The sequence below is a fragment of the Pseudomonas sp. NPDC089428 genome (assembly GCF_044749325.1).
Classification (GTDB): Bacteria; Pseudomonadota; Gammaproteobacteria; order Pseudomonadales; family Pseudomonadaceae; genus Aquipseudomonas.
The window spans coordinates 1-57671 of sequence record NZ_JBIVHT010000007.1; the positions used below are offsets into that span (position 1 = coordinate 1).

Sequence of the window (57671 nt, forward strand, 5' to 3'; positions counted from 1 at the left end):
CCTTTCAGCACCTTCCGAATCGTCTAACTCGTTGAATCTCAAGGAGTTTGTCGTTCCGTTGTCGCTGGAAGTGGGGCGCATTATAAGGGGATTCGGATGGGCGTCAACCTTTAATTTCAAGAAATTGAAATATGAGAGGGAAAAGACCGTTTCAAGGCCACCAGGCGCCTGCCACACACCCTTCGGCGCCTGGGGGATCGAGGCCAGAAGACTAAAGGCAGGCACATCTCGAATCCAACTCAATTACATGACAGCCCCCCAACAGTCCCTCAAACCACCCTCCCCTGCCTCCGAGCAAGCTTGGGAAGCACCCGCGAAACCACAGGAACCCGCAACGCCATTAACACAACACCAATAAAGGCATAAACAGCCCACTCCCTCAGATCCGAGCGAACGATCCACAGGAAGTGCAGCAGCCCCAGACCAAGCACCCCATACACCAGCCTGTGCAGCTTCTTCCACCGCGCCCCCAACCGCCGCTGGCTATACCGATTCGAGGTAACCGCCAGCACCAGCAACCCAAGAAACCCCAGCGCCCCCACAATAATGTAAGGCCGCTTGCGCAACTCCACCGCCAACTGCCCCCAATCCAGCCCAAGGATAAAGAACAGATAAGCCAGGATGTGCAGCACGATATAGGCAAACACCCACAACCCCAGCTGCCGCCTTACCACGATCCAGCCCGACCACCCCGTCAGCTTCTGCAATGGTGTCATGCCTAGCGTTACCAGCAAGAACGTCAGCGCGCCGAGCCCAAGCCGATCCATCATGATCTTCCCGGGATCCGGCCCAAGCAGACTCATCGCCGCCTCGTACAACCACAATGCGGGGAACAGACACCCCACTACAAAGATGGCAAGACGAAACCAGGGATAGCGCATCAATAGTTCTTCCGCAGATCGAGCCCGGTATACAGCGACGCCACTTCATCGGCATAGCCATTGAACATCTGTGTTTGTCGCACATTCGGACTAAACAGCCCGCTAGGCAGGCGCCGTTCGCGCGCTTGAGTCCAACGCGGATGATCAACGGTCGGATTCACATTGGCATAGAAGCCATACTCATCCGGTGCCAGCCCCTGCCAGGTAGTCCCAGGCTGCTCGGCCACCAGACTGATTCGCACGATCGATTTGATACTCTTGAAGCCGTACTTCCACGGCACCACCAGGCGTAACGGTGCACCGTTCTGGTTGGGCAGCTCCCGGCCATACATCCCCACCGCAAGAATTGCCAGTGGATGCATCGCCTCATCCAGGCGCAAGCCTTCTCTATAGGGCCAGTCGATCAAGGCAAAGCCGGAACGCTGCCCGGGCATATGCTGCGGATCCTTCAGCGTCTCGAAACGCACATAGCGCGCCTTCGAAGTCGGTTCGACCTGTTTGAGCACCTGCGCCAATGGAAAGCCCAGCCAGGGAATGACCATCGACCACGCCTCGACGCAACGCAGCCGGTAAATGCGCTCTTCGAGCTGGTAGGGTTTGACGAAGTCTTCCAGCGCATAGCGCCCCGGCTTGCCCACCTCGCCATCCACCACTACCGACCAGGGCTCGGTCTTCAAGCTGCCGCCATTGGCGGCCGGGTCGCCCTTGTCGGGCCCGAACTCATAAAAGTTGTTGTAGTGGGTGGCATCTTTGAACGGCGTGATCGCCTCGTCCTTGACTGTCACCGCTTGCCAGTGTGCAGCAGCGAGCTTGTCGGTGAACCAGCCTGGCGCAGTACCAGGCGCCACATCGGCATAGCGCGACACATCAGCCGCACTCGCGCCACCGGGCAATGCGCCCAGAGCCAAGCCTGCCAACGAGCCACCGAGCAGGGTACGACGGGAAAGGTAGATGCCTTCAGGGGTGATCTCCGTTGCCTTGCAATCGGAAGACCTGGGAAGCTTGATGAGCATGGTCGGCTCCACAGCACTGGATAACGGATGTACCAGTATGACTATGGAGCCGGAGGGTTATTCCAACGTTAAGCGATTTTCACGCTTTGCGCCGGCGAGCCCGCAGCAGGAACTGGATCGGCCCCGATGCCGCATAGGCGAGGAAGATCAGCAGCAGGATGCGCGGTGGGTCGCTGAACACAACGGCAAACACCAGCACCACCGCGAGGATTGCCACGAACGGCACACGCCCCTTGAGGTCCAGCTCCTTGAAGCTGTTGTACTTGATGTTGCTGACCATCAGCATGCCGGCAGCGGCTACCAGCAGCGCCACCAGGAACGACAGCTTGGAGCCCTGGATGCCGTAGTCGCTGAACGCCCACACGGTACCGGCGACCACACCGGCGGCGGCCGGGCTGGCCAGGCCGATGAAGTAGCGTTTATCGGCAGTGCCCACCTGGGTATTGAAACGCGCCAGACGCAGGGCTGCACCGGCCACATAGATGAAGGCGACCATCCAGCCGACCTTGCCCATGTCACCCAGCGCCCAGCCAAAGGCCAGCAAGGCCGGGGCCACGCCGAAGGCGACCATGTCCGACAGCGAGTCGTACTCGGCACCGAAGGCGCTCTGGGTATTGGTCATGCGCGCCACACGACCATCAAGGCCGTCGAGCACCATGGCCACGAAGATCGCAATGGCGGCGAAGGCGAAATACTTGCTCGCCTCGCGTGGGTCGCCAGCGCTCTGCGCACTCATCGAGCTGATGATGGAATAGAAACCGGCAAACAGGTTGGCGGTGGTGAACAGGTTGGGCAGCAGATAGATGCCACGATGGCGCACCTTGCGCCCTTCGGCATCATGCCCTTCTTCAACGTGCTCATCGACAGGTAGCAGGCTTTCGGCGTCGGAGGGCTTGTTCGGCTCTTCGGGACGTTCGCTCATGGAGGGTACCTTGCAACAGGATGGAAAATGTTCGACACGGGCCCGCGAAACAGGTTCTGACGGCGGGCCACTGGTCTGCTTTATACCAGAAGCTGACTGCCAGAACGAAAAAACGCGGCCGAAGCCGCGTTTTTCATCTTTCGATAAGACTCAGTTCTTGGTCTTGTCGACGATTTTGTTAGCCGAGATCCACGGCATCATCGAACGCAGTTGCTCGCCGATGATTTCGATGCCGTGAGCGGCGTTGTTGCGGCGCTTGGCGGTCATCGATGGGTAGTTGGTAGCACCTTCGGAGATGAACATCTTCGCGTACTCACCGTCCTGGATGCGCTTCAGAGCATTGCGCATGGCCTTGCGGGATTCTTCGTTGATGACTTCCGGACCGGTGACGTACTCACCGTACTCGGCGTTGTTGGAGATCGAGTAGTTCATGTTGGCGATGCCGCCTTCGTACATGAGGTCAACGATCAGCTTCAGCTCGTGCAGGCACTCGAAGTAGGCCATTTCCGGCGCGTAGCCAGCTTCGACCAGGGTTTCGAAACCGGCTTTGACCAGCTCTACGGTACCGCCGCACAGAACAGCCTGCTCACCGAACAGGTCGGTTTCGGTCTCGTCCTTGAAGGTGGTTTCGATGATGCCGGTACGGCCGCCACCCACACCCGAAGCGTAGGACAGGGCGACGTTCTTGGCGTTGCCCGAAGCGTCCTGGTAGATAGCGATCAGGTCAGGGATGCCGCCGCCTTTGACGAACTCGGAGCGAACGGTGTGGCCTGGGGCTTTCGGCGCGATCATGATCACGTCGAGGTCGGCACGCGGAACGACCTGGTTGTAATGGATCGCGAAGCCGTGGGAGAAGGCCAGGGTAGCGCCCTTCTTGATGTTCGGCTCGATTTCCTGCTTGTACAGCTGGCCCTGGAATTCGTCCGGGGTCAGGATCATGACCAGGTCGGCAGCAGCGACGGCAGAGGCAACGTCGGTCACTTTCAGGCCGTGGGCTTCTGCCTTGGCAACGGTGGCCGAACCTTTACGCAGACCGATGGTGACATCTACACCGGAGTCCTTCAGGTTGCACGCCTGAGCGTGACCCTGGGAGCCGTAACCGATGATGGCGACTTTCTTACCCTGGATGATGGAAAGGTCGCAGTCTTTATCGTAGAAAACTTTCATGAAAATACCCCTGGTTATATCTCGGCCCCTGCGGAGCCATCGCTAATTTTTGAATTTAGATGCTGAGCACTTTGTCGCCACGGGCAATGCCGGTAACGCCGCTGCGCACGGTTTCGAGAATCGATGCGGTGCCAATCGCCTGGATGAAGCTGTCCAGTTTGTCGCTGGTGCCACTCAGCTGCACGGTGTACACGCTGGCGGTCACATCGACGATCTGGCCACGGAAGATATCCGTGGTGCGCTTGATCTCGGCGCGCTGGGCACCGGTGGCCTTGACCTTGACCAGCATCAGTTCACGCTCGATGTGAGCGCTTTCCGACAGGTCGACGAGTTTCACCACTTCGACCAGTTTGTTCAGGTTCTTGGTGATCTGTTCGATCACTTCGTCATGGCCAACGGTGGTCAGCGTCAGACGCGACAGGGTCGGGTCTTCGGTCGGCGCCACGGTCAGGCTTTCAATGTTGTAGTTGCGCTGGGAGAACAGGCCGACCACACGGGACAGAGCACCAGGTTCGTTTTCCAGCAGCAGGGAAATGATGTGCCGCATATCAGGTACGCTCCGTCTTGCTCAGCCACATGTCACGCATCGAGCCATCCTTGATCTGCATCGGATAGACGTGCTCGCTGCGGTCGACCGCGATGTCGATGAACACCAGGCGGTCCTTCATCGCAAACGCTTCTTCCAGCTTCGGCTTGAGGTCCTTCAGGCTGGTGATGCGGATGCCCACATGACCATAGGCCTCGGCCAGCTTGATGAAGTCAGGCAGCGACTCGACGTACGAGTGCGAGTGACGACCGTTGTAGGCCATGTCCTGCCATTGGCGGACCATGCCCAGCACACCGTTGTTCAGGTTGACGATCTTCACCGGCAGGCCGTACTGCATGCAGGTAGACAGCTCCTGAATGTTCATCTGGATGCTGCCTTCGCCGGTCACACAGGCCACGTCCTGGTCCGGGAAGTTGAGCTTGACGCCCATCGCCGCCGGGAAACCGAAGCCCATGGTGCCCAGGCCACCGGAGTTGATCCAGCGGTTCGGCTTGTTGAAGCGGTAGTACTGCGCCGCGAACATCTGGTGCTGGCCAACGTCGGAGGTGACGAAGGCATCGCCATTGGTCACTTCGCACAGCGTCTCGATGACTTTCTGCGGTTTGATGACGTTGCCGTCGCCCTTGTCATAAGGGAACAGCTCGCCATTGCCACGCCACTCGTCGATCTGCTTCCACCAGGCATCCAGCGCCGCCTTGTCAGGCTGCTCGCCGATTTCCTTGAGGATGCCGAGCATTTCGCTGAGCACGCTGTCGACCGGGCCGACGATCGGCACATCGGCCTTGATCATCTTGGAGATCGACGCCGGGTCGATGTCGACATGGATGATCTTGGCGTTCGGGCAGAACTTGGCCGGGCCATTGACCACGCGGTCGTCGAAACGCGCACCGACAGCGAAGATCACGTCGGCATTGTGCATGGCCATGTTGGCAGTGAAGCTGCCGTGCATGCCGAGCATGCCGAGGAACTGGCGGTCGGTACCCGGGAAGCCACCCAGACCCATCAGGGTGTTGGTGACTGGCAGGTTCAGCGACTTGGCGATTTCGGTCAGTGCTTCGGAGCCACCACCGAGAATCACACCGCCACCGGCGTAGACGATCGGGCGCTTGGCGGCCAGGAGCATCTCGGCTGCCTTGCGGATCTGGCCGGAGTGACCACGTACAGCCGGGCTGTACGAACGCAGCTTGACCTTCTTCGGATAGACGTACTCGAACTTCTCGGCCGGATTGGTCATATCTTTTGGAATGTCGACCACGACCGGGCCTGGGCGACCGGATTGCGCCAGGTAGAAAGCTTTCTTGAGTACTTCAGGGATCTCGGTCGGGTTCTTGATCATGAAGCTGTGCTTCACGATCGGCCGCGAGATACCGATCATGTCGGTTTCCTGGAAGGCATCGGTACCTACCATGGTGCTAGGCACCTGGCCGGACAGGATGACCATTGGAATCGAGTCCATGTAGGCGGTGGCAATGCCGGTGATGGCATTGGTCGCGCCCGGGCCGGAGGTTACCAGCACCACACCGGCCTTGCCGGTGGCGCGGGCGTAGCCGTCCGCCATATGGGTTGCCGCCTGCTCGTGACGAACCAGGATGTGTTCCACTTCCGGTTCTTTGAACAGTGCGTCGTAAACATGAAGGAGAGCACCACCAGGGTACCCGTAGATGTGCTTAACGCCTTCGTCACGCAAGAAGCGGACGACCATCTCAGCGCCAGATAAAAGCTCCACGTTGTTCACCTCTAAAACGCCAGAATACCGTCCCTAGTGGACGGGTCTTAATAGGTTTACTGCCAAGCAGAGCATGAGCGAACGTTCAGCACTGACTGAGCAAGTATTGGGAGCTCCCCAGAGTGTTGCGGGGTTTTCCCACCCAGCGCGAGGTAACGCGTTGCGGGGTGTAACAGGCGGCGCGGGTGTGCGCCTCATGATCTGCTTAGCGGGTCTGCTTCTGGCAGTCCCTCTACAGCGGAATCTGGATTCTTGTGATTTGGCGCCTACAAGTCAAGAAAAATTATTGCCAGTTTTTCCCCAAGATGAATTCCTGCCACCACTAAAAACCGAGTCAGCAGCAGAAAAAATAAGATTTCCATAAAAAAGGGCCACAATCTGCGGCCCTAGAAGGAAAAACTGAAGAAATCAGGCGGAAGGAGCGATCAATTGATCGAATGCTGCCAACAGTCGGCGCAGCTCGCGGCTTTGTTCCGGACGATCGGTGAACACGGTTTCCGCCATCACCAGGATGCTCGAGGCATTAGGCAGCGGATGCCCGAGCTCGATGATGATCTTCATGCGGGGCAGGAAGATCCATTGCAGCCACTGCTCGAAGCTGAGCGTATCGACCGCGAACGGCACGGTACTGGCCAGCGCTTCATCGCTGGGCGGCTCCTCATCCCACCAGCCCTGCACCTGCAGCTCACGCTCGATGAGCAGCAGGTGGTCGGCGATATCGAGAATGCGTTGCTCGACCATCACGAGTTGACCCGCGCTTTCTGCCGCGCCAGGGCGGCACCGGCGCTGTCACCCTGCTTTTCACGGGCCAGGGCGATGGTGTTCCACAGCTCGGCCTGCAGGTCGGGGCGACCGTTGGCATAGGTCAGAGCACGGCGGGCCAGTTGCTCGGCCTGTGGCGCGTCGCCTTGCGACAGGCGCACCTGGGCCAGGCGGAACAGTACCTGCGGCTCGCGCGGGGCGATGCGCTGGGCACGCTCCAGGCTCGACGCGGCACCATTGTAGTCACCGCTGCCCTGCTGCGACTGGGCGGTGGTCAGCAATGCCAGCACCGGGCCGTCGAGCTGCTCATCGGCCGACAGGCCACCGGAAGCCGCGTTGCTGCGCGGAATGCCAGTCGGTGCGCTGGAAGCAGCCGGCGTGCTGTTCATCGAGGCGATATCGAACGGTTCGTCGGCGATCGGGTTGGGGTTGGTAGTCATCGGCGCCGAAGTAACCGGGCCCGGAGTGATCGGGCCGGTGCTGATCGGTGCCGCACCGCTGCCGGCCGGGAAGGTCTGGATGCCGGCAGCACCGGCACCTTGCGGGATCATCACGGTCACGCCGGAGTCCTCGGGCAGCGACTGCGCCTGCGCGGTGCCGTTGCTCATGCCCGCGGCCGAACGGTGGGCCTGGACGCGCTCACTGTTGGACACCCGGGTGCTCGAGTCCACTACCGGGATGTTGCCACGCTGCACGCTGGAGCAACCCTGGAGCACCACCAGCGCCGTCACGGCAGGAAACAGCCACTTATTCAATTTACACCTCATCAATGCTGCGCAGGGCTCAGTTCATCCAGCCCTTGACCCAGTCCATGACCGACTCTACGGGATTCTGCTCACCGCCGCAGGTTGCACCGGCAGGCGGTTCACTGCCGCGAATATACGGCATCTGCACGGCTCCCGGACAGCTTCTGTCGGAGCCATGGCCACTGTACGGATCGATCCATGCCTGGACCACGTTGTCGGGTTGCGGCATGTCCAGCGGCAGCGGGTCGGCCTTCTTCATGAAGCTGGTCCAGACCTGCAAGGCGCCGGTGGCACCGGTAAATGGCGTTTTGCCGTTATCGTCACGCCCCATCCATACCACCGCCAGCAGATCCTGGCTGAAGCCGGAGAACCAGCTGTCGCGCGAATCGTTACTGGTACCCGTCTTGCCCGCCAGGGTCAGCGAACTTGGCAGCACGTTGTATACCGAGCGGCCGGTACCCTCACGCATCACCCGCTGCATGGCGTTCTGCACCAGGTAGATGGAACCCGGGTCGAAGGTCTGCTGGATCTGGAACGGGTAGCGCTTGAGCGGCTCGCCTTCGGCGGTCAGCACGCTGCGGATGCCGCGCATCGGCGTATTGAAGCCACCGTTGGCGATGGTCTGGTACATGGTCGCGACCTGCATCGGCGACATGCCGCCAGCACCCAGCAGCATCGCCGGGAAGGCCGGCCAGTCGACGTTGACGCCGAGGCGGCCGATGGTTTTGATCACGTTCGGCACACCCACTTCCAGGCCGAGTTTCGCGGTCGACAGGTTCAGCGAGTTGGCCAGGCCCTGGTACAGGTAGATCGTACCGTGCGAGCGCCGGTCATAGTTCTGTGGGCGCCACACTTGGCCGTCGGCCCCCTTGACCGAGAACGGCTCGTCCTGCACCCAGCTGGTCAGGGTGTACTTGCTTGGCTGTTCCAGTGCAGTCAGATAGACCGCCGGCTTGACCAGCGAGCCAATCGGACGCACGGCGTCGATGGCACGGTTGAAGCCAGCAAAGCCGGACTGGCGGCTGCCGATCAGTGCCTGAACTTCGCCGGTTTCCGGGTTGGTCACGACCATCGCCGATTCCACCTCGTCGGCACCTTTGCGCCCGGCCAGGCGCTTGAAGGTTTCGGCCATGGAAGTTTCGGCCTTCATCTGCAGGATCGGGTCGAAACTGGTGAAGATGCGCAAGCCTTCTTCGGTCAAGTCTTCGTCGCGGTAGTCCTGGCGCAGCTGACGCTTGACCAGGTCAAGGAAGGCCGGGAAGGAGCTGTCGGCGAGGCTGCCGCGCTTGGTCACGCCCAGCGGCATCTTCTTCGCCGCATCGACTTCCGCCTGGCTGGCCACGCCCTGCTCGGCCACCAGGTCGAGGACCAGGTTACGTCGCGCCAGCGCACGGTCAGGATAACGCCGCGGGTTGTAGTAAGAAGGGCCCTTGACCATGCCGACCAGCAAGGCGATCTGGTGCAGTTTCAGCTCCGACAGCGGCTGGCTGAAGAAGAACTGACTGGCCAGGCCGAAGCCATGCACCGCGCGCTGACCATCCTGGCCGACGAACACTTCGTTGAGGTAGGCCTCGAGGATTTCGCGCTTGTCGTAGTGCATTTCCAGCAGCACGGCCATCATCGCTTCAGTCAGCTTGCGGCTGAGGCTACGCTCGCTGGTCAGGTAGAAGTTCTTCACCAACTGCTGGGTCAGGGTACTGCCGCCCTGGCGCATCGAGCCGGCCGAGGTGTTGACCCACATGGCACGGGCGATGGACTTGGGCGATACACCGAAGTGGCTGTAGAAGTCCCTGTCCTCGGTGGCGACCAGGGTCTCGAGCAGGTACGGCGGCACCTGGTCGATCTTGATCAGGATGCGGTCTTCGAGGTTCTTCGGGTAGATACCACCGATCATCAGCGGCTCGAGACGTACCACGTCGAGCTTCTTGCCATTGGCACCGGCGAGGTCTGCCACGTAGTCACCGGAGAAGCGCACCCGCACGAATTGCGCAGGCTCCATGCCCTCGTAGAACTGGAAGCCACGGGTGTTGAGGTCGACGGTATTGCCGTTGACCGCCGCCGCGCCCGGGCCGTTGGCCGCGCTTTCACGCCGGTAACCGAGGGCATCGAGCTCGGTGAGGAAGTCGTTCTTGCTCAGTTTCTGGCCGGAGAACAGCTCCAACGGCCGGGCATACACCTTGGCCGGGATGGTCCAGCGCTTGCCGGAGAACTTCTCCTGAACGATGGCATCGAGGTAAACCGCGAAGCCGGCAACGATCACCAGGCCGACCAGGCTGAGCTTCAAAGCCCAGCCCAGCCAGGCGCGCGAGCGGCCGGTCGGGCGTTTCTGAGGGGTACGAGGATTTCGGGTTCGAGTCATGGCGGCGGATTATACGCACTTTATAAAGGGTAGGCAGGCGCCCTCTGGCGGTAGGCAGGGACGGCACCATTGACCATAATGGCGCTTTCGAATTCCCTGCCCCCGGAAGGATTTCCCGTGAGCCAAGCCTTGATCACCGCGTTGCAGAACCCTGCCCTGTACCCTCACCCCGTGGACGGGTTCCAACTCATCGAGACGCACATCTCCTGGGTCCTGCTCACCGGCGAGTACGCCTACAAGATCAAGAAGCCGATGAACTTCGGCTTCCTCGACTTCACCAGCCTGGCCCAGCGCCAGCATTTCTGTAACGAAGAGTTGCGCCTGAACCAGCGCCTGACCGAGGGTCTGTACCTTGAAGTCCTGCCGATCACCGGCAGTGCCGAAGCGCCACAGATCGGCGGTGAAGGCGAAGCGATCGAATATGTGCTGAAGATGCGCCAGTTCCCCCAGGGCCAGATGCTCAATACCCTGCAGGCCAATGGCGAGCTGAATACCAGCCACATCGACCAGATGGCCCGGCAGATTGCCGAGTTCCACCTGCAGGCACCAAAAGTGTCGCCGGAGCACCCGCTGGGTACCCCGGAAAGCGTGATGGCCCCGGTCGAGCAGAACTTCGAGCAGATCCGCCCGTTCCTCAGCGAAAAAGCCGACCTGCAGCAGCTGGACAACCTCCAGGCCTGGGCGCGCAGCAGCTTCGAGCGCCTGCATGGCTTGCTGCAGGCGCGCAAGGCCAATGGTTTCATCCGTGAATGCCACGGTGACATTCACCTGGGCAACGCCACCCTGATCGACGGCAAGGTGGTGATTTTCGACTGCATCGAGTTCAACGAGCCGTTCCGCCTGACCGACGTCTACGCCGACGTCGGCTTCCTCGCCATGGACCTGGAAGACCGTGGCCTCAAGTGCCTGGCACGACGCTTCGTCAGCCAGTATCTGGAGCTGACCGGCGACTACGAAGGCCTGGAACTGCTCAACTTCTACAAGGCCTACCGTGCACTGGTACGGGCCAAGGTCGCCCTGTTCAGCATGCCGGCCAATGCCGACGGCGTGCAGCGTGCCACCACCCTGCGCACATACCGCAACTACGCCAACCTGGCGGAGAGTTACAGCGCCATCCCTTCCCGCCTGCTTGCCATCACCCATGGTGTGTCGGCGGTGGGCAAGAGCCATGTGTCCATGCGCCTGGTCGAGGCGCTGGGCGCGGTTCGCGTGCGCTCGGACGTGGAGCGCAAGCGCCTGTTCGGTGAACAACCGCAACAGAATGTGGGTCAGCTCGCTGCAGGCATCTATGACCAGGACGCCAGCGTGGCGACCTACCAGCGTCTGCATGAACTGGCGGCGACGATCTTGCGTGCTGGCTTTCCGGTCGTGCTCGATGCCACCTACCTCAAGGCAGAACAGCGCCAGGCCGCTGCGGCCGTGGCCAGCGAGACGGGCGTGCCTTTCCTGATCCTCGACTGCCATGCACCGGAGGCGGTGATCGCCAGCTGGTTGAAACAGCGCCAGGCCGAGAACAGCGACCCGTCGGATGCCACCCTGGAGGTCATCAAGGCACAGCAGGCCAGCCGTGAGCCACTGGATGCCCAGGAGCTGCTACACAGCACCCGCATCGATACCCAGGAAGCCAGCGGCATGGACCAGGTGATCGAGCAGATTCGCCAGCGCCTGCCAGGCCTGTAAGTTCGCTTTACGCCTGTTCCGGCCCGTTGCCGGGACAGGCTCCTCCCCCAGGCCAGGACAGCTCGTCGTCCCCGATGGCAAAAGGCCGCGCATTTCCCAACCCCCGCTACACTCCTTTCTGACCTGCTCGCGATTTATCCCCTAGACCCGTTCAGCCATCGCAAGGAGGCTCGATGAACGATGAATTGCAGCATCTGAAGAATCTTGGCAAGACCTCTGCGCAGTGGTTGCATGCGGCCGGTATCCACAGTGCATCGGACTTGCGCCGGCTGGGCGCCGTGGGTGCTTACCAGGCGGTGAAAACACGAGGATTCCGGGCGTCGAAGGTGCTGTTGTACGCCATTGAAGGTGCATTGCTGGACATGCACTGGAACGATTTGCCGGCCGAACGCAAGGAAGCGCTCAATCAACAACTCGATGCGAAATGCCCCATGCAAAAAAATATGAAATAAACGCACGAAGGGGATTGACGCTGTAATGAGAATCGTTATGATTATCACAACTGGTCGCGAGACTGGTTGGATAACCTAAGAGCCCCTGGTTCGGACTCTCAGATTATCTCCTCATCAGGCTAATCACGGTTATTGACCCGGCATTTTGCCGGGTCTTTTTTTGCCCGCAGGTTTCCGCTTGAATGCCGAGCACGCCTTTGTAGGAGCGGCCTTGCCGGGGCGCTCCTACCTCAGTTGGGCGCAGTAGTCCTGCTCAGGCATCGCTGCCGTGTACCAGACATAGTCGGCCACCCCAGGCCCGACCTGTTCGCCCGCCTCCACCAGCAGCACTACCTTGCTCACGCCCTTCGCGCCCAGATCGGCGAGATGCAAAGGCACCCCCAAGTCCTTGCGCGCGTGGTACGCACCGGCGAACAGCAAGGCCGGCTGTGGCGCTGCCAGCAGCCGTTCGGCCATACGCCGATCCCGCTGTTGCTGCACGGCCAGCATCGCTGGCAACTGGCTTTCCGGCAGCAGGCCACAATGCCCCTGTTTCACCTGTTCCAGCAGTGCCGCCCTGACCGCCGGCGCATTTGACCGGGTTCCCGGTAGAACCAACGGGTGCCGATAGGCCTGGCGCATTTCTGCGGGTGACAGGTTGGCCGCCAGCAGCGGCACAGCATGTTGCAAGGCTTCCCGCACGATAGGGCCATAAAGCTGCCAGTCCCAGCCATCCTCCCAGGCCAGCACCTTGGGCAGGTCCTGCGGCAATTGCGCCTGCCCCGCGAGCGCATCGACGCGGGGCTGCTGCTCGGGTTGCAGCATTTCCAGCAGCAAGCTGCCCTGCGCCCGGCGTTGCTGCAGTGCACGCAGCAACCACAGCTGCAAGGCGTGATGGTCCGGGTTGTCATGTTTCTCACCGACCAATACCCGCGGCGCATCAGCCAAGCCCTCGATCAGCTTTTCAGGACTGATCACCTGGCCACTGGCCAGATCGAGGATCTGCCCCAGCTCGGCGTTATCCCGCCCTTCGCTGCTCTGCCAGGCAGGCAGCGGCGGCAGGCTGGCCTGGCAGCCACCCAGCGCCAGCGCCAGGCACAGTAATGAACCGCACAGCAAAGGATGAGCCATGGGAGTGCCTCCTAGCGGGCAATGATCAGCGGGTGGCCCCGCTCCGGGTGCGCCTGCACCAGCACATCAATACCGAATACAGCCTTGAGTGACACAGGCGTCAATACCTCCTGCGGCGTGGCCAAGGCATGGCAGCGCCCGCTTTCGAGCAGCAGGATACGGTCACAGTAACGCGCGGCCAGGTTCAGGTCATGCAGGATCACCAGCACAGCGGCGCCACAGTCGGCAAAACGGCGCACGGCTTCCAGGGTCGTGTGCTGATGCAGAGGGTCGAGCATCGACGTCGGCTCATCCAGCAGCAGCGTGGTGCCCTCCTCGCCAGGCCAAAGCTGAGCCAGCACGCGGGCCAGATGCACCCTTTGCCGCTCGCCGCCCGACAAGGCCAGGTAACTGCGACCTACCAGATGCGCGGCATCGGCTGCCTGCAGAGCCCCTTCGATGATCTCGGTATCACGCAGTTGCCCGCTGTCGTGGGGCATGCGCCCCATGGCCACCACTTCCTCGACCTTGAACGAGAATCCCAGGCTGGACACCTGCGGCAGCACCGCCAGGCGCCTGGCGCGCGCCTGCCCAGCCCAGTCGGTCAGCGGCCGGCCTTGCAGCGTCACATGCCCGCGATCCGGCGCCAGCTCGCCCGACAAAACACCCAGCAGGCTGCTCTTGCCGGCGCCATTGGGGCCGAGAACGCCTACGACCTGCCCTGGGCTCAACTGCAGATCAATACCGTGCAACACGTCGTTGCTGCCCCGCCTCAAGTGCAGCCCTTCGACTTGCAACATCAACTGCGCCCTCGTATCAGCAGAATCAGGAAGAACGGCGCACCGATAAAGGCAGTGACGATACCGATGGGCAGCTCGGCGGGTGCCAGCAGCAGCCGTGCCGCAAGGTCGGCGAACAGCATGAGTATGCCGCCGGCCAGCAACGATGCAGGCAGTACCACGCGGTGATCGGGACCTGCCAGCAAGCGCACCAGGTGAGGTACAACCAGGCCAATGAACCCGATCAACCCCGCCGCCGCCACCGCTGCGCCCACACCCAACGCCGTGCAGAACACCAGTTCGCGCTTGAGCCGCTCCACGTCGACGCCCAGGTGCCGTGCCTCCGACTCTCCCAGCAACAATGCATTCAACGCCTTTGCGCGGCGCGGCAACCACATCGCCACACCGCCTGCGATCAGCAGCAAAGGCCAAAGGCGTTCATAGCTGGCACCGTTCAGGCTTCCCAGGTTCCAGAAGGTCAACGTCCTCAAGGTGGCATCATCGGCCAGGTAGGAAAGCAAGCCTACGGCAGCACCGCCCAACGCAGTCATGGCCACACCAGCCAGCAACATCGTGGCGACATTGGTCTGGCCGTCGCGACGCCCCAGGCGATAGACCAGCGCGGTCACGCCCAGCCCACCGATGAAGGCACACAGCGACAGCAGGTAGGGGGCAAGGGCCTCCGGCATCCCCCCAAGCCAGCTGCCTCCCACGATGGCCACCGCCGCGCCCATCGCCGCCCCAGCGGCAACCCCCACCAGACCAGGGTCGGCCAGCGGGTTACGAAACAGCCCCTGCATGGCCACACCCGACAATGCCAGTACCGCGCCCACTGCCAACCCCAGCAATGTGCGCGGCAGACGGATCTGCCCGAGGATCATCTCCGCCTGCTGCAGGCCGTCTGCGGCAAGTGGCAAACCCAACAGGCGCAGGCCCGCTCGCAGGGTATCGACCAGCGGCAGGCTGACCGGCCCCAAGGCCAGCGACAGCCAGATCGCCAGCAAGCACAGCAGTGTCAGGCAAACAAACAGCGTTCGCGGCTGGATCCGTTGTTTCATTTGGCAGCGCTTGCCGGGTAGAACGCAGTCGCCAAATTCTGCAAAGCGGTTGGCAGGCGCGGGCCAAGGCCACCCACCAGCAAGGTCGGATCGATCGACACCAGGCGCTTGTCACGTACTGCACGGGAAGCAGCCAGCGCCGGGTTTTCTTTGAGTAGCGCCTGCAAGGCCTGCTCGCCGCTCAGCGCACGGTCAGAGAACACCACTACATCCGGGTCGAGCGCTGCCAGCGCCTCATTGGAAAAATTCTTGTAGCCCGGATGCTCAGCCAGGTTGCGCGCCCCCGCCTGGCGTAACACCCAGTCCCCTGCCGTACCTTGCCCGGCAATCAGCGGTTTGGCGCCGGCATGGCCAACCAGCAGTAACACACCTGGCGCCTTGTGATGCTGCTGAGCCTGCTTGACCTGAAATTGCAGCGCTTCGAGTTGCTGGTGATAGTTGGCCGTCAACTGTGCAGCTTTCTCCTCGACGCCCAGCAAAGCGCCCAGATGCTTGAGGTTCTCGTCCACGGCAGCCAGCTCGGCCTGACTGGAGAACAGTTCGACACGCACGCCCGCCTTGCGCACCTGCGCCAGCACGGGCGGCGGCCCCATTTCTTCGGTGCCGACCAGAACATCCGGGCGCAGGCTGAGAATGCCCTCGGCCGACAACTGCCGCTGATAACCGATACTTGGCAAAGCCTTCAGCGACGCGGGGTGCTGGCTGGTGGTATCGACGCCCACCAGCCGTGGCTCGCCGCCCAGTTCACTGATCCACTCGCTGAGCGCCCCACCCGCACTGACCCAGCGCTGCGGCAGTTCGGCGGCCAAGGCCTGGGTGGCAACAACAAGCGCTGCGCACAGGGCGAGCAAGCCAGCGGGACGGCGCATCATCGAATTCCTTCTGAAGGCGGGCCGCACGCCTTGTGGCGGGCGGCATAACTGCGCACCATAGGCGGCTGACGCAGCGAATGCGGGCAATTTGATAATTATTCGCATTGAAGCGTCAAGCCATCACTTTGTTTCACGAGCCTTCCCAGCAATGCACTTTCTCTGTCCTTCCGCGGCCCTGGCCGAGGGCCACAGCCGCGCCTTCAGCGTAGACGGCATCGACCTGTTCGGCGTGCGCCGCCACGGTCTGGTGCATCTCTACCGCAACCGCTGCCCACATCGCGGCATCCCACTGAACTGGGCGCAAGACGCCTTTCTTGATGACAGCGCCAGCCTGATCCACTGCGCCCATCATGGCGCGCTGTTTCTGATCGACAATGGCGAGTGCGTGGCAGGCCCCTGTGATGGCGAGATGCTGCAGGCCCTGGACTGTCATGAAGACAGCCAGGGCATCTGGCTCAAGGGTTGAGCAACACCGGTAGCGGGCGGTCGATGACGAGTTGCTCGCTATCCAGGCGCACACCGTAGGCCAGCACCTCGACCCCGTCCGCCACCGCAGCACGCAAGGCGCTGGCATAGGCGTAGTCGATCTCCTCGGCGGGGCGCACGGCCTCGATACCCGTAAGGTTCACACAGTACAGCTGCACGGCACGAATACCCTGGCGGGCCAAGGCCGCCAGCTCGCGCAGGTGCTTGGCGCCACGCTGGGTCACGGCATCCGGGAACGCCGCCACGGCAGTATCCGGATAACCCAGGGTCACGCTCTTGACCTCGACATAGGCCGGCCCGTGGGCGAACTCCAGGCGAAAATCCACCCGGCTGCGTTCTTCGCCATAGGCGACCTCACGTTTAAGCGCGGTAAAACCGGCCAGTTCATGGATCACGCCGGCGCGCAGTGCCTCTTCAACCAACCCATTGGCCCGCGCGGTATTGATGCAGGCCAGCCGGCCCTGGGGCGTTTCGCTGATTTCCCAGGTACCTGGCAGCTTGCGCTTGGGGTCATTGGAGCGGCTGAACCACACCTGCCCGCCCTCGCGCATGCAATTGAGCATGGAGCCGGTGTTCGGGCAGTGGATGGTCAGTTGCTCGCCATTGGCCAGCTCGATGTCGGCCAGAAAGCGCTTGTAGCGGCTCAGCAGGCGCCCCTGTTCCAGTTGAGGAAAGAACACCCTTTACCCCTGCCAGCTGCGCAGCCCGCGGGCGATGCGTTCGACCGCCTGCTCCAGGCGCGGCAGGCTCTGGGTGTAGGCAAACCGCACATGGTGGCCGGCCAGGTGGCGGCCGAAGTCCAGGCCCGGGGTAAAGGCCAGATGTTCGGTTTCGAGGAAATGCTGGCAGAAGGCAAAAGCATCGCCACCGAACGCACTGATGTCGGCATACAGGTAGAACGCCCCCTGCGGCTCGACGGCGATGCGGAAGCCCAGTACACGCAGGGCCGGCAACAGATAGTCGCGGCGACGGGCAAACTCGGCACGGCGCTCTTCGAAAATCGCCTGCGTTTCCGGCTGGAAACAAGCCAGTGCCGCATGCTGGGCCATGCTCGGTGCACTGATGTAGAGGTTCTGCGCCAGCTTCTCCAGGTCGGCCACGGCATTGGGCGGTGCCACCAGCCAACCGAGCCGCCAACCGGTCATGCCGAAATACTTGGAAAAACTATTAAGGACAAACGCTGAGTCATCCACTTCCAGCACACTCGGCGCATCCATGCCGTAGGTCAGGCCGTGGTAGATCTCGTCCACCACCAGGTGGCCATGGCGCTCACGGGTGGCCTTGGACAGGCTGGCCAGGTCGTCGCGGCCCAGTACGGTGCCGGTCGGGTTGGCAGGCGAAGCGACCAGGGCGCCGACACTGTCCTTGTCCCAGTAGCGCTCGACCAGGTCGGCGGTCAGCTGATAGTTGACCTCAGGCCCCACCGGCACCAGTTGCGCGCCGCCTTCGACCAGGCGCAGGAAATGGCGGTTGCACGGGTAGCCCGGGTCGGCCAGCAGCCAGTGCTTGCCGGGGTCGACCAGCAGGCTGCTGGCCAGCAGCAATGCACCGGAACCGCCCGGTGTGACCAGAATCCGTTCTGGGTCGACTTGCAGGCCATAGCGCTGGCCATAGAAGCCGGCGATGGCTTCGCGCAGCGCTGGCAGCCCGCGGGCGGCGGTATAGCGGGTATGCCCGGCGGCCAACGCGGCCTGGCCTGCCGCGACGATCGGTGCGGCGGTGGTGAAATCCGGCTCGCCGATTTCCAGATGGATCACATCATGACCGGCCGCTTGCAGCTCGTTGGCCCGCGCCAGCAACGCCATGACGTGGAAGGGTTCGATGGCGCGGCTGCGCGCACTATAGGGGTGGGCCATGACCTTCTCTCAATTGGGTCTAAACTGTTGATTCTACCTTTGCACGGCAGCGAACGTGAGCCGCGTACCGCTGTCAACTGCTAGGGTCGGGCGGGGTAGCGCACCCCCGATCTATCTGGTAAGTTCGGCGGCTCGCAGTCGCAGGGCCGGCGGGTGCCGGAGATGGAGCAGCCTGCGCATTGGATCAGATGAGTGAGAGGCGGTCTATTCATGTCCACCGTAGAAAAGCAAAAAACCGGTCAGACCATGTACGGTGTCGAGCCCTATAAAGAGACCAAGGGCGAAGATTACATGGGCGAGCCCATGAAGAAGCACTTCACCAAGCTTCTCGGGGCCTGGAAGCAAGAGCTCATGACCAGTGTGGACCGCACTGTGGACCACATGAAGGACGAGGCAGCCAACTTCCCCGACCCGGCCGACCGCGCCAGCCAGGAAGAAGAATTCGCCCTCGAGCTGCGCAACCGCGATCGTGAGCGCAAGCTGATCAAAAAGATCGACAAGACCCTGCAGAAGATCCAGGACAACGATTACGGCTGGTGTGAGTCCTGCGGTATCGAGATCGGCCTGCGCCGCCTGGAAGCCCGCCCGACCGCCGACCTGTGCTTCGACTGCAAGGAAATCTCGGAGAAAAAGGAAAAGACCGTCGGCAAAGGCTGACCCTTATCCCATCCGAACGGGGCGCATCTGGCGCCCCGTTTCATTTATATGCCCGGCAACGCCATGAAAGACTCCCGTTACATCGGACGCTTCGCCCCTACCCCGAGCGGTTTCCTGCACTTCGGCTCGCTGGTCGCCGCTCTTGCATCCTGGCTTGACGCCCGCGCTGTGGGCGGTCGCTGGCTGCTACGCATGGAAGACACCGACCCGCCCCGGGAAATGCCCGGGGCCCGTGATGCGATCCTGCAGACCCTCGAGCGCTACGGCCTGGAGTGGGACGGCGAAGTGGTGTACCAGAGTCAGCGCCACGACGCCTACGCCGCAGTGGTCGACCGGCTGTTCAGCATGGGCCTGGCCTACGCCTGCACCTGCTCACGCAAGCAGCTGGAGGGCCACAACGGCATCTACCCAGGGTTTTGCCGTAACGCCGGGCATGCCCGAGAAGGCGCAGCGATCCGGCTGCGCGTGCCTGAGCTGATCTACCGCTTTACCGACCGGGTTCAGGGCGAGTTCCAACAGCATCTGGGGCGTGAAGTGGGCGATTTCGTCATCCAGCGGCGTGATGGGCTGTACGCCTATCAACTGGCGGTGGTGCTGGATGATGCCTGGCAGGGTGTGACCGACATCGTGCGCGGGGCGGACCTGCTCGACAACACCCCGCGCCAGTTGTACCTGCAGGAGTTGCTGGGCTTCTCGCAGCCGCGTTACCTGCATATTCCGCTGATCGTGCAGCCAGATGGGCACAAGCTAGGCAAGTCGTACCGTTCGCCGCCGTTGCAGGCGGAGCAGGCGACACCTTTGCTGCTGCGCGCGTTGCGGGCCTTGGGGCAGGAAGCGGAGCCGGAGTTGCTGCTGGCAACGCCGGCTGAAGTACTTGCGGTAGCCCGCAAGCAGTGGCGGCCTGAGGCGATTGCCCGGCAGGCCACTGTTCCAGAGGCGGACTTGCACTAACGCAGGTCCGGCCTATTCGCGGGCAAGCCCGCTCCCACAGGGTCAGCACCGTTTCTGTGGGAGCGGGCTTGCCCGCGAATGGGCCGAAACAGGCAATCTACCCTTCAAAAACAAAAGCCCAATAAATTCAAACTCTTGGCGAACCCTATGGATTACCGCTAGCATCGCCACAGTCAATTGCGCCAATAATAAGTCCAAGCCCGCAGCGCCCAACCATCGAGGCCAGCATGTACATCTATCGTTTGGTCCTGCTTCTGGTCGTGGGGATCTACCTGTTCTCCCCGGCCATCATGGACTGGTGGATCGAACCGACCGGTGCCTGGTACCGCCCTTACCTGCTCTGGCTGATCCTGATCGTCGTCACCTTCATCCTGCAGAGCCAACGAGATGCCGATGAGCTTTAGCCTGACCCAGATGATCCTGATCAGCGCCGCGTACCTCATGGTGCTGTTCGGCGTGGCCTGGATCAGCGAACGTGGGCTGATCCCGCGTTCGATCATTCGCCACCCGCTGACCTACACCCTGTCGCTGGGCGTCTACGCCAGTGCCTGGGCTTTCTATGGCTCGGTGGGCCTGGCCTATCAATATGGCTACGGCTTCCTCGCCTGTTACCTGGGGGTGTCCGGCGCATTCCTGCTGGCACCGGTGCTGCTGTATCCGATCCTCAAGATCACCCGCACCTACCAGCTGTCGTCGCTGGCCGACTTGCTGGCCTTCCGTTTTCGCAGTACCTGGGCAGGCGCACTGACCACGCTCATCATGCTGATCGGCGTGCTGCCCTTGCTGGCCCTTCAGATCCAGGCGGTGGCCGACTCGATCAGCATCCTCACCGGCGAGCCGGTCAAGGCACGGGTGGCCTTTGCCTTCTGTACGCTGATCATCCTGTTCACCATCTTCTTCGGCTCGCGCCATATCGCCACGCGCGAGAAACATGAAGGCCTGGTGTTCGCCATCGCCTTCGAATCGGTGATCAAGCTGCTGGCCCTGGGCGGCATCGGCCTGTACGCGCTGTATGGCGTGTTCGGCGGCCCGCATCAGCTGGAGGTGTGGCTGCTGCAGAACCAGACCGCCCTGGCGGCGCTGCACACACCGCTGCAGGAAGGCCCATGGCGCACCTTGCTGCTGGTGTTCTTCGCCTCGGCCATCGTCATGCCGCACATGTACCACATGGCCTTCACCGAAAACCTCAACCCGCGCTCGCTGGTCAGCGCCAGCTGGGGCCTGCCACTGTTCCTGCTGCTGATGAGCCTGGCCGTGCCGCTGGTGCTGTGGGCCGGCCTGCGCCTGGGCGCCAGCACCAACCCGGAGTACTTCACCCTGGGCCTGGGGATCGCTGCCAACAACCAGGCATTGGCCTTGCTGGCCTACGTTGGCGGGCTGGCGTCCGCCAGCGGGCTGATCATCGTCACCACCCTCGCGTTGTCGGGCATGGCCCTCAATCACCTTGTGCTGCCGCTGTACCAACCACCGGCCGAAGGCAATATCTACCGTTGGCTGAAATGGACGCGCCGGGCGCTGATCGTCGCCATCATCACGGCGGGGTTCGTCTTCTACCTGACCCAGAACAACCACCAGAGCCTGGCCAACCTGGGTATCGTGGCCTTCGTCGCCACCTTGCAGTTCCTGCCTGGCGTGCTGTCGGTACTGTACTGGCCGACCGCCAACCGCCGCGGCTTCATTGCCGGGCTGCTGGCCGGGACCCTGGTGTGGATGGTGACCATGCTGCTGCCGCTGCTTGGCAACCTGCAGGGTTTCTACATTCCGCTGCTGGACATGATCTATGTGCTCGACGACACCAGCTGGCACATGGCGGCCATCGCTTCGCTGGCGGCCAACGTCCTGCTGTTCACGCTGATTTCGCTGTTCACCAATGCCAGCACCGAAGAGGTCAGCGCCGCCGAAGCCTGCGCCGTGGACAACGTGCGCCGCCCCCAGCGCCGCGAGCTGCATGCCGCCTCGCCGCAGGAATTCGCCACCCAGTTGGCAAAACCCTTGGGCGCCAAGGCGGCGCAGAAAGAAGTCGAGCAGGCCCTGCGCGATCTTTACCTGCCGTTCGACGAGCGCCGCCCTTACGCCTTGCGCCGCCTGCGTGACCGTATCGAGGCCAACCTTTCTGGCCTGATGGGGCCTAGCGTGGCCCAGGACATGGTAGAGACCTTCTTGCCGTACAAGTCCGGCAACGAGAACTACGTTACCGAAGACATCCACTTCATCGAAAGCCGCCTGGAAGACTACCACTCGCGCCTCACCGGCCTGGCTGCCGAACTTGACGCCCTGCGCCGCTACCACCGCCAGACCCTGCAGGAGCTGCCCATGGGCGTCTGCTCGCTGGCCAAGGACCAGGAAATCCTGATGTGGAACAAGGCCATGGAAGAGCTGACCGGCATCGCCGCCAAGCATGTGGTCGGCTCGCGCCTGGAGACCATCGGTGAACCCTGGCGTGGCCTGCTGCAAGGCTTCATCAACGTGCCCGACGAACACCTGCACAAGCAGCGCCTGGCACTGGACGGCCAGCCGCGCTGGCTGAACCTGCACAAGGCAGCCATCGACGAACCCCTGGCTCCGGGCAACAGCGGCTTGGTGCTGCTGGTGGAAGACCTGACCGAAACCCAGGCCCTGGAAGACAAGCTGGTGCACTCCGAGCGCCTGGCCAGCATCGGCCGCCTGGCTGCCGGCGTGGCCCACGAAATCGGCAACCCGATCACCGGCATCGCCTGCCTGGCGCAGAACCTGCGCGAAGAGCGTGAAGGCGATGGCGAAATCATCGAGCTGTCCAGCCAGATTCTTGAACAGACCAAGCGCGTGTCTCGCATCGTCCAGTCGCTGATGAGCTTCGCCCACGCCGGCGGCAGCCATCAGAACAGCGAAGAGCCGGTGTGCCTGGCCGAGGTGGCGCAGGACGCCATCGGTCTGCTGGCATTGAACCGGCGCAATTTCGAAGTACAGTTCTTCAACCTCTGCGACCCGGACCACTGGGCCGAGGGAGATCCGCAGCGCCTCGCCCAGGTGCTGATCAACCTGCTCTCCAACGCCCGCGACGCATCAAAGCCCGGCAGCGCCGTGCGTGTGCGCAGCGAAGCCAATGAACACACCGTCGACCTGATCGTCGAGGACGAGGGCAGCGGGATTCCGAAGAACATCATGGATCGCCTGTTCGAACCGTTCTTCACCACCAAGGACCCAGGCGAGGGAACCGGACTGGGGCTCGCTCTGGTCTATTCCATCGTGGAAGAGCATTATGGGCAAATCACCATCGACAGCCCGGCCGACATCGAACGGCAACGTGGCACCCGGATCCGCGTGACCCTGCCCCGGCATGTCGTAGCGACGTCCCCTGAAATTCGAGACCGTCGAGAGAATTGAATCAATGCCGCACATTCTGATCGTCGAAGACGAAACCATCATCCGCTCGGCCCTGCGTCGGCTGCTCGAACGGAACCAGTACCAAGTCAGCGAAGCCGGCTCGGTGCAGGAAGCCCAGGAACGCTTCAGCATTGCCACCTTCGACCTGATCGTCAGCGACCTGCGCCTGCCAGGCGCCCCGGGCACCGAGCTGATCAAGCTCGGCCAGGGCACCCCGGTGCTGATCATGACCAGCTACGCCAGCCTGCGCTCGGCGGTGGACTCGATGAAGATGGGCGCGGTGGACTACATCGCCAAACCCTTCGACCACGATGAAATGCTCCAGGCCGTGGCGCGCATCCTGCGCGACCGGCAGAACGCACCGGCGGCCACCCCCGCCCCGGCCGCCGAGCCGCGGGCCAACGGCAAGGCCGCGCCAGCCGACAAGGGTGCCACTGCCGCCAACGGCGAGATCGGCATCATCGGTTCGTGCCCGCCGATGCAGGACATGTACAGCAAGATCCGCAAGGTAGCGCCCACCGACTCCAACGTGCTGATCCAGGGTGAGTCGGGCACCGGTAAAGAGCTGGTCGCCCGCGCCCTGCACAATCTGTCGCGGCGCGCCAAGGCGCCGATGATCTCGGTGAACTGCGCGGCGATTCCGGAAACCCTGATCGAATCGGAACTGTTCGGCCACGAAAAAGGCGCATTCACCGGCGCCAGTGCCGGCCGTGCCGGCCTGGTGGAGGCTGCTGATGGTGGCACCCTGTTCCTCGACGAAATCGGTGAGTTGCCACTCGAAGCCCAGGCCCGCCTGCTGCGCGTGCTGCAGGAAGGCGAAATCCGCCGGGTCGGTTCGGTACAGTCGCAAAAGGTCGACGTGCGCCTGATCGCCGCGACCCACCGCGACCTGAAGAACCTGGCCAAGGCCGGGCAATTCCGCGAAGACCTTTATTACCGCTTGCACGTGATCGCTTTGAAGTTGCCGGCCCTGCGCGAGCGCGGCAGTGACGTCAACGAGATCGCCAACGCCTTCCTCGCCCGCCAGAGCGCGCGTATCGGCCGTGACGACCTGCACTTCTCGGCCGAGGCCGAGCAAGCCATTCGTCATTACAGCTGGCCGGGTAACGTGCGCGAACTGGAAAACGCCGTTGAGCGCGCAGTGATCCTCAGCGAGAGCGCGGAAATTTCCGCCGACATGCTGGGCATCGACATCGAGCTGAGCGACCTCGAGGAAGATGACATCCTCGACAATGCCCTGGTAGCGGCCAGCGCCAGCGCCAACAGCGCCAGCCACGAGCCGACCGAGGACCTGTCGCTGGAGGACTACTTCCAGCATTTCGTGCTCGAGCACCAGGACCACATGACCGAGACCGAGTTGGCACGCAAGCTGGGTGTCAGCCGCAAGTGCCTGTGGGAACGGCGCCAGCGCCTGGGCATCCCGCGGCGCAAGAGCAACGCGACCAGCGACAACTGAGTACGTCTCAAGGCATTTTGCGCCTTTGAGACCCAGCGCCGCCCGCGCGGCGCATCGCGGATGAATCCGCTCCTACATTTGTTGCAACGTGGCCATGCCTGTGAGGCCATGGTTGTCAGCCCTGTATGCAGGGCTCTCGTCATGCGCCAAGGCAGGCGACCATGGCGTAACAGGTTCGGCACGTTGCAATAGATGTAGGAGCGGATTCATCCGCGATGCGCCGCGCGGGCGGCGCTCGGTCTCACAGGCGACAAAGATGTCGCGCCAAGCCCCCCAGGTAACACACCAGCTCCCGCACAAATCTGTTACCCAACCTTTGCGCCGTAACAGTCCCCGAGGCGTACGGTAACGAAAAATCCACATTTCCAGCCCGCCGCCAACCGCAAAATTCCGCCAAACCCTTGATTTCATTGGGTTTCGAAAAGTTGGCACGGCACCTGCTATATGTCTGGTACAAGAACAATAACAAGCACAGCAACTCAGAATAAGAACAAGACGAAACGGCTCACGCACAATAAAAACAAGACGGCGGAGGCGCAGCTAACTGATTCTTTTGGAGAGGATGCGTGTTTGGGGCTTGCCCCACGACCAGGCAGAGAACAACAAAAACTGCACTTAAAAGCAGCGCCTGAACTGGTTGGATCGAAGGATCAACGTGACATCAGCGGCCAAAGCAATCCGTTTGCTCTTTACCCCTGGATTGGGGGTCGTCCACAAGCTTCGAGATTTGTGGGCAGGGCACTCAACAAAAACAAGAAGCCCAGTAAAAAAACAATAAGAGCACGCAACGACTTCTTGGGGAGCTTAGGCTCCCCTTGTCGTTTCTCCCCTTCCAGCAGCCCTTCCTGCCAACGCCTACACCATTCCCTGAGTAAATGCTAGAATCCCCGCCCATCATGCGGCCATTCTCCTATTCTTGGCCGATCATTCCTTCAAACAGTGCATCCCATGCTGAAGAAGCTGTTCCAGTCTTTCCGCCCTCCCGTACCGGGCCAGCACCACCGGCGCACCACGCCTGAGGTGATCAACAAGAGCCAACACTCGCTGCAACGCCACCAGTTCAGCCGCCACGCGGTGAACATTGTCGAGCGCCTGCAGAGTGCGGGCTACCAGGCATACCTGGTCGGTGGCTGCGTCCGCGACCTGATGCTAGGCATCACGCCCAAGGACTTCGACGTCGCCACCAGTGCCACGCCCGAGCAGGTCCGTGCCGAATTCCGCAACGCGCGCATCATTGGCCGGCGCTTCAAGCTGGTCCACGTGCATTTCGGACGTGAAATCATCGAGGTCGCCACCTTCCGCGCGCACCATTCGGAAGAGGACCAGGGCGACAGCCACCGTTCGTCGCACAACGCCAGTGGTCGCATCCTGCGTGACAACGTGTACGGCACCCTGGAAGAAGACGCGCAACGCCGCGACTTCACCATCAATGCCCTCTACTACGACCCGGTCAGCGAACGTATTCTCGACTACGCCAACGGCGTGCACGATGTGCGCAACCGCTTGTTGCGCCTGATCGGCGACCCGACCCACCGCTACCAGGAAGACCCGGTGCGCATGCTGCGTGCTGTGCGCTTCGCCGCCAAGCTCGACTTCGGCATCGAGAAGCACACCTACCAGCCGATCCGCAAACTGGCACCGTTGCTGCGCGAGATCCCGCCAGCGCGCCTGTTCGAGGAATGCCTCAAGCTGTTCCTCTCCGGCCAGGGCGCCATTGCCTTCGAAATGCTGGTCGACCTGGAGTTGTTCGAGCCGCTGTTCCCGGCCAGTGCCCATGCCCTGGACGAGCGCCCGACCTACACCCATACCTTGATCAGCCAGGCGCTGAACAACACCGACCTACGCGTCAAGCAAGGCAAACCGGTTACTCCGGCCTTCCTGTTCGCCGCCCTGCTCTGGCCAGCCCTGCCAAGCCGCGTGCTGCATCTGCAGAACCAGGGTGTGCCGCCGATCCCGGCCATGAACGGTGCTGCCCACGACCTGATCGCCGAGCAATGCGCGCGTATCGCCATTCCCAAGCGCTTCACCCTGCCGATCCGCGAGATCTGGGACATGCAGGAACGCCTGCCGCGCCGCAGCGGCAAACGCGCTGATCAGTTGCTCGACAACCCGCGCTTCCGCGCCGGCTACGACTTCCTGCTGCTGCGCGAAAGCGCGGGCGAGGAAACCGATGACCTCGGCCAATGGTGGACCGATTACCAGGATGCCAACGACAGCGAGCGCCGCGAGATGATCCGCGAGCTCGGCAGCCGTGACGAAGGCACTGGTGCCGGCCCGCGCAAACGCAAGCGCAGTGGCAGCAAGCGCAAGCGCAGCGGCGGTGACGAGGCGTTCGAGTGACCACGCGCGCCTTCATCGGCCTCGGTAGCAATCTGGACGCTCCCGCAGAACAGCTGCGCAGCGCCCTGCAGGCGCTCGACCAGATTGCCGATAGCCGCCTGGCGAGCGCTTCAGCCCTGTACACCAGTGATTCGCTGCTGCCAGGCCAGCCGCGCTACACCAACGCCGTGGCCGCGCTCGACACCGGGTTGGCGCCATTGGACCTGCTCGATGCCTTGCAAGCCATCGAGAACGACCAAGGCCGGGTGCGCAAGGAACGCTGGGGGCCACGCACCCTCGACCTGGATATCCTCCTGTTCGGTGACCAGGTCATCGACGTGCCACGCCTGCAGGTGCCGCACTACCACATGCACGCACGCCCCTTCGTGCTATACCCCTTGGCCGAACTGGTGGCAGGCGACTTCCGCCTGGCCGACGGCCGTGCGCTCGCCCAATTGCTCGAAGCCTGCCCGTTCGTCGGCCTGGAACGCCTGTAAACCGGGCGTTTGAGACATTCATAAGGGCACGGTAACGCCAGTAACACCCTGTTAGTAACAATGCGGTAACAGGGTGATTGACTTCCCCCACCTCGCTCACGACTATAGGCGTCCCGTGTGGCACCAAAGTGCCGCATACCCGTATTTAGGCCCGGACGGACCTGTGCCCGAACATCACGCGCGATGATGTGCCGCTCCGGAAGATGACTACACGCGTTGTATGCAGTCGTTTTTCACAGCGCCTGAACGAGGATTTTCCTACATGCCTGAAGTAACCCTGACCACCCTGCATGGCCTCAAGGCCAAGGGTGAAAAGATCACCATGCTGACCTGCTACGATGCGACCTTCGCCAAGGCCTGCAGTCAGGCCGGCGTCGACGTGTTGCTGGTGGGCGACTCCCTGGGCATGGTCCTGCAGGGCCATGACAGTACACTGCCCGTCACCACTGCCGAGATGGCCTACCACACCGCCTGCGTCAAGCGTGGCAACGATGGCGCGCTGATCCTCGCCGACCTGCCGTTCATGGCCCACGCCACCCCCGAGCAGGCCTTTGCCAACTGCGCCACGCTGATGCAGGCCGGCGCCCACATGATCAAGCTCGAAGGCGCCGCCTGGCTGGCCGAAACCATCCGACTGCTGGCCGAACGTGGCGTACCCGTGTGCGCGCACATGGGCCTCACCCCGCAGACCGTCAATGTGCTGGGCGGTTACAAGGTCCAGGGCCGACAGGAAGCGCAGGCGCGGCAGATGCGTGCCGACGCCATTGCCCTGGAACAGGCCGGCGCGGCGATGCTGCTGCTGGAGTGCGTACCCAGCGAGCTGGCTGCGGAAATCACCCAGGCGGTGAACATTCCGGTGATCGGCATTGGCGCCGGCAGCGCCACCGACGGCCAAGTGCTGGTGCTGCACGACATGCTCGGCCTGTCGTTGAGCGGCCGGATGCCAAAGTTCGTGAAGAACTTCATGGCAGGCCAGCCCGACATCCAGAGCGCCCTCGCCGCCTATGTCAAGGCCGTCAAGGACGTTACCTTCCCCGCCGCCGAACACGGATTCAGCGCATGAACACAGTCAAGACCGTCCGCGAACTGCGTGCCGCCGTCGCCCGTGCCCGCAGTGAAGGCAAGCGCATCGGCTTCGTGCCGACCATGGGTAACCTGCACAGCGGCCACGCCGCGCTGGTAACCAAGGCCGCCCAACGTGCCGATTTCGTGGTCGCGAGCATCTTCGTCAACCCACTGCAGTTCGGTGCCAACGAAGACCTCGACAAATACCCGCGCACCCTCGCCGCCGACCAGCAACGCCTGCTTGATGCCGGCTGCCACCTGCTGTTCGCGCCCACCGTGGAAGAGATGTACCCCGACGGCATGGCCGTGCAAACCCGCGTCAGTGTGCCCGGCCTCTCCGAGGGCCTGTGCGGTGCCAGCCGCCCCGGGCACTTCGAAGGCGTGGCGACCGTGGTCAGCAAGCTGTTCAACATGGTCCAGCCAGACCTGGCCGTGTTTGGCGAGAAGGACTACCAGCAACTGGCGGTGATTCGCGCCATGGTTCGCGACTTGAACATGCCGATCCAGATCATCGGTGAGCCTACCGTGCGCGCCGAGGATGGCCTGGCCCTGTCGTCGCGCAATGGTTACCTGACGCCTGAGCAGCGCAGCACGGCACCAGTGGTGTATCGCACCCTGAAACAGATCGGCGAAGCGCTCGGCCGCGGCCAGGTGGATTTTGCGGCGCTGATCGAACAAGGCAAGGCGAATCTGATCGCAGCTGGCCTGCGCCCGGATTACCTGGAAGTGCGTCACGCGGTGAACCTGCGCCCGGCCACTTTCGGCGACCGCGACCTGGTGATTCTGGTGGCTGCCTACCTGGGTAACACTCGCCTGATCGACAACCTGTATCTGCATCTGGACGAAAAGACCGCATAGCGGCCTGGGGCTGCTTGGCAGCCCATTCGCGGGGCAAGCCCGCTCCCCCTGGCGCCTGCACTGCGACAGATATGTACATCTCCTGTGCGAGCGGGCGTGCCCCGCGAATGGGGCGCACAGCGCCCCCAAAAACCCCGCCATAGCCATTCCCAGCGCGCGGCCTTTGCCTATAATGATGGCCAGTCTGAACCCGGCAATCACTGCCCTGTCCAAGGCTCACCACGCATCAAGGAATTCCGCGCAATGGCGTATTACCGTACCCCCCACGATGTGACGGCCCTGCCTGCCTGGCAGGCCCTGCAGAAACACCGCGACGCCATGCAAAGCTTCAGCATGCGCGAAGCCTTCGCCACCGATGCCAAACGCTTCGATCAGTTCTCCCTGAGTTGCTGCGGCCTGTTCCTCGACTACTCCAAAAACCTGATCACCGACGAAAGCCGCAACCTGCTGGTGAACCTGGCCGAACAAGTCGGCCTGCAGGATGCGATCAAGTCGATGTTCAGCGGCGAGATCATCAACGCCTCGGAAGGCCGCCCGGTGCTGCATACCGCGCTGCGCCGCCCGGTAGGCGACAAGCTCAATGTCAACGGCGTCAACGTGATGCCAGAAGTGCACAAGGTACTCAACCAGATCACCGAGCTGGTCGGCCGCATTCATGACGGCCTGTGGCGGGGCTACAGCGAGAAGCCGATCACCGATGTGGTCAACATCGGCATCGGCGGCTCGTTCCTGGGCCCCGAGCTGGTCTCCGAAGCGCTGTTGCCTTATGCCCAGCGCGGCGTGCGTTGCCATTACCTGGCCAATATCGACGGCAGCGAATTCCATGAGCTGTCGGCCACACTGCGCGCCGAAACCACGCTGTTCATTGTCTCGTCGAAGTCGTTCAACACCCTCGAGACCCTGAAGAACGCCATGGCCGCGCGTACCTGGTACCTGGCCCAGGGCGGCTCGGAAGCCGAGCTGTACCGCCACTTCATCGCGGTGTCCAGCAACAAGGCCGCCGCCGTGGCCTTCGGTATTCGTGAAGAAAACATCTTCCCGATGTGGGACTGGGTAGGCGGGCGCTACTCGCTGTGGTCTGCCATCGGTCTGCCGATCGCCCTGGCCATCGGCACCGCCAACTTCAAGGAACTGCTGTCGGGTGCCTACACCATGGACCAGCATTTCCAGACCGCGCCGTTCGACAAGAACATGCCGGTGCTGCTGGCCCTGCTGGGTGTCTGGTATGGCAATTTCTGGGGCGCGAACAGCCACGCGATCCTGCCGTACGACCATTATCTGCGCAACATCACCAAGCACTTGCAACAGCTGGACATGGAGTCCAACGGCAAGAGCGTGCTGCAAGATGGTACCCCGGTCAAAACCGATACCGGCCCGGTGATCTGGGGCGGCGTCGGATGCAACGGCCAGCACGCCTACCACCAGTTGCTGCATCAGGGCACCCAGCTGATCCCGGCCGACTTCATCGTGCCAGTGGTCAGCTTCAACCCGGTGGCCGACCACCATCAGTGGCTGTACGCCAACTGTCTGTCGCAGAGCCAGGCGCTGATGCTCGGCAAGACCCGTGAAGAAGCCGAGGCCGAACTGCGCCAGAAGGGCCTGAACGAAGCGGACATCGAAAAGCTCGCACCGCACAAGGTGATCCCGGGCAACCGCCCGAGCAACACCCTGGTGGTCGAGCGCATCAGCCCGCGCCGCCTGGGCGCGCTGGTGGCGATGTACGAGCACAAGGTGTTCGTGCAGAGCGTGATCTGGGGCATCAACGCCTTCGACCAGTGGGGCGTGGAACTGGGCAAGGAGCTGGGCAAGGGCGTGTACCAGCGCCTTGTCGGCAGCCTCGAGGACAGCGCCGAAGATGGCTCCACCCAGGGCCTGATCAACTACTTCCGCGGCCGTCACCGCGGCTGATCTGATCCAGCAGGAGCGCTCTTTGTAGGAGCGGCCTTGTATCGCGAAAGGGTCGCGAAGCGACCCCGGCAATTCAGACATTGACTCGAAGAACCTGGGGCTGCTGCGCAGCCCTTTCGCGACACAAGGCTGCTCCTGCAACCTCAGCGCCAGCCTCCAAGGAACATCGCCGCTGACTACACTGTCCATCGAATAGCCGCTGCAGTCCCTCGCCCCTCACAAGAGCAGGACCACCCGCCATGTTCGATATCAAGCAGTATCCCCAGGCATTGGCCGTCAGCCAGTCCGCCAGCATCTCCCCCGATGACTATCAGCGCCTCTACCGCCAGTCGGTTGATGACCCCGACACCTTCTGGGCCGAGCAGGCCAAGCGCCTGGACTGGATCAAGCCCTGGTCGAGCGTGCAGCAATGCGACCTGAAGACGGGCACGGCCCGTTGGTTCGACGGCGCCCAGCTGAACGTCAGCTACAACTGCATCGATCGTCACTTGCACCAGCGTGGCGAGCAGACCGCACTGCTGTGGGAAGGCGACGACCCTGCGGACTCCAGGGCCATCAGCTACCGCGAACTGCACCGCCAGGTCTGCCGCCTGGCCAATGCCCTGAAGGCACGCGGGGTGAACCAGGGGGACCGGGTGTGCATCTACATGCCGATGATTCCCGAAGCCGCCTATGCCATGCTCGCCTGCACCCGCATCGGTGCCATCCACTCAGTAGTGTTCGGCGGTTTTTCCCCGGATGCTCTGCGTGACCGCATTCTCGACGCCGACTGCCGCACCGTGATCACCGCCGATGAAGGCGTGCGTGGCGGCAAGCGCATTCCGCTCAAGCAGAACGTCGACAAGGCCCTGAGCAGCTGCCCGGCGGTCAGCAGCGTGTTCGTGGTGCGTCGCACCGGCGGCGATGTGGCCTGGAGCCAGGGTCGCGACCTCTGGTACCACGAGGCGACCGAAAAAGCCGGTGACGATTGCCCACCGGAGCCGATGAACGCCGAAGACCCGCTGTTCATCCTCTATACCTCCGGCAGCACCGGCAAGCCCAAGGGCGTGCTGCATACCACCGCTGGTTACCTGTTGCAGGCGACGATGACCTTCAAGGTGGTGTTCGACTACCGCGACGGCGAGGTGTTCTGGTGCACGGCCGACGTCGGCTGGGTCACGGGCCACAGCTACATCGTCTACGGGCCATTGGCCAACGGCGCGATTTCACTGATGTTCGAAGGCGTACCCAGTTACCCGGACACCTCGCGCTTCTGGCAAGTGGTGGACAAGCATCAGGTAAACATTTTCTACACCGCCCCCACCGCCCTGCGCGCGTTGATGCGTGAGGGCTCGGCACCGCTGCAGAGCACCTCGCGCAAAAGCCTGCGCCTGCTCGGCAGCGTTGGCGAGCCAATCAACCCGGAAGCCTGGGAGTGGTACTTCGAAGAGGTGGGCCAGAAGCGTTGCCCCATCGTCGACACCTGGTGGCAGACCGAGACCGGCGGCATCATGCTCACGCCGCTACCGGGTGATCAAAAGCTCAAGCCCGGGTGCGCCACCCAGCCGATGTTCGGTGTGCAACCGGTGCTGCTGGACGAAAAAGGCAAGCTGATCGAAGGCCCGGGCGCCGGTCTGCTGGTAATCAAGGCGAGCTGGCCCGGGCAGATCCGCAGCGTCTATGGTGACCACCAGCGCATGGTCGACACCTACTTCAAACCCATGCCCGGCTACTACTTCACCGGCGATGGCGCCCGCCGCGACGCTGATGGCGATTACTGGATCACCGGCCGCATCGACGATGTCATCAATGTCTCCGGTCACCGCATCGGCACCGCCGAGGTGGAAAGCGCGCTGGTGCTGCACGACAGCGTCGCCGAGGCTGCCGTGGTCGGCTACCCGCATGACCTCAAGGGCCAGGGCGTGTACGCCTTTGTCACCACCATGAATGGCATCAACCCGGACGACGCGCTCAAGGCCGAATTGCTGGCGCTGGTCAGCAAGGAAATCGGCAGTTTCGCCAAGCCCGAGCTGATCCAGTGGGCACCGGCCCTGCCCAAGACCCGCTCGGGCAAGATCATGCGGCGTATACTGCGCAAGATTGCCTGCAACGAGCTGGACAACCTCGGCGACACCTCGACCCTGGCCGACCCGAGCGTGGTGCAGGGCCTGATCGACAAACGCCTCAATCAATAACGGGCGGCCACTTTCCATGGCCGTCCCGAAGTACAGGACGCCATGGAAGCCCTACGCCGCCGCATCGAAACCCAGGTCATGAGCCTTACCGGGTTGGCCCTCGGCCAGCTCGACCTCGAATCGCCCAAGGGCGACCCTGGCCTGTTCGGCCCGCACAGTATCAGCTGGCGGGTGCATGGCGACTTCCCGAGCATGCTGGTCGGCGGCATCAGCGCCCTGATGCTGCAGCTGCTGCACCCGCTGGCCCTAGCCGGGGTGTGGGACCATTCCAACTTCCGCGAAGACCTGCTCGGCCGCCTGCGCCGCACGAGCCAGTTCATCTCCGGCACCACCTTCGGCTCGACCCGCGATGCCGAATGGTTGATCGACAAGGTGCGCACCATCCACTTGCAGGTGACCGGTACCGCGCCCAACGGTAGCCCTTATGCCGCCAGCGACCCGGACCTGCTGACCTGGGTGCATGTGGCCGAAGTCAGCAGCTTCCTCGCCGCCCACCTGCGCTACCGTGACCCGCAGCTTTCGCGTGCCGACCAGGACGCCTATTACGCCGAGATCGCCCTGATCGCCGAGCGCCTCGGGGCGCGTAATGTCCCTCGCTCCTGCCAGCAGGTGGAGGCCTACTTGCAGCGAATGCGCCCACAACTGCAATGCAGTGCGCGTAGCCTGGAGGTGGTCGGGATCCTGCTTGAAGCCCCTGCCCCGAGCCGCATTGCCAAGCCGGTCGGCAAGCTGATGCTGCATGCCGGCATCGATCTGTTGCCGGACTGGGCCCAGGCCATGCTCGGCTTGCAGCAAGGGCCGCTGCAACGGCGCATGATCCGCCTTGGCCTGCAACGCACAGCCCCGATCCTGCGCTGGGCCATGCGTGATGGGTCTGCGCACCGGGCCAGGCGGCGCCTGGGCATCGAGTGACAGGAAAGTGGTCGCCTCAGCGGAACCGATTTAACGTGCCATACTCCAAGCACTCCTGCTTAGACAGACGAAGCGACACATGTACAAAGGATTGACTCGCGCCCTCGGCGCCCTGTTGGCTCTCGTGGCCCTCTACAGCCTGCTCGGCTTCCTCATTCTTCCTGGTGTCGCCTTGCGTATCGCCAACCAGCAGCTGGCGCAATACGCCACCGTGCCGGCGCACCTGCAACGCATCGAACTCAACCCCTTCAGCCTCGAGCTGACGCTTTGGGGCCTGCAGCTCGGCGAGCCGGGCAAGGAACAGGTCGGTTTCGAACGGTTGTACGCCAATCTGGCGCTCGACAGCCTTTGGAGCGGCGCCCTGCACCTGCAGGCCATCGAGCTCGACAAGCCACGCAACGAGGTGCTGTTCGCCAAGGACGGCACGCTCAACCTGACCAAGCTGTTCAACCTGCCTGCCAGCGAACCTAAGCCGGACCAGCCGCCCGGCAAACCGTTCCCGCTGCGTATCGGCAGCATCAAGCTCAGTGGCGGCTATCTGCATTTCGAAGACCTACGCCCGAGCGAGCCGATCGAGTTCCTCTACGACGACATGAACCTGGAGCTGAAAAACCTCAGCACCCTGCCGGACGACAATGCCGACATGACCCTGGTGGCAAAAGGTCCCAACGGTGGCCAGGTCGATTGGGCCGGCACCCTGAGCCTGGCGCCGCTGGGGTCGCAAGGCACGCTGAAAGTCACCGATGGCAAGATGAAGCTGTTCTGGCCCTATGTGCGCGATGCCGTGCCACTGGTACTGGAAGACGGCGTGTTCAACCTCGATACCCACTACAAGCTCAATCTGGCCAAGGAAACCGAGCTGTTGCTGGAAAATACTTCGCTCAAGGTCGCACCGTTCGCCATCAAGGCTCCGGATGGCCGGCCGCTGGCACGTCTGGCCAGTCTTGAGGTGAGCGAGACGTCCATCGATCTGGCCAAGCAACTGGTCACTGTCGGCAAGGTGCGCAGCGAAAAGCTGGAAACCTGGGCGGCCCTGGAAAAGGACGGCCAACTCGACTGGCAGAAGCTGTTCGCCAGCCAACCGGCCAAGGCCACGCCGAAGGAAAAGGCCGAGCCAGCGGCTGCCGAACCAACGCCACAGGAACAAGCAGCAAAGGCATCGAGCAAGCCATGGCAGGTACTGCTCAAGGACGTGCAACTGCGCAACTACCAGGTACACCTCGCCGACCGTAGCCAGAAGGAACCGGTGGCGCTGGATGTCGGCCCGCTGAACCTCGACATGCAGGGCTTCGACAGCCTCAACCAGTCACCTTTCACCCTCAAGCTCGACACGGGCGTTGGCAAACAAGGCAAGCTGCAGGCGGCAGGTGAAGTGAACCTTGCACCCGTCACTGCCAAGCTTGATGTCAGCACCCGCGACATCGACCTGCGTGTGGCCCAGGCCTACATAAGCCCGTTCATTCGCCTTGAACTGCGCAGCGGCATGCTCGGCAGCGACCTCAAGGTCGACCTCAAGAGCATCGAGCCACTAGCCTTCACGGTCGCTGGCAAGGCCCAGGTCAACCAGCTGCACACCCTGGATACCATCAAGGGCCGTGACTTCGTCAAATGGCAGCAGGTGAACGTCGATGGCCTGTCGTATGTGCACGGTGATGCCTTGTCGATCGACAAGGTGACCCTGCTGCAGCCCTACGCACGCTTCATCATCAACGAAGACCGCACCACCAGCGTCGACGACCTGCTGATCCCGCAACCGGCCGGCGCGCCTGCCAGCAAACCGGCCAAGCCAGCCAATGCAGCCGCCAGCAAGCCCCTGGGCATCCACATCGGCCAGATCGACATCAACGATGGCTCGGCCAACTTCGCCGACCTGACCCTGACACCGAACTTCGCCACCGCCATCCAGCAGCTCAATGGCCAGATTGGCACCATCGACAACCGCAAGCCGGCACCTGCCAAGGTGGACGTCAAAGGCAAGGTCGACCGGTATGCCCCGGTCACCATCAAAGGCGCACTCAACCCGTTCAACCCGCTGGCCAGCCTGGATATCGCCACCAGCTTCAAGCGCGTCGAACTGACCACCTTGACGCCTTACTCCGGCAAGTTCGCCGGCTTCCGGATTCGCAAGGGCCGCCTGAACCTCGACCTGCATTACCTGATCACCAACGGCCAGCTCAAGGCCGAGAACAAAGTGGTGGTCGAACAGCTCCAGCTGGGTGAAAAAGTCGACAGCCCCGACGCGGTGGACCTGCCGATCCGCCTGGCGATTGCCTTGCTCAAGGACACCGAAGGGCGAATCTCCATTGAACTGCCGGTTTCAGGCGACCTGAACAACCCGCAGTTCAGCGTCATGCCGATCGTCTGGCAGACCCTGCGCAACCTGGTGCTGCGTGCGGCCCAGGCGCCGTTCAAGTTCATCGGCGGGCTGATTGCCGGTGGTGGCTCGGAAGACCTGGGTACAGTGGCCTTCGCCCCGGGCTCCAGCGAACTCAGTGGTGATGCCCAGGCGACGCTGGACAAGCTGGCATCAGCATTGAAGGAGCGCCCGGAACTGCGCCTGGAAATCGAAGGCACCGCCGCCCAGGGCAGCGACGGCCCGTTGATCGCCCAGCAGCGCCTGGAACGTGAATACCAGGCGACCTGGTACAAGATCCTGCAGCGCCGTGGCGACAAGGTACCGGCCAACGCCTCGATGCTGCAGGTTGATGACAGCGATAAACCGGCGATGCTCGAAGGCATCTACCGCACCCGGCTGAAGCAGCAGCCGCCAGCCGAGTGGGAGCAGTTGAGCCGCGACGAGCGCACTACCAAGCTGCGCGAGGCCGTGATCAAGTCCTGGGCTGAAAGCACTGCATTGCTACGTACCTTGGGCCAGGAGCGGGCCAGCAGCATCAAGGACTACCTGGTCGACAAGGGCAAGCTCGAGGATGACCGGGTGTACTTCATCGATACCAACCTGGGGCAGGCCGAGAGCGATGGGCGGGTGATCACCCCGATGCACCTGGATGCTGAATAAGCGGTGTAAGCCTGTATCGGCCCTTCGCGGCTAAAGCCGCTCCTACAGGATTGTGCGGTCCCTTGTCGGAGCGGCTTTAGCCGCGAAGGGCCGATACAGGCTTACACCAGCTGCTGCCCCGACACCGCCGGGTGATAAAGCGGCTGCACCTTGTTCCCGGCTGGGTCCAGGAGGTGGAAGCTGCGCGCACCATCCCCATGGTTGAACGGTTTGTCGAGCAAGGTCACGCCCCGCGCCTTGAAGTACTGGTACCAGGCCTCCAGCTCCTCCACGCTATCTACGATGAACCCGTAATGGTCGAGGGTCTGCAGGCCATTGGCCGCCCCTGCCCCACGGCCCAGCGACAGGTTGTCGTTACCGCAGGTCAGGTAGACCAGGTCCTCGTTGGCCCGGTTCAGCACCTCCATGCCCATCACCTCGACATAGAAACGCTCGCACTCCTCCAGGTTGGGCACCAGAAGGGCAATATGGCGCAGGCCATTCAGGCGGCCGGGACGAGCAGGTAATTCGGACATTGGCGCGACTCCATTTTTGTATACAATTCAGAATAGAATTTAAAACAAAAGGATCGCCCTGTGTATAGCCTGTTCATCAAGACCCGCGTCAAACCCGGTTGCGCCGACGATTTCCTCACCGCCATCAAGGTCAATGCCGCGGCCTCCGTGGCTACCGAGCCCGGCTGCCTGGTGTTCGACGTCTCCCAGGACAGGGTCGACCCTGACGTTATCTACCTGTACGAGATCTACCGCGACGATGAGGCGTACGAAGCGCATACCCAAACAGCTCACTTCCGCGACAGCCGCCCGTTGGTCGAGCCGCTGATCGTCGAACAGGAATGCTTCGAGGGTGACGTGATCGCCCGCAATCCGGTGTACTGAGCGCCCATGAAAAAGCCCCGGCACAGGCCGGGGCTTATCGGTGAAGGTGGCCAAGTCCGTTTGGCCGACGGGACATTCCTTATTCGGCTTTAAGGCCATCAGCGGAAACGGCCTTCACGCCTTTGATCTTCTTGGTGATATCAATCGCCATTTTCTTCTGCGATTCGGTAATGGCAGTGGTCGACGACAGGGATACGACACCTTTGTTGGTCTCGACCTTGATGTCGCTGCCTGGAATGCCCTTCTCGGTCAGCAGGTCCGATTTCACCTTGGTGGTGATCCAGGTGTCCGAGGTCGCTTCCTTGGCTTTGGTCACCTCACCAGCCGCCAGCGTCATCGGGGCCTGGGTGGACTGTTGGGCGAATGCCGCGTTAGCCATGGTCAGGGTCAGAGCGGTTGCAGTAGCGGCAGCAATGGCGAACTTCTTCATGTGGGTCACTCCTGTTTTTCGAAAGGTCTGCGCCGTAAGTCCTGGCGGCAGGTAAGAGTGTAGTTGCATGTGCTGTGCCAGCTTTTCCGTTTCGCTTGTTTCCTTATAAATCAATAAGTTAACAATATTACCCGCCAATGGACGTCGTGCATTTTGCAATCAGGCCGGTAAACCTGCATGCAAGATGCAAGTCCGCAAAAGGTTCCCGGAGCGCATAAAAAAAGGGCCCCGAAGGGCCCTTTTTCCATGGCGTGTCAGTCGCTTAGACGCCCGAGGCCTTGGCCGCGGCGACGTCCTTGATCGACAGCTTGATACGGCCGCGGTTGTCCACGTCCAGTACCAGCACTTCGACTTCCTGACCTTCTTTCAGCACGTCGGTCACTTTCTCTACGCGAGCGTCGCTCAGCATCGAGATGTGCACCAGGCCGTCCTTGCCAGGCAGGATGTTGACGAAGGCGCCGAAGTCGACGATACGCTCAACCTTGCCGACGTAGATCTTGCCGATCTCGGCCTCGGCGGTGATGCCCAGAATGCGCTGCTTGGCAGCGTCTGCGGCTTCCTTGGTTTCGCCGAAGATCTTGATCGAACCGTCGTCTTCGATGTCGATCGAAGCCTTGGTCTCTTCGCAGATGGCGCGAATGGTGGCGCCGCCTTTGCCGATGACGTCACGGATCTTGTCGGTGTCGATCTTCATCGCGATCATGGTCGGGGCGTTGGCCGACAGCTCGGTACGCGACTCGCCGATGATCTGGTTCATCTGGCCGAGGATGTTCAGGCGCGCTTCCAGGGCCTGGCCCAGGGCGATTTCCATGATCTCTTCGGTGATGCCGTTGATCTTGATGTCCATCTGCAGCGCGGTAACACCTTTGGCGGTACCCGCAACCTTGAAGTCCATGTCGCCGAGGTGGTCTTCGTCACCGAGGATGTCGGTCAGGACTGCGAACTTGTCGCCTTCCTTGACCAGGCCCATGGCGATACCGGCAACCGGCGCCTTCATCGGTACACCGGCATCCATCAGAGCCAGGGAAGCACCGCAGACCGAAGCCATGGAGCTGGAACCGTTGGATTCGGTGATTTCCGAAACCACGCGGATGGTGTACGGGAACACGTCAGCGGCAGGCAGCATGGCCTGAACCGAACGACGGGCCAGGCGGCCGTGGCCGATTTCGCGGCGGCCAGCACCACCCATGCGACCACACTCGCCTACCGAGAACGGTGGGAAGTTGTAGTGCAGCATGAACGGGTCTTTCTTCTCGCCTTCGAGGGTGTCCAGCAGCTGGGCGTCACGCGCAGTACCCAGGGTCGCAACGACCAGGGCCTGGGTTTCGCCACGGGTGAACAGCGCCGAACCGTGGGTCTTCGGCAGCACGCCGACTTCGATGTTCAGCGGGCGCACGGTCTTGGTGTCGCGGCCGTCGATACGTGGCTTGCCATTGACGATGTTTTCGCGAACGGTGCGGTATTCGATTTCGCCGAAGATGTCTTTGACTTCGCTCGCCGAAGGTTGGCCTTCTTCACCGGAGAACTTGGCAACGGCCTGATCGCGCAGCTCGCCCAGGCGTGCGTAGCGGTCAGCCTTGACGGTGATGGTGTAGCCCTGCGAAACGGCTTCGCCGAATTCGGCGCGGATGGCGTTGAACAGTTCGGTGTTGGCAACGGCCGGTTTCCAGTCCCAGGTCGGCTTGCCCGCTTCAGCGGCCAGCTCTTTGACAGCCTGGATGACAGCCTGGAATTCGTCGTGGGCGAACAGTACGGCACCCAGCATCTGGTCTTCGGTCAGCTCTTGAGCTTCCGATTCAACCATCAGCACGGCATCGGAAGTACCGGCAACGACCATGTCCAGGCTCGAGGCAGCCAGTTGCTCGTAGGTCGGGTTCAGCAGGTAGCCGGTGCTTTCGTGGAAGGCAACGCGGGCAGCGCCGATCGGGCCTTCGAACGGAATGCCGGAGATTGCCAGGGCAGCCGAGGTACCGATCATCGCAGCGATGTCCGGATCGGTCTTCTTGCTGGTGGAAACCACGGTGCAGACAACCTGCACTTCGTTCATGAAACCTTCAGGGAACAGCGGGCGGATCGGACGGTCGATCAGGCGCGAGGTCAGCGTCTCTTTCTCGGAAGGACGGCCTTCGCGCTTGAAGAAGCCACCCGGGATCTTGCCGGCGGCGTAGGTCTTTTCCTGGTAGTGGACCGACAGCGGGAAGAAACCCTTGCCTGGGTCGGCCTGCTTGGCGCCAACTACGGTCACCAGCACGGTGACATCGTTGTCGACGGTAACCAGCACGGCGCCGGTTGCCTGACGGGCAATACGGCCCGTTTCGAGAGTAACGGTCGATTGACCGAACTGGAATTTCTTGATTACCGGGTTCACGGTTTCCTACCTTTTTTCAGTGGCTCTGGGGGAACTGGTTTCTTGCGAATTCTTGGGCAGAACGGGGAATCGGCCCCATTGACCGTCCAGATACAACACGAGGTTGGGAGCCTGGCTACTGCGCGGTAAACCGCTCAGCAAAACCAGGCTGCCAACCTCGGAGATACGCGTGGCGTGCCCGACGGCGATGCTGCAAAGCAGCATAGCCGAAGCCTGCGACACGCCATGCACACCACTGACCAGGCCGCTATTAGCGACGCAGGCCCAGGCGACCGATCAGGGCGCTGTAACGAGTGGTGTCTTTGCCCTTCAGGTAGTCCAGCAGCTTACGACGCTGGTTAACCATACGGATCAGACCACGACGGGAGTGGTGGTCTTTATCGTTGGCCTTGAAGTGGCCTTGCAGCTTGTTGATGTTGGCGGTCAGCAGAGCAACCTGCACTTCCGGGCTACCGGTATCGCCGGCGGCTTGCTGGTATTCGGCAACGATCTGAGCTTTTTCTTCAACGCTGAGGGCCATGAGGCTTCTCCAAATTAAACGGATCCCGCAAGCGGGGTCCAATAGGCCAGGGACAAAACCCTGTATTAATAAAATGAGGTGTGACCGTGCCTACTGACAGCCACCCTCGGTCCACCGGTTTCAGCCAAAGCCTCGGCCTGTGGTTTCGGTCATTCCGACCGAATTAGTCGACGCGGCGCAATGCGCCCGTCTTCGCTCACTTCACCGATACCGATGAAGCGACCATTGTGATCCTGTACGCGGACCATGCCGAACTGCGGTGCATCCGGCGCACGCACTGCCTGGCCATGCAGCCAGTAGAAAGCACTGTGCTCGGACAGGCACACCAGTGGCCAGTCCTGCAGCCCGCTGTCGGACGGCATCAGGAAGCGATCGAGCGCTTCGTTGCCACCTTCGGCATGGGCCTGCTCGAGTTCCTCGAGGGTTACCGTCTGGGCCAGGGCGAAAGGCCCGGCCTGGGTCCGGCGCAACTCGGCGACATAAGCGCCGCAGCCCAGGGCCTCGCCGATATCCTCCACCAGGGTACGGATATAGGTGCCTTTGCTGCAGCCTACCGACAACCGTGCACGGGTGCCTTCGCACTCAAGCAACTCCAAGCGGCCAATAGTAACAGAACGCGCCTCGCGCTCCACTACCTCTCCTGCACGCGCCAGTTTGTACAGCGGCTGGCCATCACGCTTGAGCGCCGAGTACATCGGCGGTACTTGAAGGATTTCACCGCGAAAACGCGGGATCACGGCTTCGATATCGGCGCGACCAACGGTCACCTCGCGGGTCTGCAGGACTTCGCCTTCAGCGTCCGCGGTGCTGGTCGTCTGCCCCATCTGCATGACCGTTTCGTAGCCCTTGTCGGAATCGAGCAGGTACTGTGAAAACTTGGTCGCTTCACCGAAGCACAGCGGCAGCACACCCGTCGCCAGTGGGTCGAGGCTGCCGGTGTGGCCGGCCTTCTCGGCATTGAGCAACCAGCGGACTTTCTGCAGCGCGGCGTTGGAGGTGAAGCCCAGCGGCTTGTCGAGCAGGATGATGCCGCTGACGTTGCGGCGGATACGTTTGACCTGGGCCACCGCTTACTCCTTGGCGTCCGGCTCGTCGGCTTCCTTGTGCAGGCGGTCTTCGGCCACTGCACGCTCGATCAGCGCCGACAGGTGGACACCGCGGCTGACACTTTCATCGAAGTGGAAATGCAACTGCGGCACGCTGCGCAGCTGCATCGAGCGGCCCAAGTGCAGGCGCAGGAAGCTGGCGGCGCTGTTCAGTGCCTTGAGTGACTGCTGCACAGCGTCCGGGGTTTCTTCGCCCATGACGGTGATGAAGACCTTGGCATGGCCCAGGTCGCGGCTGACATCCACAGCGGTGATGGTGACCAGACCGACGCGTGGGTCCTTGACTTCACGGCGGATCAGCTCGGCCAGCTCGCGCTGCATCTGATCACCGATACGTTGGGTACGGCTGTATTCTTTGGCCATTCTTGCTACCTGTAACTTAAAGCGGCAAACGCCCGGTCAGGCTGAAGCCTGACCGGGCGCTACCTACTGAGGCGCTGCCCACCGCCCTGCGGCGGGGGCTGGCGCCCTGCTCACCCTTAAAGGGTACGAGCAACCTGGACTTTCTCGAAGACTTCGATCTTGTCGCCGACCTTGACGTCGTTGTAGCTCTTGACGCCAATACCGCACTCCATGCCCGAACGCACTTCGGAAGCGTCGTCCTTGAAGCGACGCAGCGATTCCAGCTCGCCTTCGAAGATCACAACGTCTTCGCGCAGTACGCGGATCGGACGGTTGCGGTACACGGTACCTTCGATGACCATACAGCCAGCGATGGCGCCGAACTTCGGCGAACGGAACACGTCACGTACTTCGGCGACACCCAGGATGTTCTCGCGAACATCGCTGCCGAGCATGCCGGTCAGGGCCTTCTTGACGTCTTCGATGATGTCGTAGATCACGTTGTAGTAACGCATATCCAGACCTTCCTGCTCGACGATCTTGCGCGCGCCGGCATCGGCACGCACGTTGAAGCCGAACAGTACTGCATTCGAAGCCAGCGCCAGGTTGGCGTCGCTTTCGGTGATACCACCGACGCCGCCACCGATCACGCGCACCTGAACTTCGTCGTTACCCAGGCCGCCCAGCGAGCCCTGCAGTGCTTCCAGGGAACCACGTACGTCGGTCTTGAGGACGATGTTGAGGGTCTTCTTCTCTTCCTGACCCATGGTCTCGAAGATGTTTTCCAGCTTGCCGGCGTGAGCACGGGCCAGCTTGACCTCGCGGTACTTGCCTTGACGGAACAGGGCAACTTCGCGGGCCTTCTTCTCGTCGGCAACCACGGACAGCTCGTCACCGGCTTCCGGGGTACCGTCCAGGCCGAGAATCTCGACCGGGATCGACGGGCCGGCTTCCTTAACAGGCTTGCCGTTCTCGTCGAGCATGGCGCGCACGCGGCCATAGTTCGAGCCGCACAGGACCATGTCGCCCTGACGCAGAGTACCGTCCTGAACCAGGATGGTCGCCACCGGACCACGGCCCTTGTCCAGGCGCGATTCGACCACAACGCCACGACCTGGAGCGGTCGGGGTGGCGGTCAGTTCGAGGATCTCGGCCTGCAGCAGAACGGCTTCGAGCAGTTCGTCGACACCGGTACCCATCTTCGCCGAAACCTTGACGAACGGAGTGTCACCACCCCAGTCCTCGGAGGTCACGCCTTCGACGGCCAGTTCGTTGCGGATGCGATCGAGGTCGGCACCCGGCTTGTCGATCTTGTTCACTGCAACCACCAGCGGAACGCCAGCTGCCTTGGCATGCTGAACGGCCTCGCGGGTCTGCGGCATCACGCCGTCGTCCGCCGCCACCACCAGGATGACGATGTCGGTGGCCTTGGCACCACGTGCACGCATCGCGGTGAACGCGGCGTGGCCCGGGGTGTCGAGGAAGGTGACCATGCCGCGGTCGGTTTCCACGTGGTAGGCACCGATGTGCTGGGTAATACCACCGGCTTCGCCAGCAGCAACCTTGGCACGACGGATGTAGTCGAGCAGCGAGGTCTTGCCATGGTCAACGTGACCCATGACGGTAACCACCGGTGCACGCGACTCGGTCTGGCCTTCGAACTTCAGCGATTCGGCCAAGGAGTCTTCCAGGGCGGTATCGCTGACCAGGGTGACCTTGTGGCCCAGCTCTTCTGCGATCAGCTGAGCGGTTTCCTGGTCGAGCACCTGGTTGATGGTAACCGGGGTACCCAGCTTGAACATGAACTTGACCACTTCGGCGCCCTTGACGGACATCTGGTTGGCCAGTTCGGAGACAGTGATGGTCTCGCCGATGGTCACGTCACGAATGACGGGGCCGGTCGGGTTCTGGAAGCCGTGCTGGTTACGCTTCTTCAGCTTGCTCTTGCCACCACGGCCACGACGAGCGCCATCGCTCTCTTCGTCGGTGGTGCGCGGTGCGGCCCGAGGCGTCGGAGCCTTCTCCTTCTCCTTGACCTTGACCTTGATCGACACGCGCGGCGCTTCGCCACGACGCTCGCCACCACGACGATCTTCGTCACGGGTGCGGCCTTCGTTACGACGGGCTTCGTCCTTCTTGCGCTCGGCAGCACGGGCTGCGGCGTCTTCGGACGCTGGTACGTCGGCGACTACCGGGGCCGGAGCGGCGGCAGGCGCGGGCTCAGCCTTGGCGGCAGGCGCCGGGGCTGGAGCGGCAGCAGCGGCGTCGGCCGCCTGACGGCGAGCCTGCTCTTCGTTGCGCTGGCGAACTTCGGCCTCGACCTTGTCGCGAGCGGCATTTTCAGCCGCGCGGCGCTCATCCAGCTCACGCTTCTGCTCAGCCTGGATTTCTTCCGGGCTGCGCTGCACGAAAACTTTCTTCTTGCGTACTTCTACGCTGATGCTCTTGCTACCGGCGACACGCAGGGTGCTGGTGGTCTTGCGCTGCAAGGTAATCTTGCGCGGCTCTTCCGCCTTGCTCTTGTGGCTGCTCTTCAAATGGGTCAGCAGAGTCTGCTTCTCATTGTCGGTCACTACCTGACCGGCGTCGGTGTGCGGCAGACCTGCCTCACGCATCTGCTGCAGCAGGCGCTCTACCGGTGCCTCGACCTCTTGGGCCAGTTCTTTCACCGTGACTTGCGTCATGCACTTCTCTCCTCAGGCCGCGCCTAATTACTCGAACCAGTGGGCTCGGGCGGCCATGATCAACTTGCCGGCACGCTCTTCGTCGATGCCGTCGATGTCGAGCAGGTCGTCAATCGACTGCTCGGCCAGGTCTTCGCGGTTAACCACGCCGCGCACCGCCAGTTCCGCTGCCAGGTCCTTGTCCATGCCCTCGAGAGAGAGCAGGTCGTCGGACGGATGGGCGTCTGCCAGTTTTTCTTCGGTAGCGATGGCCTTGGTCAACAAACGGTCCTTGGCACGAGCGCGCAGCTCATTGACGATATCTTCGTCAAAGCCATCGATGTTGAGCATTTCTTCCAACGGTACGTAGGCAATTTCTTCGAGGCTGGTGAAGCCTTCGTCGACCAGCACTTGGGCCAGCTCCTCGTCGACTTCCAGCTCTTCGATGAAATTGCGCAGGATGTCACCGGTTTCAGCCTGTTGCTTGGCCTGGATGTCCTTCTCGGTCATCACGTTCAGGGTCCAGCCAGTCAGCTGACTGGCCAGGCGAACGTTCTGACCACCACGGCCAATGGCTTGCGCCAGGTTGTCTTCGGCAACGGCAATGTCCATTGCATGGGCATCTTCATCAACGATGATCGCCGCGACTTCAGCCGGCGACATGGCATTGATGACGAACTGCGCCGGGTTCTCGTCCCACAGGACGATATCCACACGCTCACCACCCAGCTCGCCGGATACGGCCTGGACGCGCGAACCGCGCATGCCGATGCAGGCACCTTGCGGGTCGATGCGCTTGTCCTTGGAGCGGACGGCGATCTTGGCACGCGATCCCGGATCACGGGAGGCAGCCATGACTTCAATGAGGCCTTCAGCGATTTCCGGCACTTCGATGCGGAACAGCTCGATCAGCATCTGTGGCGCGGTGCGGGACAGGATCAGCTGAGGGCCGCGGTTCTCGGTGCGAATTTCCTTGAGCAGCGCGCGCAGGCGCACACCGACCCGGAAGGTCTCACGTGGAATGATGTCTTCGCGGGCCAGCAGGGCCTCAGCGTTGTTACCCAGGTCGACGATGACGTTGTCACGGGTGACCTTCTTGACGGTGCCGGAGATGATCTCGTTGACCCGCTCGCGGTAGGCGTCGACCACCTGGGCGCGCTCGGCTTCACGCACCTTCTGCACGATGACCTGCTTGGCGGTCTGCGCGGCGATACGGCCGAACTCGATGGACTCGATCTTTTCTTCGATCACGTCACCGACTTTCGCTTCCGGGTGAGTGTCCTTGATCTTGTCCAGCCAGGTTTCGATCGCCGGATCGTCCAGGTCATTCTCGTCGACCACGGTCCAGCGACGGAAAGTCTCATAGCTACCGGTGTGGCGGTTGATTTCCACACGCAGGTCGACTTCGTCCTCAAAACGTTTCTTGGTTGCAGTAGCCAGGGCCACTTCCAGCGCTTCGAAAATGACGCCGGGCGGTACACCTTTTTCGTTGGATACCGATTCAACAACCAGCAGTACTTCTTTGCTCATCGTACGCCTCGCCTTGCGCAAGCCATTGGGCCCGGATAGTCCGCCGGGCCCGGCACGTCTCAGTCAAAACTGGGAATAATATTGGCCTTGTCGATCGAGTCGATCGGCAGCAGGAACTCTTGGTTGTCCACCTGGACCACCACGTCCTGATCCTCCACACCGCGGAGAAGGCCCTGGAAGTTACGACGACCCTCGAAGGGTGAACGCAGCTTGATCTTCACTTGTTCGCCGGCATGCGAGGCAAACTGTTCCAGAGTGAACAGTGGGCGATCCATGCCTGGAGAGGAGACCTCAAGGGTATATTCGCTGCTGATCGGATCTTCCACATCGAGGATCGCGCTGGCCTGACGGCTGACTGCTTCGCAGTCGTCCACCAGGATGCCGTCTTCCTTGTCGATATAGATGCGCAGTACCGAATGCTTACCCTGGGATACGAATTCGATCCCCCAGCACTGATAGCCCAGACCCTCGACCACCGGGGCCAACAAGGCCTGCAACTGTTCTAGCTTGCTCGACACCTGAACCCCCTCGTGCATGCTGTGCAAATAAAAAATGGGCGAAGCGCCCATCCCTGAAAGCGCCGTAGGACAACGACGCCGTAAATTGTTCGGCTAGCAAAAAGCCCCTGAAAAGGGGCTCCGCTGAAGCTGGTTGCGGGGGCTGGATTTGAACCAACGACCTTCGGGTTATGAGCCCGACGAGCTACCAAGCTGCTCCACCCCGCGACAAAGCTGGGGCAAAAGTATAAGACTTAACCTGCTTAAGGGTCAAACCCAAACCTTCACCTGCAAGAAAGCCCGCTAAAGCGGGCTCTCAAGCTTCAATTGGTACCGAGAAGGGGACTCGAACCCCTACACCCTATGGGCACAACCACCTCAAGGTTGCGTGTCTACCAATTCCACCACCTCGGCAATACTACTACTTGAAACCCGTTACTTCTGCTCTTCGGCCGGAGGAGGTACATCACCTTTGCTGGTGGTTTCGCTCTTCTGCTCCTGGAGCACCGGTACATCATCATTAACTGCCGGTTTCTGCGGCTCTTTCACTTCTAGCACCGCTGGATCTGGAAGACCTGCTTGGCTAAGCTGGTGAGCTTGTTGCTTCGCGAAGTATCCTAACCCAAGTGCTGTCAAAAAGAAAGTGGCAGCGAGTATAGCAGTTAATTTACTCAGGAAGGTAGCAGAGCCTTGGCTTCCGAACACAGTGTTTGAGGCACCTGCGCCGAAAGATGCACCTGCTTCCGCACCCTTACCCTGTTGCAACAGAACCAGCACTACAAGCGACAGCGCTGCCAACAGATGAAAAACAACGATAACTGTTTCCAGCATTTGTTCAGTTTCCTGCGGCGCGACAAATTGCACCGAATTCGTCTGCGTTCAGGGACGCTCCACCAATGAGCCCCCCATCGATATCCGGCATGCCGAACAGTTCGGCCGCATTGGCCGCCTTCACGCTGCCGCCGTAGAGAAGCTGCACGTTTGCGGCAACTTCGGCGTCCTCGGCCGCCAACTGAGCGCGGATGGCTGCATGCACATCCTGAGCCTGTTGAGGCGAAGCCGTCAAACCTGTGCCAATGGCCCAAACCGGCTCATAGGCAATTACTGCATTGGCGAAAGCCTTAACACCGAACGCGTCGATGATACTGCTTAGTTGACCCCCGACAACTTCGAGTGTCTTGCCCGCCTCACGCTCTTCGAGAGTTTCCCCTACGCAGAGCACCGGCATTAAACCACTAAGTTGAGCAGCTGCAAACTTATCTTTCAGCACTTCTTCACTTTCGCCGATGATCTGGCGACGCTCGGAGTGACCAATCAAGACCAACTTGCAACCCGCTTCAACTAACTGACTCGGTGCAACTTCACCGGTCAGCGCGCCCTGCTCGGGCTTTACCGCAGAATTCTGTGCTCCGACAGTGATCCCCTTGCCTTGCAGGCCATCAACCACTTGATTGATGAACAGCGTCGGCGGGAACACCGCGACTTCAACACCGCTTGGCACGGACATATTGCCCAGGCCCAAGATCAGCTCAGCGACGCTGGCGCGGGTACCGTGCATCTTCCAGTTACCAGCTACCATGGGGCGACGCATGCTTTACCTCGTCGGTCAAAGTGGGCGCAGATCTTACCCAACCCGATCTGCGCTGGCAAGCCTCTTTCAGGCACAAACTTCTGTGACCAGCTTGGCCAGGGCTTCGGCGTGGCCGCGCACCTGGTTTTCGTCGTCACCTTCGACCATCACCCGCACCAGAGGCTCGGTGCCGGACTTGCGCAGCAGCACACGGCCGCGCCCGGCCATGGCCTCGGTGACCTTGGCACTGGCTTCCTTGACTGCCGGGTGCTCCAGGGGGTCGACCTTGCTGGCGCCAAAACGCACGTTGATCAACACCTGCGGGCATTTGCGCAGGGCCTGGCGCGCCTGCGCCAGGGTCTCACCGCGGCGTTTGAGCGCCATCAACACCTGAAGCGCGGCAATGATCGCATCACCGGTAGTGGTGTGGTTGCAGCACACCACATGCCCGGAGTTCTCGCCACCGAGCAACCAGTCGCGCTCGAGCAGCTCGGCCATCACGTAGCGATCGCCAACCTTGGCCCGCACGAACGGAATATCCAGGTCCTTGAGTGCAAGCTCGAGGCCCAGGTTGCTCATCAGCGTACCGACCACGCCGCCTTGCAGCTTGCCACGTTCGTGCAGGTCGCGGGCGATGATGAACAACAACTCGTCGCCATCGACAATGGCACCGCTGTGGTCGACCATCAATACCCGATCCCCATCGCCGTCAAAGGCGATGCCCAGATCGGCATGGCCCACCAGCACGGCTGCCTGCAACGATTCGATGTGGGTCGACCCGCAGCCCTCGTTGATGTTCAGGCCGTCTGGCTGCGCATGCAGCACGGTCACATCGGCACCGAGTTCGCGGAACACGCTCGGGGCAACCTTGTAGGTGGCGCCATGGGCGCAATCGACCACCAGCTTGAGGCCCTCGAAGCTGGTGCTGCTCGGCACGCTGCTCTTGCAGAACTCGATATAGCGGCCAGCCGCGTCATTGATGCGGGAAACCTTGCCCAGCTTGCTCGACTCGACCACGGTCATCGGCTGATCGAGCAACTCTTCGATCATCAGCTCGACTTCGTCAGGCAACTTGGTGCCCTGCCCGGAGAAGAACTTGATGCCGTTGTCATCGTGCGGGTTATGCGAGGCACTGATGACGATGCCCGCTTCGGCATGGAAGGTGCGAGTCAGATAAGCGATGGCCGGTGTCGGCATCGGCCCGAGCAGCATCACGTCAGCACCGGCTGCAGACAGACCGGCCTCGAGCGCGGACTCGAACATGTATCCGGAAATACGCGTGTCCTTGCCCACCAGCACCCGGCAATTGCCCTGCTTGCGGAAGGCCATGCCGGCAGCCCAGCCCAGCTTCAACATGAAGTCCGGAGTGATCGGGTATTCGCCAACACGGCCACGGATACCGTCGGTACCAAAGTATTTTCTGCTCATAGGGACTCCAAATTCTTATTCGGCGTTCTGTACCGCGGCAATCATGCGCACCACATCGACGGTCTCGGCCACATCATGGACGCGCAGGATACTGGCCCCCTTGGTCATGGCCAGAGCCGCCAGCGCGAGGCTGCCGTACAGTCGCTCACCGACCGGACGATCCAGCGTCAGGCCAATCATGCTCTTGCGCGAAACGCCCACCAGCAGCGGACGACCAAGGCGATAGAGCGCTTCCATGTGCTTGAACAGGCTGAGGTTGTGCGCCAGTGTCTTGGCGAAACCGAAACCTGGATCAAGGATGATTCGTTCAGCGGGGATGCCCGCAGCGGCGCAAGCGGCCATCCGCTGTTCAAGATAGCGCGTTACGTCGGCTGTCACATCGTCGTAATGCGGGTCGTCCTGCATGTTCCCGGGCTCGCCACGCATGTGCATCAGGCACACCGGCAAGCCAGTGTCCGCCGCAGCATCCAGCGCCCCATCACGCTCCAGGGCACGCACGTCATTGATCAGGCCGGCACCCAGCCGCGCCGACTCGCGAATGACCGCAGGCGTCGAGGTATCGACCGAAATGACCACATCGAAGCGACTGTTGATGGCCTCGACCATTGGCGCCACGCGCTCGATCTCTTCGGTGACCGAAACCGCACGCGCGCCGGGGCGGGTCGACTCGCCGCCGATGTCGATCAGCGTGGCACCTGCCGCGATCATTGCTTCGGCATGGCGCAACGCCTCATCGCGCTGATTGAAACGCCCGCCATCGGAGAAGGAATCGGGTGTGATATTGAGAATACCCATGACATGGGTACGGGAAAGATCAAGAACCCGGTTGCCGCAAGGCAACCGGGTCGGGTACTGCACTGAGCTCATAGATGCCCTTAGTGTTGAGCTGCTGGGCCGCCAATCGGCGATTCCGGGCGATCGTTCTGGGCAGTCGGGGTGCCCGAATCCTTGTCATCGTCCCAGTCACGGGGTTCGCGTGGAGTACGACCAGCCATGATGTCGTCAATCTGATCGGCATCAATGGTCTCGTACTTCATCAGGGCTTCGGTCATTGCCTCGAGCTTGTCGCGATTATCGATCAGCAGCTGCTTGGCCGTGGCATAGCATTGGTCGATGATGCTGCGCACCTCGGAGTCGATCAGCTTGGCAGTCTCGCCGGATACACTGGCGTGCTGGCTGGCGGCGCTGCGGCCGAGGAATACCTCGCCCTCCTCTTCTGCATACATCAGCGGACCGAGCTTTTCCGACAACCCCCACTTGGTCACCATGTTGCGAGCGATCTGACTGGCTCGCATGATGTCGTTGGATGCACCGGTGGTGACTCCATCGAAGCCCAGAGTCATCTCCTCGGCGATACGGCCACCGTACAGCGAGCAGATCTGGCTGATCAGCGCGCGCTTGGACAGGCTGTAGCGGTCTTCTTCCGGCAGGAACATGGTGACACCCAGGGCACGACCACGCGGAATGATCGAAACCTTGTAGACCGGATCGTGCTCAGGCACCAGGCGACCGACAATCGCGTGCCCAGCTTCGTGGTAGGCGGTATTCCTCTTTTCCTTCTCGGACATGACCATGGTCTTGCGCTCGGCACCCATCATGATCTTGTCTTTGGCCAGTTCGAATTCTTTCATTTCGACCAGGCGCTTGTTGGAGCGGGCGGCAAACAACGAAGCCTCGTTGACCAGGTTGGCCAGATCAGCACCGGAGAAGCCTGGGGTACCCCGGGCAATGACCGCCGGATTGACGTTTTCGCCAACCGGCACCTTGCGCATGTGCACCTTGAGGATCTGCTCACGGCCACGGATATCCGGCAGGCCGACCACGACCTGACGGTCGAAGCGACCAGGGCGCAGCAGTGCCGGGTCGAGCACGTCCGGGCGGTTGGTGGCGGCAATGACGATGATGCCATCGTTCATTTCAAAGCCGTCCATCTCTACCAGCAGCTGGTTGAGGGTCTGTTCACGCTCGTCGTGACCGCCGCCCATGCCGGCGCCACGGTGGCGACCGACGGCGTCGATTTCGTCGATGAAGATGATGCAAGGCGCGTGCTTCTTGGCCTGTTCGAACATGTCACGAACACGGCTGGCACCGACACCCACGAACATCTCGACGAAGTCGGAACCGGAAATGGTGAAGAACGGCACCTTGGCCTCACCGGCAATGGCCTTGGCCAGCAGGGTCTTACCGGTACCGGGCGGGCCGACCATCAGCACGCCGCGCGGGATGCGACCACCCAGGCGCTGGAACTTGCCAGGGTCGCGCAGGAACTCGACCAGCTCGCCCACCTCTTCCTTGGCTTCGTCGCAACCGGCGACGTCAGCCAGGGTAGTCTTGACCTGGTCTTCGGACAGCAGGCGTGCCTTGCTCTTGCCAAAGCTCATCGGCCCGCCCTTGCCACCTGCACCACCTTGCATCTGGCGCATGAAGAACATGAACACGGCGATGATCACCAGGATCGGGAAGCTTGCCACCAGCAGCTGAGTCCAGATGCTCTGCTGCTCAGGCTGCTTGCCTTCGACGACCACGTGGTTGTCGACCAGGTCGCCGATCAGGCCATTGTCGGTGATGGCCGGGCGCACGGTCTTGAAGTTGTCGCCGTCGGCCCGCTTGCCGGTAATGATGTAGCCGTCGACGGTCACACGCTCGACCTTGCCATCCTTGACCTGCTGGATGAAGTCGGAATAGTTGAGGGTCTGCGGCTCGTTAGGGCTGGAGAAGTTGTTCATCACTGTCACCAGGACAGCTGCGATGATCAACCACAGGATCAGATTCTTTGCCATGTCGTTCAATTCGCTACCCTCTGAGGCCGGCGCACGACGCAGCCGTGCCTCGCATGATATTCATCGCCCTAACTTACTACATTACCTACGCATCCGCAGGCACCGTCTGTAACCCTTTGTGAAACCTAGACTACACGAAGTTCGGACAATCCAGACGGGGCGGCCGATTGGAAATAACTATCAGCCACCCCGCAACACGCCTCATGCCCCTTTGAAACCCCTGCCAAGCAGGTACTGCTCACGGGAACGGTCCCGCGAAGAAGACGGCTTGCGCATCTGCACCTTGTCGAACTTGCTACGCACGTCCTTGAGGTACATGTCGAAACCTTCGCCCTGGAAGATCTTGATCAGGAAGTCGCCGCCCGGCTTGAGCACGCGGGTTGCCAGATCCAGGGCCAGCTCGCAGAGGAACATGGCTCGCGGCATGTCCACCGCAGGCGTACCACTCATATTGGGGGCCATGTCGGAAATCACAAGGTCTACGTGCGAATCCCCGACCGCCTGAAGAATCTGCTGCAGCACTTCATCCTGGGTGAAGTCACCCTGAATGAAGGTCACATCAGGGATCGAGTCCATCTCCAGAATGTCGGACGCAATCAGGCGCCCCTGGCCACCAATCAGACGACTGGTCACCTGCGACCAGCCTCCGGGAGCCGCGCCGAGGTCGATCACGCTCATCCCAGGACGGATCAGGCGGTCTTTTTCCTGGATCTCCAGCAGTTTGTAGCTCGCACGCGAGCGGTAGCCATCCTTCTGCGCCTGTTTCACAAAAGGATCGTTGAAATGCTCTCGCAGCCAGTTTGCGCTGCTTTTGGAACGTTGTACCACGGGGCACCTCGATGATATGCGTCGTGATTGACTGGGCGGAGCCGGTGGCCCTCGGGTAAAATGCCGGTCAATTTTACAGAATCAGACGGAAAGGGTCAGATTATGCCGCTCAATAACGAGCAGAAGAAGCAATACAAGTCCATTGGTCATGACCTGAAGCCGGTCCTGATCGTTGCTGGCAACGGCTTGAACGAAGGTGTTATCGCCGAATTGGAGCGTGCGCTGGCCGACCACGAACTGATCAAGGTCGAAATTCGCTCGGAAGATCGCGAAGAGCGCGCCGCCGCCATTGCCGAACTGTGCAAGGTTGGCCGTGCCGAGCTGGTACAGACCATCGGCAAGAAGGCGCTGATCTACCGCAAGAACCCACAACCAAACAAGCAGCTGTCCAACATCCACCGCTACAAGTGACGGTGGCTCCGCTCAGTGGCGCGCCTGGCGCGCCCTGACCGGGACTGGTTGGGCCACCAGCACGATGCCGGAGAAGCCCAGCACCAGGAAACAGAACATCTGCCAGCGCTCGCCGACCGAGATGCCGTAGCGCAAGGTGTAGTACCCCACGCAGGCTGCAAAGCCCAACAACAGCATCTGCCCGCGAAACTGCCGCCACCAGGCCGCCAGGCCGTCCACCCTCGCCAGCACCGCCAGCTGGGTCAACAAGCCAAGCAATGCCACGCCGATCAACCAGCGGTCGATCTGCCCGGCGACATCCTGCACCAGCAAGGGTGCAAGGCCACTGACTTTCAGCGCTGGCACCAGCCCCACATGGAACACCCACAGGCCACCGACCCAGAAAACCTGGGCCAGTTGCCAGAGGATCCCCTCGAGGGATGGCGCCCGCAGGCGCCGGTCAGATGTGTTTGACTTCGACAATCTCGTACTCGACCGTACCGCTTGGCGTCTTGACCACCACGGTGTCACCTTCTTCCTTGCCAATGATGGCACGGGCGATCGGTGCGCTGCTCGAAAGTTTGCCTTGTTTCACGTCAGCTTCATCTTCGCCAACGATCTGGTAGGTCACTTCGTCATCGGTCTCGGTGTTGGCCAGCACCACGGTGGTGCCGAAAATCACCTTGCCGGTGTGGGCGATGGTGGTGACGTCGATCACCACCGAGTTCTGCAGACGGCCTTCGATATCGCGGATGCGCGCCTCGACCATGCCCTGCTCCTCACGGGCGGCATGGTATTCGGCGTTTTCCTTGAGGTCGCCCAGCTCACGCGCCTCACCAATGGCTTGGCTCAGGCGCGGGCGCTCGGTCTTGCTCAGGAAGGTCAGCTCCTCTTCCAGGGCGCGAGCGCCCTGGACGGTCATTGGGTACTTGGTCATGCTCATGCTTTGAGTCCTGCATGCAGATCCTGCAGGCGACGAACAGTCTTCTCGGGACCGAATTTCAGCGCCTCGCAGATGGCTTCACCGGCCGCAATGGTAGTGGTGCAGTAGATCTTGTGCTGCAGCGCATTGCGACGAATCGAGTAGGAATCGGCGATCGACTGGCGGCCTTCGGTGGTGTTGATGATCAGCGACACTTCGTCGTTCTTGATCATGTCGACCACGTGCGGACGACCTTCGGTCACCTTGTTCACACGGCGCACTTTCAGGCCAGCGGCTTCGATGACCTTGGCAGTACCTGCCGTTGCAACCACTTCGAAGCCCAGGGCGATCAGGTCGCGGGCCACGCCAGCCACTTGCGGCTTGTCGTCGTCACGCACGCTGATGAACGCGGTACCGCCAGTCGGCAGCACTTCGCTGGCACCCATCTGGGCCTTGGCGAAGGCTTCACCGAAGCTGTCACCGACGCCCATGACTTCACCGGTCGATTTCATCTCAGGGCCGAGGATCGGGTCAACCCCTGGGAACTTGGCGAACGGGAAGACGGCTTCCTTGACGCTGTAGAAGTTCGGGATGATTTCCTGGGTGAAGCCCAGCTCTTTAAGAGTTTTGCCGGCCATGACGCGGGCAGCGATCATTGCCAGGGAGGTGCCGATGCACTTGGACACGAACGGCACGGTACGCGAGGCACGCGGGTTGACTTCGATCACGTAGATCTTGTCGCCCTGCAGGGCCAGCTGCACGTTCATCAGGCCGACAACGCCCAGCTCCAGGGCCATCTTCTTGACCTGTACGCGGACTTCGTCCTGCACTTCCTTGCTCAGCGAGTAAGGTGGCAGCGAGCACGCGGAGTCACCGGAGTGAACACCAGCCTGCTCGATGTGCTGCATGATCGCGCCGATCACCACGTCGGTGCCGTCGCAGACCGCATCCACGTCCATCTCGATGGCGCAGTTGAGGAAGTGGTCGAGCAGTACCGGGCTGTCGTTGGACACCTGTACGGCTTCACGCAGGTAGCGCTTGAGCTCATCCAGTTCGTAGACGATTTCCATGGCGCGGCCACCCAGCACGTAGGATGGGCGCACGACCAGCGGGTAACCGATGCCGCCAGCAGCGCTGATGGCTTCTTCTTCGCTGCGCACGGTGGCGTTTGGCGGCTGCAGCAGGTTCAGGCGCTGAACCATCTGCTGGAAGCGCTCACGGTCTTCGGCACGGTCGATGGCGTCCGGGCTGGTACCGATGATCGGTACGCCGGCTTCTTCCAGGGCGCGCGCCAGTTTCAGCGGGGTCTGGCCGCCGTAGTGAACGATGACGCCCTTCGGCTTCTCGACGCGGCAGACTTCCAGCACGTCTTCCAGGGTCAGTGGCTCGAAGTACAGACGGTCGGAGGTGTCGTAGTCGGTGGAGACGGTTTCCGGGTTGCAGTTGACCATGATGGTCTCGTAACCGTCTTCACGCAGCGCCAGTGCAGCGTGTACGCAGCAGTAGTCGAACTCGATACCTTGGCCGATACGGTTCGGGCCACCACCCAGGATCATGATCTTGTCACGGGTCGACGGGTTGGCCTCGCACTCTTCCTCATAGGTCGAGTACAGGTAGGCGGTGTCGGTGGCGAACTCGGCGGCGCAGGTGTCGACGCGCTTGTACACCGGGAACACTTCCAGCTTGTGGCGGTGACGGCGCAGGTTCTTGTCGGTGATGCCGAGCAGCTTGGCCAGGCGCTGGTCCGAGAAGCCCTTGCGCTTGAGGCGCAGCATGTAGTCCTTGTCGATCGACGACAGGGCCAGGGTCTTGACCTTCTCTTCTTCCTTGATCAGGTCTTCCATCTGC

Annotated in this window: 52 protein-coding genes and 2 tRNA genes (1 of these 54 running past the window's edge); 18 read left to right on the top strand and 36 right to left on the bottom strand. The window is 61.8% G+C overall.

Features of this window, described 5'->3' with window-relative positions:
* The 10 genes from ACIPZ5_RS14775 to mrcB form a co-directional block, all read right to left on the bottom strand.
* The coding region (locus tag ACIPZ5_RS14775) for a hypothetical protein (RefSeq protein ID WP_400809378.1) at positions 1-225 on the bottom strand (225 nt) is incomplete at its 3' end.
* Between the two features lie 44 nt (positions 226-269).
* A complete protein-coding gene (msrQ, locus tag ACIPZ5_RS14780; protein WP_400809379.1) occupies positions 270-881 on the bottom strand; it encodes a protein-methionine-sulfoxide reductase heme-binding subunit MsrQ in 612 nt (203 codons plus the stop codon).
* On the bottom strand, positions 881-1894 hold the full coding sequence (gene msrP / locus ACIPZ5_RS14785; protein WP_343599291.1) for a protein-methionine-sulfoxide reductase catalytic subunit MsrP: 1014 nt from the start codon (positions 1892-1894) through the stop codon (positions 881-883). The genes msrQ and msrP overlap by 1 nt, the downstream gene beginning before the upstream one ends.
* A gap of 79 nt (positions 1895-1973) precedes the next feature.
* Positions 1974-2816, bottom strand: coding sequence for a CDP-diacylglycerol--serine O-phosphatidyltransferase (pssA, locus tag ACIPZ5_RS14790; protein WP_085677241.1), 843 nt, complete (start codon positions 2814-2816; stop codon positions 1974-1976).
* Positions 2817-2966: 150 nt separating this feature from the next.
* On the bottom strand, positions 2967-3983 hold the full coding sequence (gene ilvC, locus ACIPZ5_RS14795; protein WP_054885606.1) for a ketol-acid reductoisomerase: 1017 nt from the start codon (positions 3981-3983) through the stop codon (positions 2967-2969).
* Positions 3984-4038: 55 nt separating this feature from the next.
* Positions 4039-4530, bottom strand: a complete 492-nt coding sequence (ilvN, locus tag ACIPZ5_RS14800) for an acetolactate synthase small subunit (protein WP_003250040.1) — start codon at positions 4528-4530, stop codon at positions 4039-4041.
* 1 nt (position 4531) lies between these two features.
* Positions 4532-6256 carry an acetolactate synthase 3 large subunit gene (locus tag ACIPZ5_RS14805; protein ID WP_060484248.1) on the bottom strand — a complete coding sequence of 575 codons (1725 nt, stop codon included), beginning with the start codon at positions 6254-6256 and terminating at the stop codon, positions 4532-4534.
* Between the two features lie 408 nt (positions 6257-6664).
* Positions 6665-6997, bottom strand: a complete 333-nt coding sequence (locus tag ACIPZ5_RS14810) for a YqcC family protein (RefSeq protein WP_343599299.1) — start codon at positions 6995-6997, stop codon at positions 6665-6667.
* On the bottom strand, positions 6997-7785 hold the full coding sequence (locus ACIPZ5_RS14815) for a tetratricopeptide repeat protein (RefSeq protein WP_343599301.1): 789 nt from the start codon (positions 7783-7785) through the stop codon (positions 6997-6999). Before ACIPZ5_RS14815 ends, ACIPZ5_RS14810 begins: the two co-directional genes overlap by 1 nt.
* A 16-nt stretch (positions 7786-7801) precedes the next feature.
* A complete protein-coding gene (mrcB, locus tag ACIPZ5_RS14820) occupies positions 7802-10123 on the bottom strand; it encodes a penicillin-binding protein 1B (protein ID WP_085677238.1) in 2322 nt (773 codons plus the stop codon).
* 117 nt (positions 10124-10240) lie between these two features.
* On the opposite strand from mrcB, the gene ACIPZ5_RS14825 reads away from it, so the two are divergent.
* Together ACIPZ5_RS14825 and ACIPZ5_RS14830 are read left to right on the top strand one after the other, a co-directional pair.
* Complete coding sequence (locus ACIPZ5_RS14825) at positions 10241-11803, top strand: AAA family ATPase (RefSeq protein WP_400809384.1); 1563 nt, start codon at positions 10241-10243, stop codon at positions 11801-11803.
* A 173-nt stretch (positions 11804-11976) separates the two neighbouring features.
* Entirely contained in the window at positions 11977-12255 is a 279-nt protein-coding gene (locus tag ACIPZ5_RS14830; RefSeq protein ID WP_027917659.1) for a TfoX/Sxy family protein, read from the top strand.
* Positions 12256-12480: 225 nt separating this feature from the next.
* Here ACIPZ5_RS14830 and ACIPZ5_RS14835 read toward each other — a convergent pair whose 3' ends face one another.
* The 4 genes from ACIPZ5_RS14835 to ACIPZ5_RS14850 are packed head-to-tail and all read right to left on the bottom strand — an operon-like array spanning position 12481 to position 16053.
* Positions 12481-13365, bottom strand: coding sequence for a ChaN family lipoprotein (locus ACIPZ5_RS14835; RefSeq protein ID WP_400809386.1), 885 nt, complete (start codon positions 13363-13365; stop codon positions 12481-12483).
* An 11-nt stretch (positions 13366-13376) separates the two neighbouring features.
* On the bottom strand, positions 13377-14144 hold the full coding sequence (locus tag ACIPZ5_RS14840) for a heme ABC transporter ATP-binding protein (RefSeq protein WP_400809388.1): 768 nt from the start codon (positions 14142-14144) through the stop codon (positions 13377-13379).
* Positions 14144-15127 (bottom strand): iron ABC transporter permease, encoded by a 984-nt coding sequence (locus tag ACIPZ5_RS14845; RefSeq protein WP_313710664.1) that lies wholly within the window; start codon positions 15125-15127, stop codon positions 14144-14146. Before ACIPZ5_RS14845 ends, ACIPZ5_RS14840 begins: the two co-directional genes overlap by 1 nt.
* Before the next feature lie 50 nt (positions 15128-15177).
* On the bottom strand, positions 15178-16053 hold the full coding sequence (locus tag ACIPZ5_RS14850) for an ABC transporter substrate-binding protein (protein ID WP_343599311.1): 876 nt from the start codon (positions 16051-16053) through the stop codon (positions 15178-15180).
* Between the two features lie 148 nt (positions 16054-16201).
* Here ACIPZ5_RS14850 and ACIPZ5_RS14855 point away from each other — a divergent pair, with 148 nt between their 5' ends.
* On the top strand, positions 16202-16519 hold the full coding sequence (locus tag ACIPZ5_RS14855) for a Rieske (2Fe-2S) protein (RefSeq protein WP_400809391.1): 318 nt from the start codon (positions 16202-16204) through the stop codon (positions 16517-16519).
* On the opposite strand, the gene sfsA is transcribed toward ACIPZ5_RS14855, so the two are convergent.
* Entirely contained in the window at positions 16509-17219 is a 711-nt protein-coding gene (gene sfsA / locus ACIPZ5_RS14860; RefSeq protein ID WP_400809393.1) for a DNA/RNA nuclease SfsA, read from the bottom strand. The two genes, ACIPZ5_RS14855 and sfsA, sit on opposite strands and share 11 nt — an antisense overlap.
* A 3-nt stretch (positions 17220-17222) precedes the next feature.
* Positions 17223-18395, bottom strand: a complete 1173-nt coding sequence (locus tag ACIPZ5_RS14865; protein WP_400809395.1) for a pyridoxal phosphate-dependent aminotransferase — start codon at positions 18393-18395, stop codon at positions 17223-17225.
* Positions 18396-18605: 210 nt separating this feature from the next.
* Here ACIPZ5_RS14865 and dksA point away from each other — a divergent pair, with 210 nt between their 5' ends.
* From dksA to ACIPZ5_RS14930, 13 genes are all read left to right on the top strand, one after another.
* Positions 18606-19052 carry an RNA polymerase-binding protein DksA gene (dksA, locus tag ACIPZ5_RS14870; RefSeq protein ID WP_343599319.1) on the top strand — a complete coding sequence of 149 codons (447 nt, stop codon included), beginning with the start codon at positions 18606-18608 and terminating at the stop codon, positions 19050-19052.
* A gap of 63 nt (positions 19053-19115) precedes the next feature.
* On the top strand, positions 19116-20003 hold the full coding sequence (gluQRS, locus tag ACIPZ5_RS14875; RefSeq protein WP_400809397.1) for a tRNA glutamyl-Q(34) synthetase GluQRS: 888 nt from the start codon (positions 19116-19118) through the stop codon (positions 20001-20003).
* 227 nt (positions 20004-20230) lie between these two features.
* A complete protein-coding gene (locus ACIPZ5_RS14880) occupies positions 20231-20407 on the top strand; it encodes a hypothetical protein (RefSeq protein WP_003250005.1) in 177 nt (58 codons plus the stop codon).
* Positions 20391-23366 (top strand): sensor histidine kinase, encoded by a 2976-nt coding sequence (locus tag ACIPZ5_RS14885; RefSeq protein ID WP_261941608.1) that lies wholly within the window; start codon positions 20391-20393, stop codon positions 23364-23366. The genes ACIPZ5_RS14880 and ACIPZ5_RS14885 overlap by 17 nt, the downstream gene beginning before the upstream one ends.
* Positions 23367-23370: 4 nt before the next feature.
* Positions 23371-24822 (top strand): sigma-54 dependent transcriptional regulator, encoded by a 1452-nt coding sequence (locus ACIPZ5_RS14890; protein WP_261941609.1) that lies wholly within the window; start codon positions 23371-23373, stop codon positions 24820-24822.
* A 948-nt stretch (positions 24823-25770) separates the two neighbouring features.
* Complete coding sequence (locus ACIPZ5_RS14895) at positions 25771-27162, top strand: polynucleotide adenylyltransferase PcnB (RefSeq protein WP_261941610.1); 1392 nt, start codon at positions 25771-25773, stop codon at positions 27160-27162.
* Positions 27159-27638 carry a 2-amino-4-hydroxy-6-hydroxymethyldihydropteridine diphosphokinase gene (gene folK / locus ACIPZ5_RS14900; RefSeq protein WP_343599326.1) on the top strand — a complete coding sequence of 160 codons (480 nt, stop codon included), beginning with the start codon at positions 27159-27161 and terminating at the stop codon, positions 27636-27638. The genes ACIPZ5_RS14895 and folK overlap by 4 nt, the downstream gene beginning before the upstream one ends.
* A 262-nt stretch (positions 27639-27900) precedes the next feature.
* Positions 27901-28701, top strand: a complete 801-nt coding sequence (gene panB / locus ACIPZ5_RS14905) for a 3-methyl-2-oxobutanoate hydroxymethyltransferase (protein WP_261941612.1) — start codon at positions 27901-27903, stop codon at positions 28699-28701.
* Positions 28698-29561 (top strand): pantoate--beta-alanine ligase, encoded by an 864-nt coding sequence (gene panC / locus ACIPZ5_RS14910; protein ID WP_343599328.1) that lies wholly within the window; start codon positions 28698-28700, stop codon positions 29559-29561. The genes panB and panC overlap by 4 nt, the downstream gene beginning before the upstream one ends.
* A 243-nt stretch (positions 29562-29804) precedes the next feature.
* Positions 29805-31469 (top strand): glucose-6-phosphate isomerase, encoded by a 1665-nt coding sequence (pgi, locus tag ACIPZ5_RS14915; protein ID WP_343599330.1) that lies wholly within the window; start codon positions 29805-29807, stop codon positions 31467-31469.
* A gap of 239 nt (positions 31470-31708) precedes the next feature.
* A complete protein-coding gene (acs, locus tag ACIPZ5_RS14920) occupies positions 31709-33643 on the top strand; it encodes an acetate--CoA ligase (RefSeq protein WP_400809402.1) in 1935 nt (644 codons plus the stop codon).
* Positions 33644-33685: 42 nt separating this feature from the next.
* Positions 33686-34555 (top strand): oxygenase MpaB family protein, encoded by an 870-nt coding sequence (locus ACIPZ5_RS14925; RefSeq protein WP_400809404.1) that lies wholly within the window; start codon positions 33686-33688, stop codon positions 34553-34555.
* 79 nt (positions 34556-34634) lie between these two features.
* Entirely contained in the window at positions 34635-37571 is a 2937-nt protein-coding gene (locus tag ACIPZ5_RS14930; protein WP_400809407.1) for a DUF748 domain-containing protein, read from the top strand.
* A 101-nt stretch (positions 37572-37672) separates the two neighbouring features.
* Here the strand turns inward: ACIPZ5_RS14930 and ACIPZ5_RS14935 are convergent, their stop codons facing one another.
* Entirely contained in the window at positions 37673-38086 is a 414-nt protein-coding gene (locus ACIPZ5_RS14935; RefSeq protein ID WP_261941618.1) for a VOC family protein, read from the bottom strand.
* A gap of 60 nt (positions 38087-38146) precedes the next feature.
* Here ACIPZ5_RS14935 and ACIPZ5_RS14940 point away from each other — a divergent pair, with 60 nt between their 5' ends.
* Positions 38147-38449 (top strand): putative quinol monooxygenase, encoded by a 303-nt coding sequence (locus ACIPZ5_RS14940; RefSeq protein ID WP_400809410.1) that lies wholly within the window; start codon positions 38147-38149, stop codon positions 38447-38449.
* A 79-nt stretch (positions 38450-38528) separates the two neighbouring features.
* Here ACIPZ5_RS14940 and ACIPZ5_RS14945 read toward each other — a convergent pair whose 3' ends face one another.
* The 16 genes from ACIPZ5_RS14945 to rlmE all read right to left on the bottom strand — a co-directional run bounded on the left by ACIPZ5_RS14945 (position 38529) and on the right by rlmE (position 54511).
* Positions 38529-38879 (bottom strand): BON domain-containing protein, encoded by a 351-nt coding sequence (locus ACIPZ5_RS14945; RefSeq protein WP_062572736.1) that lies wholly within the window; start codon positions 38877-38879, stop codon positions 38529-38531.
* 262 nt (positions 38880-39141) lie between these two features.
* A complete protein-coding gene (gene pnp, locus ACIPZ5_RS14950; RefSeq protein ID WP_261941620.1) occupies positions 39142-41247 on the bottom strand; it encodes a polyribonucleotide nucleotidyltransferase in 2106 nt (701 codons plus the stop codon).
* Between the two features lie 250 nt (positions 41248-41497).
* The gene (rpsO, locus tag ACIPZ5_RS14955; protein ID WP_003249971.1) at positions 41498-41767 is read right to left on the bottom strand and encodes a 30S ribosomal protein S15; all 270 of its coding nucleotides are present in this window, start codon (positions 41765-41767) and stop codon (positions 41498-41500) included.
* A gap of 149 nt (positions 41768-41916) precedes the next feature.
* On the bottom strand, positions 41917-42834 hold the full coding sequence (truB, locus tag ACIPZ5_RS14960) for a tRNA pseudouridine(55) synthase TruB (RefSeq protein ID WP_027917683.1): 918 nt from the start codon (positions 42832-42834) through the stop codon (positions 41917-41919).
* Between the two features lie 3 nt (positions 42835-42837).
* A complete protein-coding gene (gene rbfA / locus ACIPZ5_RS14965; RefSeq protein ID WP_261941621.1) occupies positions 42838-43236 on the bottom strand; it encodes a 30S ribosome-binding factor RbfA in 399 nt (132 codons plus the stop codon).
* Positions 43237-43352: 116 nt separating this feature from the next.
* On the bottom strand, positions 43353-45899 hold the full coding sequence (infB, locus tag ACIPZ5_RS14970; RefSeq protein WP_261941622.1) for a translation initiation factor IF-2: 2547 nt from the start codon (positions 45897-45899) through the stop codon (positions 43353-43355).
* A gap of 27 nt (positions 45900-45926) precedes the next feature.
* Complete coding sequence (gene nusA, locus ACIPZ5_RS14975; RefSeq protein ID WP_110639657.1) at positions 45927-47408, bottom strand: transcription termination factor NusA; 1482 nt, start codon at positions 47406-47408, stop codon at positions 45927-45929.
* Positions 47409-47467: 59 nt separating this feature from the next.
* The gene (gene rimP / locus ACIPZ5_RS14980; RefSeq protein WP_054885662.1) at positions 47468-47926 is read right to left on the bottom strand and encodes a ribosome maturation factor RimP; all 459 of its coding nucleotides are present in this window, start codon (positions 47924-47926) and stop codon (positions 47468-47470) included.
* A 130-nt stretch (positions 47927-48056) separates the two neighbouring features.
* Positions 48057-48133: transfer RNA gene (locus ACIPZ5_RS14985), tRNA-Met, on the bottom strand.
* 100 nt (positions 48134-48233) lie between these two features.
* A tRNA-Leu gene (locus tag ACIPZ5_RS14990) sits at positions 48234-48319 on the bottom strand.
* 21 nt (positions 48320-48340) lie between these two features.
* Positions 48341-48736: a preprotein translocase subunit SecG gene (gene secG / locus ACIPZ5_RS14995; RefSeq protein ID WP_060484224.1), complete on the bottom strand. Its 396-nt coding sequence runs from the start codon at positions 48734-48736 to the stop codon at positions 48341-48343.
* A gap of 4 nt (positions 48737-48740) precedes the next feature.
* Complete coding sequence (gene tpiA / locus ACIPZ5_RS15000) at positions 48741-49496, bottom strand: triose-phosphate isomerase (RefSeq protein ID WP_261941623.1); 756 nt, start codon at positions 49494-49496, stop codon at positions 48741-48743.
* Between the two features lie 66 nt (positions 49497-49562).
* Positions 49563-50903 (bottom strand): phosphoglucosamine mutase, encoded by a 1341-nt coding sequence (gene glmM / locus ACIPZ5_RS15005; RefSeq protein ID WP_343599349.1) that lies wholly within the window; start codon positions 50901-50903, stop codon positions 49563-49565.
* 15 nt (positions 50904-50918) lie between these two features.
* Positions 50919-51770 carry a dihydropteroate synthase gene (folP, locus tag ACIPZ5_RS15010; protein WP_313710628.1) on the bottom strand — a complete coding sequence of 284 codons (852 nt, stop codon included), beginning with the start codon at positions 51768-51770 and terminating at the stop codon, positions 50919-50921.
* 8 nt (positions 51771-51778) lie between these two features.
* On the bottom strand, positions 51779-53683 hold the full coding sequence (ftsH, locus tag ACIPZ5_RS15015; RefSeq protein WP_152955897.1) for an ATP-dependent zinc metalloprotease FtsH: 1905 nt from the start codon (positions 53681-53683) through the stop codon (positions 51779-51781).
* 201 nt (positions 53684-53884) lie between these two features.
* Positions 53885-54511, bottom strand: coding sequence for a 23S rRNA (uridine(2552)-2'-O)-methyltransferase RlmE (gene rlmE / locus ACIPZ5_RS15020; RefSeq protein WP_054885642.1), 627 nt, complete (start codon positions 54509-54511; stop codon positions 53885-53887).
* 102 nt (positions 54512-54613) lie between these two features.
* On the opposite strand from rlmE, the gene ACIPZ5_RS15025 reads away from it, so the two are divergent.
* Entirely contained in the window at positions 54614-54922 is a 309-nt protein-coding gene (locus ACIPZ5_RS15025; protein WP_085677204.1) for a YhbY family RNA-binding protein, read from the top strand.
* A 12-nt stretch (positions 54923-54934) separates the two neighbouring features.
* Here the strand turns inward: ACIPZ5_RS15025 and ACIPZ5_RS15030 are convergent, their stop codons facing one another.
* The 3 genes in view from ACIPZ5_RS15030 to carB are tightly spaced (each overlapping or abutting the next) and all read right to left on the bottom strand, a layout consistent with a single transcriptional unit that may run on beyond the window.
* Complete coding sequence (locus tag ACIPZ5_RS15030; protein WP_079226471.1) at positions 54935-55384, bottom strand: MFS transporter; 450 nt, start codon at positions 55382-55384, stop codon at positions 54935-54937.
* Positions 55362-55844, bottom strand: coding sequence for a transcription elongation factor GreA (greA, locus tag ACIPZ5_RS15035; protein WP_177326679.1), 483 nt, complete (start codon positions 55842-55844; stop codon positions 55362-55364). The genes ACIPZ5_RS15030 and greA overlap by 23 nt, the downstream gene beginning before the upstream one ends.
* Positions 55841-57671: the 3' portion of a carbamoyl-phosphate synthase large subunit gene (gene carB / locus ACIPZ5_RS15040; protein ID WP_261941626.1), read on the bottom strand. Its footprint extends 1391 nt past the window's final position; only the last 1831 of its 3222 coding nucleotides appear in the window; the start codon falls outside the window, past its right edge; it ends in the stop codon at positions 55841-55843. The genes greA and carB overlap by 4 nt, the downstream gene beginning before the upstream one ends.

Excerpts from the sequence above, each read along its gene's own strand:
- ACIPZ5_RS14885 (WP_261941608.1), top strand. The coding sequence starts at position 20,391 with ATGCCGATGAGCTTTAGCCTGACCCAGATGATCCTGATCAGCGCCGCG.
- tpiA (WP_261941623.1), bottom strand. The coding sequence starts at position 49,496 with ATGCGTCGCCCCATGGTAGCTGGTAACTGGAAGATGCACGGTACCCGC.
- ACIPZ5_RS14930 (WP_400809407.1), top strand. The coding sequence starts at position 34,635 with ATGTACAAAGGATTGACTCGCGCCCTCGGCGCCCTGTTGGCTCTCGTG.
- ACIPZ5_RS14925 (WP_400809404.1), top strand. The coding sequence starts at position 33,686 with ATGGAAGCCCTACGCCGCCGCATCGAAACCCAGGTCATGAGCCTTACC.
- panC (WP_343599328.1), top strand. The coding sequence starts at position 28,698 with ATGAACACAGTCAAGACCGTCCGCGAACTGCGTGCCGCCGTCGCCCGT.
- acs (WP_400809402.1), top strand. The coding sequence starts at position 31,709 with ATGTTCGATATCAAGCAGTATCCCCAGGCATTGGCCGTCAGCCAGTCC.
- greA (WP_177326679.1), bottom strand. The coding sequence starts at position 55,844 with ATGAGCATGACCAAGTACCCAATGACCGTCCAGGGCGCTCGCGCCCTG.
- ftsH (WP_152955897.1), bottom strand. The coding sequence starts at position 53,683 with ATGGCAAAGAATCTGATCCTGTGGTTGATCATCGCAGCTGTCCTGGTG.
- rpsO (WP_003249971.1), bottom strand. The coding sequence starts at position 41,767 with ATGGCCCTCAGCGTTGAAGAAAAAGCTCAGATCGTTGCCGAATACCAG.
- glmM (WP_343599349.1), bottom strand. The coding sequence starts at position 50,903 with ATGAGCAGAAAATACTTTGGTACCGACGGTATCCGTGGCCGTGTTGGC.
- ACIPZ5_RS14865 (WP_400809395.1), bottom strand. The coding sequence starts at position 18,395 with ATGGCCCACCCCTATAGTGCGCGCAGCCGCGCCATCGAACCCTTCCAC.
- panB (WP_261941612.1), top strand. The coding sequence starts at position 27,901 with ATGCCTGAAGTAACCCTGACCACCCTGCATGGCCTCAAGGCCAAGGGT.
- ACIPZ5_RS14855 (WP_400809391.1), top strand. The coding sequence starts at position 16,202 with ATGCACTTTCTCTGTCCTTCCGCGGCCCTGGCCGAGGGCCACAGCCGC.
- folP (WP_313710628.1), bottom strand. The coding sequence starts at position 51,770 with ATGAGCTCAGTGCAGTACCCGACCCGGTTGCCTTGCGGCAACCGGGTT.
- ACIPZ5_RS14935 (WP_261941618.1), bottom strand. The coding sequence starts at position 38,086 with ATGTCCGAATTACCTGCTCGTCCCGGCCGCCTGAATGGCCTGCGCCAT.
- pgi (WP_343599330.1), top strand. The coding sequence starts at position 29,805 with ATGGCGTATTACCGTACCCCCCACGATGTGACGGCCCTGCCTGCCTGG.
- mrcB (WP_085677238.1), bottom strand. The coding sequence starts at position 10,123 with ATGACTCGAACCCGAAATCCTCGTACCCCTCAGAAACGCCCGACCGGC.
- nusA (WP_110639657.1), bottom strand. The coding sequence starts at position 47,408 with ATGAGCAAAGAAGTACTGCTGGTTGTTGAATCGGTATCCAACGAAAAA.
- rbfA (WP_261941621.1), bottom strand. The coding sequence starts at position 43,236 with ATGGCCAAAGAATACAGCCGTACCCAACGTATCGGTGATCAGATGCAG.
- ACIPZ5_RS14830 (WP_027917659.1), top strand. The coding sequence starts at position 11,977 with ATGAACGATGAATTGCAGCATCTGAAGAATCTTGGCAAGACCTCTGCG.
- ilvN (WP_003250040.1), bottom strand. The coding sequence starts at position 4,530 with ATGCGGCACATCATTTCCCTGCTGCTGGAAAACGAACCTGGTGCTCTG.
- ACIPZ5_RS14895 (WP_261941610.1), top strand. The coding sequence starts at position 25,771 with ATGCTGAAGAAGCTGTTCCAGTCTTTCCGCCCTCCCGTACCGGGCCAG.
- ACIPZ5_RS14850 (WP_343599311.1), bottom strand. The coding sequence starts at position 16,053 with ATGATGCGCCGTCCCGCTGGCTTGCTCGCCCTGTGCGCAGCGCTTGTT.
- ACIPZ5_RS14890 (WP_261941609.1), top strand. The coding sequence starts at position 23,371 with ATGCCGCACATTCTGATCGTCGAAGACGAAACCATCATCCGCTCGGCC.
- ilvC (WP_054885606.1), bottom strand. The coding sequence starts at position 3,983 with ATGAAAGTTTTCTACGATAAAGACTGCGACCTTTCCATCATCCAGGGT.
- ACIPZ5_RS14810 (WP_343599299.1), bottom strand. The coding sequence starts at position 6,997 with ATGGTCGAGCAACGCATTCTCGATATCGCCGACCACCTGCTGCTCATC.
- ACIPZ5_RS15025 (WP_085677204.1), top strand. The coding sequence starts at position 54,614 with ATGCCGCTCAATAACGAGCAGAAGAAGCAATACAAGTCCATTGGTCAT.
- pssA (WP_085677241.1), bottom strand. The coding sequence starts at position 2,816 with ATGAGCGAACGTCCCGAAGAGCCGAACAAGCCCTCCGACGCCGAAAGC.
- infB (WP_261941622.1), bottom strand. The coding sequence starts at position 45,899 with ATGACGCAAGTCACGGTGAAAGAACTGGCCCAAGAGGTCGAGGCACCG.
- secG (WP_060484224.1), bottom strand. The coding sequence starts at position 48,736 with ATGCTGGAAACAGTTATCGTTGTTTTTCATCTGTTGGCAGCGCTGTCG.
- msrQ (WP_400809379.1), bottom strand. The coding sequence starts at position 881 with ATGCGCTATCCCTGGTTTCGTCTTGCCATCTTTGTAGTGGGGTGTCTG.
- ACIPZ5_RS14880 (WP_003250005.1), top strand. The coding sequence starts at position 20,231 with ATGTACATCTATCGTTTGGTCCTGCTTCTGGTCGTGGGGATCTACCTG.
- ACIPZ5_RS14840 (WP_400809388.1), bottom strand. The coding sequence starts at position 14,144 with ATGTTGCAAGTCGAAGGGCTGCACTTGAGGCGGGGCAGCAACGACGTG.
- ACIPZ5_RS14945 (WP_062572736.1), bottom strand. The coding sequence starts at position 38,879 with ATGAAGAAGTTCGCCATTGCTGCCGCTACTGCAACCGCTCTGACCCTG.
- msrP (WP_343599291.1), bottom strand. The coding sequence starts at position 1,894 with ATGCTCATCAAGCTTCCCAGGTCTTCCGATTGCAAGGCAACGGAGATC.
- ACIPZ5_RS14815 (WP_343599301.1), bottom strand. The coding sequence starts at position 7,785 with ATGAGGTGTAAATTGAATAAGTGGCTGTTTCCTGCCGTGACGGCGCTG.
- dksA (WP_343599319.1), top strand. The coding sequence starts at position 18,606 with ATGTCCACCGTAGAAAAGCAAAAAACCGGTCAGACCATGTACGGTGTC.
- ACIPZ5_RS14835 (WP_400809386.1), bottom strand. The coding sequence starts at position 13,365 with ATGGCTCATCCTTTGCTGTGCGGTTCATTACTGTGCCTGGCGCTGGCG.
- gluQRS (WP_400809397.1), top strand. The coding sequence starts at position 19,116 with ATGAAAGACTCCCGTTACATCGGACGCTTCGCCCCTACCCCGAGCGGT.